A 57245-nucleotide genomic window follows, 5' to 3' on the forward strand; every position below is an offset into this window, starting at 1 on the left:
AAAATTAAATATTTTAGCACAAAATTATATTTTGTAAAATTAAAAAAAAGAGCAAACATCAAATAAAATCGCCAAAAACTCATCTTAGCACCCCAAAACTTTAAATCTCGCTTATCAAAGTGAAACAGGCGACTGCGTCAAAACTTTGATTGAAAAACGAATTTTATTAGAAAGCAAACGCTTGCTTGTCCATAGCAAACTATCCATCAACACCATTGCTGATGAACTTGGCTTTATTGACGGCACACAATTTGCCAAATTTTTTAAAAAATATGAAGGACGGACGGCGAATGGGTTTCGTAGTGCGTATGGTCTACACACCTGACAAAGCCAAAGCATTTTCTTTAAAACTGTGCTAAAATAACCAAAAAATTTTCTTCATTATCCATGAAAACACTACATTTATTATTGCTACTTAGTGCCATGACACTCACCGCCTGCGGTCAAAAGGGAGCATTATATTTGCCTGAAAAACCCACCACCGCCCCCACCCAAACCACCGAATCCACAGAGCCTGAGGTCAGCACCAACCCCAACGACTACTAACCAAAAGAGCATAACCATGAATCAAAAAGTCATTCCTTTACTCAATAAAGACGGCATTGAAAAAATGAAAGTGGCAGGACAGCTTGCCTCCGAAGTCCTACAAATACTAGACCCTTATGTCAAAGCAGGGGTAAGCACGGGCTTTTTGGACGATTTGGCGTATAAGCACATCACCGAAGTCCAAAACGCCATCCCTGCCTGCCTAAACTACAAAGGCTACCCCTACACCCTTTGCACCTCTATAAACCACGTTGTTTGTCATGGCATGCCCGACCATGAACGTATCTTAAAAGATGGCGACATCATCAACATTGACGTAACCGTCATCAAAGACGGCTATTATGGCGACACCTCCGCCATGTGGATTATCGGCGAAGGCTCAGTCATGGCAAAACGCCTGTGCAAAGTCGCCCAAGAGGCACTCTATGCAGGCATCAGCGTGGTAAAAAATGGGGCAAAACTTGGCGACATCGGAGCTGAAATTGAAAAAATTGTCCTGCCCGAAAGGTTTAGTATCGTGCGTGAGTTTTGTGGTCATGGCATTGGCACAGAGTTCCACTGCGAGCCCCAAGTTCTCCACTACGGTAAAGCTGGCACAGGTGTAGAACTCAAAACAGGCATGGCATTTACCATCGAGCCGATGATTAATCAAGGCGTATGGCAAACCAAAATCATGAAGGACGGCTGGACTGCCATCACCAAAGATCGCAAACTTTCCGCCCAATGGGAGCATACACTCATCGTAACCGATAACGGCTGTATCATTACCACAGGGCGACCTGATGAAGATTTGAGCTGGGTCAAAAGCTAACCATAACCCCAACCACATAAAAGGGCGAAGGTTTCGTCCTTTTTTTATTACCCATTTTAAAAAATACCCCAAAATTTTATGGGATTAATTTTCCCATATTACTGCCAAAACAGAAAAATAAAGACCATTGGCACTCTCCAAGCCAAGCAATGTCTTGGCTTTTATTAAAATCAATCCAAAATCATCGTGCAATTTGGGCTAATTTTGATTACAATGTTTTATCATCATAAACCTTGTCATCTCCATGAGCCAAATCGCCCCACCTCTTACCACCAACTATAAAGCCCGCCTTAGCGACACAAACACCAACATTAATCGCCAAATCAGCGAGCTTGGCATGATGGCAAGCCACCAAATGCACCGCTTTATCCATGAACGCACGCAGGTAGTAGATGAGATGGTTCGGCAAATTTTTGCTTGCTTTTTTGGCAAAACGCCAAACCTTGCCCTATTTGCCGTTGGTGGCTATGGACGGTGCGAGCTTTTTCCTTATTCGGACGTGGATTTGCTTTTGCTTGGCGAGATTGATCGCCATAAAGATGCTATTGAGCAATTTGTCGCCACACTTTGGGATGCAGGCATCACACCCGCCATCGCTGTGCGGACGCTGACAGATTTGCATACCAACATCACAGACCACACCGTTGCCACCGCCATACTGGACACAAGATTTTTGGTGGGCGATGATGCTTTGGCAGATGCTCCTTTGGCAATTTTTAAAAAAACTTGGACGACCCACGATTTTTATCAAGCCAAAATCAGCGAAGCCAAAGACCGCCACCTATCGCACAACGCCACCGAATACAACCTAGAACCCAACCTAAAAAACGGTGTGGGTACACTTCGAGACATTCATATTTTACATTGGCTGGACAAATGCCATCGCTTGCACCACCCTGACGCACTCACATTTATCAGCGATGATAATGCCAAAACAATCCACCTTGCCAAAGAATTTTTATGGTGCTTACGCCATCATCTACACGTTTTATCAGGGCGTGGCGAAGATAGGCTACTTTTTGAACATCAAAAAAATCTCGCCACACGCCTAAATTTCCCCCATGACAAAGACCATGCCAACGCCCAAACCGAAGCACTCATGCGAGCGTTTTATCATCATGTGATGACGGTTGCTACTTTATCAGAAATGCTGTGCGATTTTTTCGCCCAAAGCGTGCTAAATTTATCCGCCCAAACGCTGATTTTGGACGATGATTTTTGCCAAATCCATCAAAACAACGATACCTTTATCGCCAGTCGTAACCCCAATCTTTTTTATGACAAGCCGTCTGCCATGCTGACGATTTTTGTCAAAATGGGGCAACACAACATCAAAAAAATCCAAGCCAGCACTTTTTTTCAGCTTAGTCAAGCAGTAGCACGCATTGATGATGATTTTTGTAATAACCCCACCCACAAAGCGTTATTTTTGGCAAATCTACAAGACAACAACTACCTTTTTCATCGCCTAAAACTGATGAAACGTTCGGGCGTGCTAAGTGCCTATCTGCCCGCCTTTGGGCAAATCATGGGGCTTAGTCAGTACGACCTTTTTCATCGCTACACAGTGGACGCTCATACACTCTATCTTGTTCGCATTTTGCACCGTTTTGGCGACCACGACAACGCCGAATACGCCAGAAAATTCGACCTTGTCAGCCAAGTTTATCAAAAAATCCAACGCAAAGATATTTTGAATATTTGTGCCATTTTTCACGACATCGCCAAAGGACGTGGGGGCGACCATAGTGAACTTGGAGCGGTGGACGCTCATGAGTTTTGTACTTCGCACGGCATGAGTGAGGCAGACGCACAATTTGTGGCATGGCTTGTGCGTGAACATCTCACCATGAGCCTAACCGCCCAAAAAAAGGACATTTATGACCCTGCCGTCATCGCCCAATTTGCCAAATTTGTCGGCTCTATCAGTCGGCTCAACTACCTATATGTGTTGACCGTTGCCGACATGAACGCCACCAACAGCCAGCTTTGGAACACATGGCGAGCAAGCCTACTAAAACAGCTTTATATAAGCACTTACAAAGTGTTGACACTTGGCGAGCACATCGCCCAAAAAGACACCATCATCGCCACCGCCAAAACAGAAGCCAAGCAACATTTGGCAGATAAGGCGGTAGATTTAGACGCTTTACAGACGCTTTGGCAAGGCGTGGGCGATGAATATTTTTTAAAACAAAAACCCATTGATATTGCATGGCAAAGCCTTGAAATCCTCAACCAAAAAACCAATCCCCCCATCATCGCTCTAAAACAACACAGCGATGTGGCACTTGATGCCATGCTGTTGTTTGTCTGCACACCTGACATTCCCCATTTATTTGCTGATACGGTGGGTGTACTAGATAAATTTGGCTTATCGGTGCTTGATGCCACCATCATTACAGCCAACATCGATGGTACAGCGTATGCACTAGATAGCTATGTAATCATTGACCGCTTTACCACCAAAGATGTCACAGGTTACTTAAAGAGTGAGTTCTTGACCCACCCTACTCGCTATCAGGCACTACACAAAGAGCTTGGTTTGGCGTGTTTGGGTAAAACCAAAAAAACAACCTTTTCGACACGATTTGACAAAACACTCAAACATTTTGATGTGCCCACCCAAGTGCATTTTACCAAAAGCCAAAGCCTTGCTCACACAGGTCGCCATGAACTTCATCTAACCACCAAAGACCGCCCTGCCCTGCTCGCCAAAGTCGGTCAAGTTTTTAAAAAACAAAACATCGCCATACATGGGGCAAAAATCACCACGATGGGCGAGCGTGCCGAAGATATTTTTTACATTTCAGGCGAAGATGGTAGCATTTTAAGTGAAGACAAATTAACCAAACTACACACCGCACTCATTGAAATTTTACAATGATTTCATTACAATAGCCCTTTTGCCAGATGACAAGAACCATGCGATATACAGCCCTTATTTTTTTGATTTTACCTCTTGTGCTATTTACAACCACAACGCAAGCACATAGCATTTACCTTAGCGAATCCGATGATGTCTGCGAAAATGACGACAATCTCCCCAAAGGTCTTAGCTACACAGAGTACACCCCAGACTGTGAGTACACAGAGGGTCTGACCGTCATCACCAATGGTAAGAGATTTGGGTTTGCCAACAAGCACGGCAAAGTCATCATTAAGCCCACCTTTGAGGAAGCGTACGGTTTTGATGAGGGGCTAGCACTTATCAAACAAAAAGGCAAATACGGCTACATCGACCCCACAGGCAAAACAGTCATTTTACCCACTTTTGAGAATGCATGGGGATTTTGGGAGGGGCGTGCCAAAATCCACCAAAACGGCAAATATGGCTTTATCGATAAGACAGGGCAAATCGTTATCGAACCCATCTATGACGAGGCAGGTCATTGGTTTGCAGAGGGTTTGGTTTCTGCCAAAATGGGCGACAAATACGGCTTTATTGATAAAACAGGCAATGTCGCTATTGAACCCATCTATGACTATGTCGCAGATTTTAGTGAAGGGCTGGCAGTTGTTGGCAATGACACAGGGCAAACAGATGAACATGGTCAGCCCAAATACCGCTACGGCTACATCAATAAGAATGGTAAGATTGCCTTACCCATAAAATACGATTTTGCCACGCCGTTTATTGAAGGCATCGCCTCAGTCGAACAAAATACCAACCTCTATTTTATCGACCATCAAGGCAAAAAAGTGGATTTTTAACACCACTTTATCACAGCTTTTGACATTAATGTGTGTGGATTTTGTCTAGATAGTGTTGGTAGAATGCGTTCACTTCCACTTTTTGACCGTTTGGTAATTCACAAATATTGACTTGTTTGCCGTTCACGGTGGTGGGATTGACAAAACCCTTTTGTTGTAAACAAAATTCGGTGGCAGGGGTAGAAATGCCAACGAGCTTGACATCGGTAGGAATAACGCTGATAGAACAAGCAGTAAGCAATAATAGGGCGATTAGGGGGAATAAAAGTTTCATAAAGCACCTATTGAGTGGTTGAGTTAATTGCTATCACTATTTTCTTGGTTGGTAAAGTCTTTACTGTCCACCAAATAAAAATAGCCTTTATCGTCTATTTTGTAACTATTTTCTTGGATTGGCTCGCCATCATGAAAATTGGTTACTTTAATTTGTTCTTTGTCTAATAGAGCGGTAGTTTTTGACCAACTTTCCGCAATTTCATCATAAGCGATTTCAAGTGTATCAATCATATTGCCATGTTTATCAATATTAATAAGGTGGGTTTCAAGTTCATGTTCATTTTTTGTATTGGTAAATGTCATTATCAAACTTGTCATATCTGGCTGATAAGAAACCTTTCCCAAAACAACCATTTCTTTGGCGGTAGGATAAAGCCCAGCAAAGAATTTGGCTTGTTGTTTGTTTAACTGGATTAATTTTTCATAATTATCAAAGTCAATTGCTACTTCTAGGGGTAGAGATTTTTGGGGAATGGTAGTTAAATCAAGCGTTTTAAATGCCTTTTCGTCTTTTAGGGTAATTTCATGAATGGTATAAAGCTCTTGCCCATTATCATCTTTGCTAATTTTTATGCCATAAGCCTTGTTTTCACTAATAAACATGCTACCTGTATAATCGCAAAACCCATAGGGCTGACTGTCGGTGCGTGGGAGTAGTTTGTCAATAATTGGATTAAATTCAATGGTCTTGACCCATTCGCCATTAATATGTTTTTGGATAAAATAATGTGAGCATTCTTGACCGCCAAAATAACCTGTTAAACGGTATTGCTTTTTGGGTGAAGGAATGGAGGTATGGTCGGGATTGCCAACTTTTTCGGTGTGTCTACCTGTATCAAGATGATAGGCAATGTCAATTAAATGCCCGCCTTCCAAGACTAGAATCTTTTCATCAAAATAATAAGCAACAAATTTACCTTCAGGATTATTAATTTGTCCGCCGTTTTTAAAATTAATTTGTTTAATTGTGCCGTCTTCATTAAAATCTACAACATCTTCCAGTTCGGCAATAGCATTTTTTAATTCGGTAATGGGCATATAACTAACACCCCAATTATTATTGTTTTTATTAAGCTTATTGAATTCATCAAGCGAAATTTCACGTACGCTAATGGGATAATCATCAATAGTAAACCCATTATTAAAAATCTCATCGGCAATCGTTTCTTTTGACTCCATTGGTTTTTGATGAATTTCTTGATTATCTTGGGGTGTAACCTCTATTAAAGGAGTAGTCTTTTCTTGTTTGGGCTGTATATTATCGGATTGAATGGAGTTTGCCTGCCCTTGATGATTGGGGCAAGCAGTAAGCAATAATAGGGCGATTAGGGGTAAGGCTATTTTCATAAAAACTACCTTATTTATTTAAACTCAATATGAATTTATTGATTGGTGTAAATTAAATAATTTTAGCCGAACCTTATGTTTATTTTTTTCTAAAATAAACACCTGCTCGCTTGTTTTTAAATCTTCAATAATAAGCACATCACTGACAAACCATTTATTTTGTTGTGAAAGAATAAGGTTAGTCATAAAATGGCGGGTAAATTAAAATATAATAAAAAAGATAGCCAAAAACTATCTTTTTTATTAAGCTACCAAAACTCTACATCTTACATACCATTACACCACGCAACGGAACAAAATAATCCTTGTAAGGGAAATGTAATCACATCAATCGCTATCGCCAATGGTGTCAGTAGAATAATGCCTGTATTTGTTGCGTATTTACGCCCCTTAACATTTTGAGAATAGCTGACTTGAATGGTGCGAGAGGTATTAAGCTGCCGCATTGCTTGCGTTGAGCTTTGGCTTTTTGTAATGGCGGTTAAGTTGATTTTGGTTGGGCGTACGCACCAAGTATAAACGGTTGGGCTTTTATCATACGTATAATCGCCATTCCGTCTATGAGCCAAGCGGTCGCTGGTGCATCGAAAACCGTATTGCTGTAATTTGGCTTTTTCTTGGGTGGTGATTTTATCAGCAGGTTTGACAAATGAGATATTGAGCGTCGTACCGACACCAGATTGTTTAAAGCTTTGGTCGGCGTATTCTCTGTACTGAATTGACGGGTCAATTTCAAAATCAATACGGCTAACTGGGCGATGCACCCAATCATAATCAATATGCTCAATCGGCACGCTAACATGATTGCTGATGATGGTCAATGCTTTGGCATCTAAATTGCTAAATAAATGCTCAACAATGGTGGGATTTTGTTCGGCAGAAGTGATTAAATAATCATTTTCTTCACCAAGCAAGACCAATGCGTTGGGAAAGTTTGGTACGGGTTGAGCAGGCTTGCCCAATGCAGAAACTCTATCTTTTAAAATAACGGTTTTTTCTGAATCTTGAATTGCTTCTGCGTCCCACAGGGCGGATGTTGCTAGACAACCTGACAATAAGCTACTGGTCGCAATCGCCATTAGGCTCATTTTTGCCATTTTCATACTGTTTGCTCCTTGGTTGAGGATTTTTATTGTATATCGTTCCTTTTTTGATTGCAACTGCTTAGATTTGGTTAAATTTGCCCAAATCTCAACTTAAAATTGTGAATGATTGATAATGCTGATGTTAATTTTGGGCTTAAAGGGGAAATTTTGCAATTTACCCCTTTAAAATCAAATGCTTATATTAGGTTAAGATGGGTGTTATTGGTACATTTTACACATTGAAACGAAAATGCATCACATCGCCATCTTGCACCACATAAGTTTTGCCTTCTAGGCGAGATTTGCCCGCCGAGCTTGCCCCTTTTTCGCCTTTATATTCAATAAAGTCATCAAAGGCAATCACTTCGGCACGGATAAAGCCCCGCTCAAAATCGGTATGAATAACCCCTGCCGCCTGTGGTGCGGTCGCCCCAACAGGCACCGTCCACGCCCGCACTTCTTTGACCCCTGCGGTAAAGTAGGTTTGCATTTTTAGAAGTTCATAACCTGCACGGATAACCCTATCCAAGCCAGCTTCCGCCATTCCCAAACTTTCCAAAAACTCTGCCTTTTCGTCTTCGTCAAGCTGGGCGATTTCTGATTCTAATTGATTGCACAATGGCACGACAATGGCGTTATCGCCTTTGGCAAATTCACGCACCGCATCTAGGTGGGGGTTGTTTTCAAAGCCGTCTTCGCTCACATTGGCAATGTACATCACAGGCTTTAAGGTAATTAGTCCGTACGATTTGATGAGTTTTTTCTCATCATCATCTAGATCTGCCATTCGTGCAGGTTTGCCGTCCGCCAAAAACGGCTCAATTTTTTGGAATACATCAAGCATGGCTTTGGCTTCTTTGTCGCCCCCTTTGGCTTTTTTGCCCACATTGGTAATGGCACGGGTTACGGCTTCTAAGTCTGCCAACGCAAGCTCGGTGTTGATGGTTTCAATGTCTGACAAGGGATTGACCCGTCCGTCCACGTGAATGACATTGTCATCATCAAAGCACCGCACGACATGGGCGATGGCGTCCGTTTCACGAATGTTGGCAAGAAACTGGTTGCCCATACCTTCGCCCTTACTCGCCCCAGCGACAAGCCCTGCAATGTCCACAAATTCCATACTGGTGGGAATCACTCGTTCAGGCCCCACGATTTCGGCTAATTGTTTTAGGCGTGGGTCAGGCACAGGCACAATGCCTGTGTTGGGGTCTTTGGTGCAAAAGGGGAAGTTTTCGGCGGCGATGCCTGCTTTGGTGAGTGCGTTAAAAAGGGTGGATTTACCCACATTGGGAAGTCCGACAATACCACAATTAAAACCCATAAAAATCTCTCTTAATTTTCAAGTTGAACTGTTTATTATAGCAGATTTTCACACGCAAATTAAGGCAAATCATGCGTGTGATGCTAAGCGATGGCAAAATCATGCTAAAAAGTTTTTACTTTGTGTATTTTTGTAAAAAATGGGGTATAATTCACTCCGTTTTATCAATCATAAAAGGTATAAAATGAACGCAGTATTATTGGCGGTCATCGTCATGGTAGGACTATCTTTGGCACGAGTGCATGTGGTGCTTAGTCTCATCGTGGGGGCGGTCGTGGGCGGATTGTTGGCTGGTTTGCCACTGACAGACGCAGGCGAGACGGTGGGGACGCTGACCCATTTTCAAAACGGCATCAAGGGCGGAGCGGGCATTGCCTTATCTTATGCCATGCTGGGGGCGTTTGCGATGGCGATTGCTCATTCTGGTGTGCCAAAGGCTCTGTCCGATAAAGTGATTGTGTCGGTCAAAAATGCCAAAAGCGGTGGGGTAAAATGGGCGGTATTTGCCATCATCGTGCTGTTTGCCTGCCTTAGCCAAAACCTCATTCCCATTCACATTGCTTTTATTTTACTACTCATTCCGCCACTATTGACGGTGTTTAATGAATTAAAAGTGGATAGACGGCTGATTACGTGCCTTTTGACCTTTGGACTGGTTAATACTTATATGTTTATCCCTTATGGCTTTGGCGATATCTTTTTAAACGAAATCATCATGGCAAACCTTGCCAAATCAGGGCTTGATACCTCTGGCATTTCGGTGGTAAAAGCAATGGCAATCCCTGCTTTGGGCATGCTTTTAGGGCTATTAACAGCGGTATTTGTCAGTTATCGCAAACCCAGAGAGTATGACAACACCAAAACGCTCGCCATCAAGTCAGATGACACGCCCCAAGCTCGTGATGACAAAATAGGCTTTAAAATCGCAGTAACGCTCATCGCCATCATCGTGGCGTTTGTCATTCAGCTAAAAACGGATTCTTTGATATTAGGCTCACTCTCTGGCTTTGCGATTTTTATGGCGACAGGCGTAGTCGGTTGGAATAAGGCGGACGATGTCTTTAATGATGGTATCAAGATGATGGCGATGATTGGCTTTATCATGATTAGTGCTCAGGGTTTTGCCGAAGTGATGAAGGCCACAGGGCATATCGAGCCTTTGGTGTCGTCTGCGGTGGAAGTGTTTGGGGGAAATAAGGCGTTGGCAAGCCTTGCCATGCTGATTGTGGGACTGGTGGTAACGATGGGGATTGGTTCATCTTTTTCTACCGTGCCGATTATTGCCACCATCTATGTGCCACTATGTATGGCGATGGGATTTAGTCCGATGGCAACCCTTGCTCTGGTGGCGACGGCAGGTGTGCTGGGGGACGCAGGTTCGCCTGCTTCTGACTCGACACTTGGACCGACAATGGGGCTTAACATGGACGGTCAGCACGACCACATCAAAGACAGTGTGATTCCGACTTTTATTCATTATAATATTCCTTTGATTGTGTTTGGGTGGATTGCCTCGATGGTGCTTTGAGAATCCATCACAAACAACCAAACCCAATGAAAATATTTTGGCAAATCGCTACAAAAATTGTATAATATCAAGTCATGTCAAACACCGACAATCTTGATTAACACATTAAATTTTAAGGTATATTTATGGCAGGTCATTCCAAGTGGGCGAATATTAAACATCGCAAAGCCAAACAAGATGCCGCAAAGGGCAAAATTTTTACCAAAATTATCCGTGAAATCGTCTCCGCCTCTAAGGGCGGAGACCCAGACCCAGCGAACAACCCCCGTCTGCGTGCCGTGCTAGAAAAAGCCAACGCCGCCAATATGACCAAAGATGTCATCAAGCGTGCCATTGAGCGTGGGCAAGGCGGTGGCGAGGGCGACAATGTTCAAGAAATCACCTACGAAGGCTATGGCGTCGGCGGTGTGGCGGTGATTGTTGAGACGATGACCGACAACGTCAATCGCACCGTTGGCGAAGTTCGCCACGCATTTAGCAAACACGGTGGCAATCTTGGAACAAGTGGCTCGGTGGCGTATTTATTTAGCAAACGAGGCGAGATTATTTTTAATGATGTGAGCCTAGAAGACAAAGTGATGGAAGTTGCTTTGGAGGCAGGGGCAAGCGACATTGAAAATGATGGCGAGAGCTTGCTTGTGATTACCGAACCCAATGACTTTGGAGTGGTGGTGGACGCACTCGCAGAAGCAGGGCTAAAAGCAGACAATGCCGAAGTAACCATGTCGCCTTCCACAACTGCGGACATTGATAATATTGATGACGCCCAAAAAGTGCTAAAAATGATTGATATGCTAGAAGATTTGGACGATGTCCAAGAAGTCTATACCAATGTCAATTTTAGCGATGAAGTGATGGCACAGCTTGACGCTTGATTTGCCTGTCGTGCTTTTTTGGATATGGCAGAAGTGTCATATCCAATTTTTGTTTTTAATTCATTAAATTTATGATGCAACCTTATTTAAAATCTGATTTGCGAGCATTACACAAATTATCCAGCTATCATCGTGATTTATTAAGAGACAGTTTTGAATGTGTGTGTTTTTCTTGTTTGTCTCGTTTTGATTATAAAAACATTCAAGACTATGATTGGGTGGATGATGGCAATACCGCCACTTGCCCAATTTGTGGCATTGACAGTGTTTTGCCAAGCGATTTTAATCATCCTATTTCTGATGAGTTATTAAAAGCAATGCAAGACTATTGGTTTTAGAAAATTGTTTACCAAAAAGGAAATCCAATGATAATCCTAGACCTACCCCCACAAACCGTCCAAGTGATTGAACAAGTCGCTCATAAAAATGGACAAAGCATTCAAGATTTTATTACCCTAAGTGCTTATGAAAAAGCCTTACAATCTTTTGCGAAGCCAAAAGAAGAACCCAAAAAGAGCATTTCTTTAATAGAGTTTATTGAACAATTTGACAATCGCACCCCAATTGGCGATGGATTGGCAATTCAAAAGGCATTGCGTGATGAGTGGGATTAAATATTTATTAGACACTTGTTTTATTATTGAACTTTATAATGGTCATCAAGGCGTTATTCAAACCATTAAAAGCAATAATATTGATTTAGCTTTGTGTGCAATTAATCCAATCAATCGTATGGAAGTCTTGGGGTTTGGCGATTTGACAGAACATAATGCCAAAAACCTTGAAAAATTATTGGATAATTTAACCAATTTACCCATAGACAGAACCATAGAAAACACCGTCATTGAATTAAGAAAACGCCATAAAATCAAATTACCTGATGCGATTGTATTGGCAACCGCATTAACCCACAATTTAGAATTATTAAGCCTTGATACGGGTTTAATAAACAAATACCAAAAAGAAATTGCCAATTAAAATTAGGAAAAAAACTATGCTAACCCCCCATATCCGTGCCATTTTGCAAGCCACCGTTTATGAAGTTGCCATCAACACTCCGCTTGACAAAGCCCATAAACTCTCCGCCAAACTTGGCAATGACATTCGCCTAAAACGAGAAGATTTACAGCCTGTGTTTAGCTTTAAATTGCGTGGGGCGTACAACAAAATCAGCCAATTATCACAAACCGAAAAACAAGCAGGCGTCATCTGTGCGTCTGCGGGCAATCACGCACAGGGCGTGGCGTTTTCGGCAAACAAATTGGGGCTAAAAAACCTGATTGTTATGCCCAAAACCACACCCGACATCAAAGTGGGGGCCGTCAAACGCTTAGGCGGAGAAGTCTTGCTACACGGCGACAGTTTTGACGAAGCCAACCGCTTTGCCATTAACAAAGCCCAAACGGACGGTATGACCTACATCGCCCCCTACGATGACCCCCTTGTCATTGCAGGGCAAGGCACGATTGGGGCGGAAGTTTTACAGCAATGGCGAGAAGTAGACTATGTCTTTGTGGCATGTGGAGGTGGTGGCTTACTGGCAGGTATATCCGCCTTTTTGGGGGAAATCGCCCCCCATGTCAAGGTGGTGGCGGTTGAGCCAGAGGGGGCAGCTTGCCTAAAAGCCGCCTTAGAAGCTGGTAAACCTGTTCGTCTGCCCCAAGTATCAATTTTTGCGGACGGCGTGGCGGTGGCAGAAATTGGCAAAACCCCCTTTGAAATCATTAACTTACAAAAATCTGACAACTCAGGCATACTCATCGAGCCAGAAGTCGTTACCTGCACCAATGACGAAATTTGTGCGTCTATTAAGGACATTTTTGATGAAAACCGAGCCATTGTAGAAACGGCAGGGGCGTTATCCGTTGCAGGTATGAAAAAGTTTATTAAAAACAATAACTTGACTGGTAAAAATTGTGTCGCCATCATCTCAGGGGCAAACATGAACTTTGACCGCCTGCGTTATGTTGCCGAACGCACCGAGATTGGCGAAAACAAAGAAGCGATTTTTGCGGTGCGATTGCCTGAAAAAACAGGGGCGTTTTTGGACTTTTGTCGCACTTTGCAAGGGCGTAACATCACCGAATTTAACTACCGACTGGACGCCACAGACCCAAGCGTTGCCAATGTCTTTGTGGGCATTGGGTTAAAAGACGGGCAAGGAGAACGCACCACACTGATGGACATTTTGGATAGAGGGGGCTACACCGCACACGATTTGACGGACGATGAAGCGAGCAAGACGCACATTCGCTATCTGATTGGCGGACACGGTCGCTTGACGGATGAAAAACTGTTCCGTGTGATGTTCCCAGAACGCCCCAACGCCCTATTAAACTTCCTAGAAAAACTCGGGCAAGACTTTAACATCACGCTGTTTCACTATCGCAATCATGGCGCCGCCGAAGGGCGGGTGCTGGTTGGTTTACAAGCCACTGCCCATTCGTCACGGCAAATTGTGGACGCTTTAAATGACATTGGTTATTATTGTGAAGATTTAAGTGAGAATGTAGGTTATGGGGTGTTTTTGAAATAAAGCATAGAGAAAAAATAAAGGTGCGTAAATGGTGCGTGGTACGCACCTTAAGATTATCCTAATTTTTGAATTGTGGGAAAATATGACTTTAATTCCAAAAAGCATTGCCAGTGATACGGTTTATTTTTATAAATTACAATATAAAATAATGTATGTGATTGGCATAGCTTTTATTAGTATTTTTGCTTTAACTGCTTTATCAATGTCAACAAATTCATCAATCATATTTTTTATCTTTATCATTGGAATAATTGCCTTTCATATGATGACTTTTAAGTATATGAAAGAAAACATCTTAATCCTTGCCGAAGAAGTAAAAGAAGTGGAAAACGGTTTATTTATCAGAAATGGTAAGATTAGTGAAACAATAGAATATTCAAATATCCAATCTGTTACCTATCGCTATTCGTTTTTTTCCATCAAAAATAATGTTGTGGAATTGAATTTTATCAATCCTACCATATTAGGCGATAAAGTCAGATTTATCAGTTGGGCAGATGCCAGTAATTATCAAAGGGAATTTAACCCATTTCCCGTAAAAACTCCAGAAACACGAGCATGGGTTAATGCTTTACAAGAAAAAATTTCACAAAGCACCAAATGAGATTTACCGCAAAAATATCTCTTGATAATTCATCAAACCTTATCATTTTCTGTCAAACAGTCGTTGATAATTTATCTTTTACCCACAGATAGTAGAGATTATAATAAATCACGTTTTGTCTTATTAAAAGAGCCAAATCATGCCCACACACACCATAAAAATCACAGGCATGACCTGTCAGGCCTGTGCCACTCGCCTAGAAAAGGTATTAAACAAAAAGCCCAGCGTGCAACTGGCACAGGTGAATTTTGCCACCGAAACCTTATCGCTTGATTTAAATGAGGCTGTCAGCGATGAAGAGGTTTTAACTTGGATAAAAAAGACAGGATTTACAGGACAAATCATAAAAAATACCGCACAAAATCAAGAAACTAATCATCAAAACCTCCCCTACCATCTCATTGCACTCGCCGTACTCTCTACCCCTTTTTGGCTCGGCATGGTTGGCATGATGTTTGGTACGCATGCACTTATGCCTCCTAATTGGGTGCAGTTTATGCTGGCAAGCATCGCTCAATTTGGTCTAGGCCGGCACTTTTATCAAGGGGCATGGGCGAGTGTGCGTGGCGGCTTGTTGGGTATGGACATGCTGGTGGTACTTGGCACGAGTGCAATTTGGGCGTATTCGGTCTATGCATGGCAACATGGCGAACATGTGTATTTTGAGGCAAGCGTGATGATTTTAACTTTCGTCAGTCTTGGCAAATACCTCGAACACCGTACCAAAACAGGTAGTTTAAACGCCCTACACAAACTCATGCAACTGCTCCCCCAAACCGTCCCCAAAAAAGAAGGGGATACTTGGATTAGTACGCCTCTATCTAACATACAAATTAATGACATCTTGCAAGCGAAGCATGGCGATAAAATCGCTGTTGATGGCATTGTGATTGGCGGGCATGGCGACATCACACAAGCACACCTGACAGGCGAAAGTCATTATCTTCCCAAAAACATCGGCAATACGGTGCTAGCAGGCAGTATGGTGGTAGATGGCAGTATCATTTACCAAGCATGTGCCACAGGCGATAAAACCGCCTTAGGACAAATGACCCAAGCACTAGCCCACGCACAAGGCACAAAAGCTCCCATTTCACGACTTGCTGACCGTGTGGCTGGTATTTTTGTACCAATAGTAATGACACTCTCTTTGCTGACTTTTTTGGGTAATCTGTACCTACTAGGCGAAGTTAATGCCGCTCTTATGAGGGCGGCTGCGGTGCTAGTCATCGCCTGTCCATGTGCATTGGGTCTTGCCACACCAACTGCAATCATGGCAGGCATGGGCGTGGCAAGTCGTCATGGGGTGCAATTTCTGGACGCTAGCACATTAGAGATGGCAGGTCAAATCAAAATCATGGCATTTGACAAAACAGGTACACTCACACAAGGCAAGCCATCGGTGGTCGACATACACACCACCATCAATCAAACGCTGTTTTTGGATATGGTTGCAAGCCTAGAAAGCCACAGTAATCACCCCCTAGCACTTGCCATCTGCCAATACACCAAACCCACTACCACATTTAATATCACGAACATCACAAGTGTGTCAGGGCTTGGCATGCAAGGGGACATTCAGGATATAGGCACCATCAAGGCAGGGACAGCGGATTTTGCGAATGCTCCTACTGATTTTGGAGAGTTTAGTAAAGCACACCCCACCGCCAGTTTGATATTTGTCTCCCTAAACAACCAACCCATCGGTGTTATCGCCCTCTCCGACACCCTAAAATCCAGTGCCAATACGCTCATACACCACCTAAAATCAGAGGGAATTTATCCCATCATTCTAAGTGGCGACCGTCAAAGCGTGGTCGATGATGTGGCAAAAAAGCTGGGCGTGGTCGGCTTTGGCGAGCTTAGTCCACAAGATAAAGCCAACAAAATCAAAGAATTACAAATTCATCACAAAACTGCCATGATAGGCGACGGCATTAATGATGCACTTGCCATGACGCATGCCGACATCGGTATGGCGGTTAGCGAAGCCACCGATGTCGCAACAGGATCTGCCAACGTCAGATTGCTGACCCCCTCAGGCGATGCCACAACCATTTATTACGCCTACAAAATCGCCAAAATGACCATGACGAACATCAAACAAAACTTGTTTTTTGCCTTTATTTACAACATCATCGGCATACCGCTTGCCATGATGGGCGTGCTAAATCCCATGTTTGCCAGCCTTGCCATGACACTAAGCTCGCTGTCGGTACTGGCAAACGCCCTAAGATTACAAAGGGTTAACCTAAAAGACACTTCATGACACAACGCAGTACCCCCATTTTGTCAAGTTATTCCATGCACTGATGTTTTGCAGTTGAGCATTTAAAAAATCATTAGGATTATGTTAAATAAATTTTACCCAAAAAAAACGGCAACCATTGTTACCGTTTTTTGACTACTTAAAGGTCATCTGAAATTTTGCTGATGTCAATGTCAGGATTTTTGATGAGATGGAGCGTTGAAAAAATCAGCCCACCCCAAATCAATACCATCGCAACCAGCATGACGACTAGTGCACTACCACTCATACGATTCTCCTTATTTATTTTTACCATCATGGTTTGGATGGCTCTTGATGCGTGGCAACACAAGTGCCGACAACGCAAACAGAGCCACCACACCCCAACCAAACACCAGTAGCGTGCCTGTGGTATAGCCCTCGTAGTTCTTTTGAAACAATTCCACAAGCGACAAAGACAAAGTTACGATGAGTGATACAGGCGTAATCACCGTCAGCATAAACGCCCAACCTTTGCCAAGTTTGATGCTTGAAATACGGTTGTTATGCTCAATGAGTTTTGGTAGTAGGCTACGGTGTACCCATGTTACCCAGATGATTGACAAAATCGCCCCAAACACAATGCCGATATTGTTGGCAAAATGGTCGATGATGTCCACCAAAATGAGTGCACTGGTGGTTGAGAATAGGATGATTGAGATGATGGCACTACCCCCACCGACAATGGTCACGGCTTTGTTTTTGGACCAGCCGAATTTATCCTGCACGGCACTGATTGGCACTTGTAGGATACTTGCCATGGACGTAACGCCCGCCACAAACAGCGAGGCAAAGAACAAGAAACCAACTAGATTGCCCACACCCCCCATCGTGGAGATGATTTTTGGAAACACCATAAAGGCAAGACCAGGTCCGCCTGCTGCCACGTCTTTGATACCCACACCTTGCGTATGTGCCATAAAGCCAATGGCAGAAAAGATACCAATACCAGCAAGCAGCTCAAAGGACGAGTTGGCAAAGCCCACCACCAAGCCTGAACCTGTCAAGTTGGCATTCTTTTTAAGGTAGGAGGCGTAAGTTACCATGATACCAAAGCCAATTGACATCGAGAAAAACACATGTCCATAGGCAGCAAGCCATACTTTGGAACTGGCAAGACCTGACCAATCTGGCTTAAAAAAGCCGTCCAAGCCCAGCGACGCACCCTCCAATGATACCGCTTTGGCAACCATGATACCAAACATCACGATGAGCAAAGGGATAAAGATTTTGTTGCAAAGCTCCACACCCTTTTTGATACCGCCATACATGATGAGCAGCACCAAAGCCCATACCACCACCAAGCCGATGAATAAGTTTGGCAGATAAGTGAACTCAACCGCACTCGCCATTTGCAAATATTGGCTTAAAAAGAAAGTTTTTGGGTCATCGCCCCAAGATTGGTCAAGAGCAAAAATGGTGTAGTTACCCGCCCAGCTTAGTACGGATGCATAATAAATACCGATGACGGTACATACCGCCACCTGCCACCAGCCAATGCCTTCGGCGGATTTAACCAAACGGCGATAAGCGGTGGGCGGAGCACCTTTATATTTTTGCCCCACGATATAGTCCAAAAACAGCAAGGGAAAACCCGCCGTCAAAAGTGCAACCAAATAAGGCAAAAAGAATGCCCCACCACCATTTTCATAAGCGACATAAGGGAAGCGCCAAATGTTTCCAAGCCCCACTGCCGACCCAATCGCCGCCAAGATAAATCCTGACCGAGCCGACCAACTTTCACGTTCTGTACTCATGTTTTTTCCTTTCGTGTTTGTCGTGTTTTAGTTAAGAACTGCCATTTACCAAAAAAATCATGGCAAATTTTAAAAACAATCCTGTCAGCATAGTTTGATTGACTTAATCAAAAAAGTCAAGCCCAAAAAAGCAAAACCCATAAAATGATTTTATGGGTTGATAATTCATTGATAACTTTATGGATATTTTAGCGAATCAAACCACGCTGGCTATTTGTCAAAGAATCAATAAAAAGCTGAATTTTTGGTTCGTCCGCCACCATGTCAGCAAGGCTCGCCAATACGTCTGCCTTGATTTTGCCAGAGCGAAACACCAAATCATAAGCCTCATCAAGTTTGGCGATGGTTTCTTGGCTCCACCCTTTGCGTCTCATGCCTTCTTTGTTCATGCCGTGTACTTTGGCAGGGTTGCCAGACACCGTAGTAAAGGCACAGACATCTTTTAAAATCAAACTCGCCCCACCCACCATCGCATAATCATCAATGCGACAAAACTGATGTACGCCTGACTGCCCACCAACAATCACATAATTACCAACATGAGCATGACCTGCCACACCCACGTTGTTGGCAAAAATATTATGATTGCCAATCATGCAATCATGGGCGATGTGGGTATTTACCATAAATAGGTTGCCATTGCCAATCTTGGTAAGATTACCCCCATCTGCCGTGCCACGATGAAACGTGCAAGACTCACGAATGCGGTTGTCATCGCCCACTTCTAAGTAGGTGGTTTCGCCTTTGAATTTTAAGTCTTGTGGCACTTCGCCAATGCTGGCAAACTGAAAAATTTCGTTGCGTTTGCCGATGGTGGTATTATCGCCAATGATGACATGGGATTTTAAAATGGTGTCCTCGCCAATCGTGCTGTTTTTACCCACGATACAATATGCCCCAATCGTGGCGGTGGGGTCGATGGTTGCGGTTGGGTCAATGATGGCGGTAGGGTGAATGTTCATAGCTTATCCAAATTTACCCAATTAAATCTTTTGGCGAGCAATCATAATCTCAGCACTACACGCCAATTTGTCATCGACATGGGCGGTGCATTCAAATTTATAAATTTCACGCTTGGCGGTAACGAGCTTTGAGCGAATGACGAGCGTGTCGCCTGTGCTGACAAGTTTTTTAAAACGCACCTTATCCACACCTGCAAACAGATACAAATAACCATCCTCACTCGATTGCCCTGCACTCACAAAGCCCAAAATGCCAGAAAGCTGTGCCATCGCCTCCACCATCAGCACGCCCGGCATGACAGGGTTGTCAGGAAAATGTCCGTTAAATAGCTCTTCGTTAATGGTAATGTTTTTATAACCTGTAATCCAGTTATCTGCTGAAACGGCAGTAACTCGATCAATGAGCATAAAAGGATAACGGTGTGGCAAATAACGCTTAATCACGTCATAATGAAATGGCAAAGTTAAATTTTGCTCAGCAAGGCGTGCGTGGTCTTGCTCACTCATTAAATTAAGGTCTAAAATACTGTTACTCATTGGGTGTTCCTAGATTTGAATGATTGTTTTTGTCCAGAATGACGAAACTTAATGGTTGCTCGTTGCCAATCACTCGTTGGCATCGCCACCGTCCCTGATGAATATGAGCCTGCTTTATCAATGCTTTGAGCGACAAACGTCCGCCCTGTCAGCGTTACGCCATCGGCAATGGTCAAATGTCCTGCAATGCCTACACCACCACCAATGATACAATTCGCCCCAATGTGCGTACTACCCGCCACACCTGTCATGGACGCAATCGCTGTGCCACGTCCGATGTGGACATTATGGGCGATTTGGACTAGGTTATCAATAATCACATCATCGCCAATGACCGTATCGCCCACCGCTCCTCTGTCCACGCAGGTATTTGCACCGATACGGACACGGCTACCGATGATGACTTTGCCAAGCTGATGGATTTTTTGCCATGCCAAGCCCTCTGCCCCCATTTTGGGAGCAAAGCCAAAACCCTCTGCCCCAATACTGGCATGAGCATGGATTTGCACGTCATCACCAAGTATCGAGTGATGGTGAATGATGACATGACTATCAATCTTACAATCATCGCCAATCTCTACAAACTCACCAATGACCGCATACGCCCCAATGCTCGGATTTTTGCCAATCTTGGCGGTGGGAGCAATGATGGCGGTGGGGTGAATTTGGGGGGTGGTTTGATAAGCAAATAACCCACTCACGGACGCATACGCCAAATAGGCATCTTTGACAATGACAATCACGGTGTTTGGCAAATTTGGCAAATCATGTGCAAACCGCTCGGAAATCAGCACCACGCCTGCTTGTGTGTTTGCCAATTCAGGCAAATATTTGCCCTTTGCCAAAAACGCCAAACTGTGCCCATCTGCCATCGCCAAATCCGCCACACGATTGACTAAGCAAGTAGCATTTACTAACTCGGATTTATTGACAACCGTTTGGCAAAGCTCAATGGCGTTGATGATTTGGGATAATTCAGCCATTAAAATACGCTACCGATTTGGAATTGGACGTTTTCTACTTGGTCGTTATCCTTATTATTTAGTGGCTTGGCATAACTGATGGAGATAGGACCGATTGGCGTGTACCACGTTACGCCCACGCCTGCACTATAACGAAGTTCTTTGTCTTGTTCAACGTAGGTTAGGTTGTCATAAGCTATGCCAAGATTAGGCATATTAATGGTTTCTGTGTCTAATTTAGTGGTGTCAAATACCTGACCTGCATCAAAGAAAATCACAGGGCGTATTTGATCAGCCCAATCTCCCTTAAATGGCACAGGCAAAATCAGCTCAGTCCCAAAAGTAGCAACGGCATTACCGCCCATCTCTGCACCACGCACAGTACGACGACCATTCGCCAAGTAGGTATAGGCTTGTGATTGTGGACCTAAACTTGATGCCTCAAAGCCACGCACCGAACCATAGCCCCCTGCATAGAAGTTTTCATAAAATGGCAGATTATTGCCATAACCCAAACGAGCATGACCACGTAGTACCATACCCTTCCAAAGTGGGTAGTAGGCGTTGGTGCGGTAGGTTAGTTTTTGGTAGGTTTGATCGCCAAAGCCTAAATTTAGGTCAACATTATGGCTTATCCCTTTGGTGGGAAATACAGGTCTGTCAAGACTTGAATAGCTCCAACCCAATACACCACCATAAGTGGCATAGTCATGTGCAAAACTATCATCATTAAAATCAGTTGTGCCATTACGGTCGATGCTGCCACCATCTTCTAATAACTGCTTGACATTGGCAATACCCATATAAGGACCGCCACGCACTTTGGTTTTATCTAAGGTAAAACCACCGCTGATGCGTTGTTTTTCGTCAATAGGATAACCATAAATCAGACTTGCCCCATACGAGTCAAGCACATAATTTGAGATGTTTTTGTCATCGTATTTGGTTTTTCGATAATAAGCATTTACACTCTGAGATACGCCATTGACCGTAAAGTAAGGGTCGGTCATGCCCAAGCTATAATTATCACGTGTCTCAGAACGGCTAAATGAAATATTGGCTTTGTTGCCCGTACCCATGAAGTTTGATTGCGACAAATCCACTTGGAATGTCATACCACCGCTTTGTGAATAACCTGCGGCAATGGTTGAAGAACCTGACGGTTGCTCCTCCACGATATAATTGACATCTACTTGGTCGGGACTGTTTGGTACAGGCTTAACATCGACTTGCACGTCCTTAAAAAATCCTGTACGCATGAGGCGTGCACGAGACAGCTGGATTTTTTGGGCAGAAGTCAACGCCCCTTCAAGCTGACGCATCTCACGGCGTAAGACTTCATCTTTGGTTTTTAGGTTACCCGTAAAATTAATATGACGAACATAGACAGGGCGAGCTGGGTCAATATAATAATCCACATCCACCGTCAATGTTTCATCATTAATGCGTGAGATAGGACGAATTTGGGCGTAATAATAACCATCATCGCCAAATTTCGCACCAATCTTGGCACTGGTTGCATCTAGGTCTTTTTGAGAATATGTTTGCCCTTCCTTGAACTCAATCAACTCAGCCAGCTCTTCGCTCTTATAAGTAGGATTGCCCAAAAATTGGGTTTTACCAAACTTGTACTGCTTACCCTCGCTAATACTCGCCTCAATAAACACCTTTTGTTTTTCATCATCGATGTTTAGAGTGGCATTATCCACACTAAATCGCACAAAACCTTCATTTAGGTACTTGGCTTTTAGGTTTTCAAGGCTAGCATTGAGTTTTTCTTGGGTATAGCGATTAGAGCGAGATAAGGGATTTAGCTTTTTGTCTTTTAGAACAAATTCATCTTTTAGGTCATCATCACTAAAAAACTCATTACCGATGATATTAATATCCACCACTTTGGCAGGCTTACCTTCGGTAAAATTAATATCCAACTTCACACGGTTGCCATCAAGCTCGGTCTGCTTTACTTCAACATCAATGTTATAGTAACCTTGCGAGATGTATTGATTTTCAAGCTCGTTTTCTAGGCTTTGGACAGTAGATTGTTTTAAAACACCACCAACCATGAGCCCTGCACTCTCCAAGCCTTGTTTTAGACCATCATTAGGGATGAGCTTATTGCCATCAAAATTTAGCTCGGCGATGATGGGGCGTTCTACTACATAAAACACCACTCTGCCATCTTGCACATCTGCTTGCACATTTGAAAACTGCTCGGTGGCATACAAGGCACGAATGCTATCTGCCAATGTCTCACTATTTAGCTCGCTACCCACCTCCAAAGGTAACGCCATACGCACACTTTGGGGGGTCAGTCGGCTAAACCCTGCAAAGTCAATCGCCCTCACCACCTCAGCATAGGCATTTGCTGTCATACATGTCGCTACCGACACTGCTAAAATTTTTGTCAAAAAAGAAGTACGCATAACCCTTTACTCAAAATCATAAAATTGTCATTTGTCGCCACAACTGCGTGATTGATGTGAAGTTGTGAAATGCTGTGTTTTCATATGGTGTAAGTTAAGCTAAAAAAGTGATTTTGGCAAGCAAAATTCTCATTTTTTCGAAAAAATTCTTGCATTGTTACGCAATTCTTGCCAAATCACGCCTAACCGAAAAATCGTGTAATGTCATTGCTAATTGCCAGTAACATCAGCCCCAGCATCGCCACCATGCCGATATTTAGCCCCATGATTTGCACTCGTTCAGATAAGGGCTTACCAACAATCAGCTCATAAAGAGCATACAAAATATGACCACCGTCAAGCACAGGAATGGGCAGCAAATTTAGCACCGCCAAAGACAGGCTAATCAACGCAGTGGTGGACAGCACGGTCAAAAACCCCATCTCAAAACTTTGCTTGGACACATCAGCGATGGTAATCGGACCTGACAAATTTTCAAGACCGATTAAACCTGAGAGCATTTTACCCATTGATTTTAAGGTCATGACAGATAAGTCATAAGTGCGAGTCAAGGAAGCCATGATCGCTTCACTCGGTGTACGGTTAATCACGGTTTTATAATCGTCAGGCACGGCAATTTTATCGTGATTTGCCACTATTGCTCCAATTTGCCCCACTTTTTCACGACTGCCCTTGACTGCTTTGCCTTGTGGCATAATGCCAAGTGTCAACTCGCTACCATCTCGCAAAACGCTAAATTGTAACATTTTTTCAGGGTTTTTTCTAATAATTTCGGTAGCGTCCTGCCAAGTGGCGATGGGCGTATCATTAATCTTGATAAGTTTATCGCCCGCCTTTAAGCCCATCAATGCCCCTGCCCCATCAGGGGTCAGCTCGCCAATCACAGGGTTAATGACAGGCTCCCATGCACCAATGCCAAGCACGGTTAGGGGGTCTTTGTTTTTGTCATCGCCTTGTAAAAAGTTGTTAATGGGCAAATTAACCGCAAGTTGATTATTTAAGTCATTATTTTTTAATACTTTAATTTCAACTTCTCCTGTCTCGCCTTGACGGTCAGCAAGGGCATAAAATACCCCCTGCCAAGTGTCCACTTCCTTACCGTCCACCGCCACGATTTTATCGCCCACCACAAGTCCACTTGCAACCGCTGGTTCGGCAACTTTACCAATACGAGTATTAAGCTGTTCACTTGGATTTAAAAAAATCACAAAAAACAGCCCAATGGCGATGATAAAATTCATCACAGGACCTGCGATGACGATGGCGATTTTTTTAAGGGGGTGGGCGTTATTAAAGGCTAAATGGCGTTCATTTTCAGCCACTTCGCCTTCTCGCTCGTCCAGCATTTTGACATAGCCCCCCAAAGGCAAGGCACTAATGCGGTAATCAATGCCTGTTTTTGGCGAAGTCCAGCCAAAAATTCTAGGACCCATGCCAATAGAATAAGTCAAAACCTTAACCCCACACAGGCGAGCAACAATATAATGCCCCCATTCGTGTAAGGCAACCAGCGGGGTCAAAACACAAACCGCCGCCAAAAACATCAGTAATGCGTTCATAGATTTTTAAATTTTTAAGAAAATCAACCGATTATTAAAGCAGGTTTTTTATGATTTTTCAAGATGGGAATTGTAAGCTTAATCCGTCAGAATAAAAACACTTGGTTTTATTCGATAAATTTTTGATTATAATGATTTTTGCACATTTTCTCTTTCCACTTCCAAATGTTGTACCAAAAATGTCATTAACTTTTGGTATTTGGTTTCTGAAAAACGATAAGGATTGAAAAAGTCTATTACCGAACGAAACATTACCCCAATGACATCCCTCATATATAAAGACAAATAAAAGCAAGGGGCAATAATGAAACAAAACAAGATAATGCAAAAAATTGCATTAACAAATAATTGCCCTAATAGCTCATCAGGGTTATCTGGTCTAAAAAAATTAATCAATAAAATAGCTGATAAAGAAAACAAGGCAATCAACAATCCATTAATTCTTGGTTTTGCTTCTGAATGGTAAGTGTATTTTTTCCACTGAAAATGATAAAAATAAGGATAATTATCACTATATTTTTTCCACTCTTCAAGTCTCTTAACCAATTCATATACAGAATAATTATTTCCAAATCTATTTTTTAGCCAGTCTGCTTTAATATCATAGATATTTTGGTATTGGGTATTATATTGTTGATTGTATTTTTTAATAATGTTTTTTTCATTCATACCAATTATTTTATAATACACACCAAAAGCAGGAAACCAGAAAATCATTGGTAACATATTTAAAAAGTCATTATTATAATGAATGGATTTTGGGACAATTTTTATTGTCAAAAACACACCAAGAAATATAAAGACAAAAAATAATGGCAATAGCAACCATTGAAAACCCTGCAAATTCCTTAACGAATGCAAATCTGCATAAAACTCATTAATAATTTTAATAGTTTGATTTTCATACTTTTTATTTTTATTTTGAACAGCTTGCATATTTTCATCAGACAGCCTTTTGATTTCAATGGTTAATTCTGTGAATTTTTGCAAAAAATTTTGATAAATTTGTGTTATTTTTTCCATTAATATTACTCACTTTTAAATAATCAACTCTCTTTTTCTTTTAGTCGATTTGCCAATCTCTCCATACAATCCATTAACAAATCCCTATCACTTTCAGACAAATCTGCTAACAAATTTTCAATCCTGCGACTGTGGTCATTGATACGCACACTCCCACCACCAAGCAAATCAGATGCAGAACAACCAAAAATCTCCGCCAATTCCAATAGGCGAGCCACATTGGGCATAATTAGCCCCCTTTCCATTCGTGAAACCGTTTCGTTCCCCAATTGCAATAGCTCCGCTAGCTTTTCTTGGGTGTAGCCATTTTGTTGACGATACTTGGCAATCGTTTTACCAATTAGCTTATTGGTCTCTTGATAGTTAATAGTTGTATACATCTTAATTCCACTTCTTATGTTGAAATTGATATATATTTCAACATTTTAAGTAGATTTTTAAGGGATTTAAAAGTTGAATACTAGGCTTTTTAAGTTGAATTTTGTAAAATATCCAAAAATTTTCACGGAGCTATTCTATGGGCAAAATTTCTGCTGTAATCATATTGGTAATTGCTTTGTTTTCTTGGCAACAATTTAAGGAAAATTCAAATAAAAACAATGAGTTATATAATGAAACACACAATGAGCCAGTTGTACCAACCACCAATAAACAACAAATATTTTCCAACACCAACCAAAGTCAATTCCGCTGTGATGGGCGAACACATTGCTCACAGATGACTTCTTGTGCGGAAGCCACTTTCTTTATCAATAACTGCCCAAACACCAAAATGGACGGCAATAAAGACGGTATTCCTTGTGAAAAACAATGGTGCAAATAAACAATTATGCTTAGTCAATCCCAAAAAATACCAAATAAAAAACACCATTTTCCCATTTAAATAAAAAATGGTGTTTTGTTTGCTACCAAATACAATTTATCTTAGTTATCTAATTTTTCAACGATAATTTTAGCAATCTTTCTCACTCTTTTATCAAGCTCCAAAATATCCGCCAAATTGTCAAAACTTTTTGCTAACTCATTTGCCACTTCATCAACATTCAAACAGTTTTCTACAATACTGGCAATATCGGTCAATTTAATTTTTCCTTTTAAAAATGCGTCCACCGCCACTTCATTCGCCCCATTTAAAATAATACACGCCCCATTACCAAGTGCCATTGCTTTTTTGGCAAGGGCAAGACAGGCAAACTTTTGTTCGTCAGGCTTAATAAATTCCAATTTTGCCATTTCAAATAAATTCAAAGGCTTAACCCCGCTTTCCACCCGATTAGGATAGGCAAGGGCATAGCCAATCGGCGTTTTCATATCGGGCGTACCACACTGAGCCAAAAACGAGCCGTCCACATACTCCACCAAGGAATGCACCACGCTTTGCGGATGAATGGCGACCGCCACCTGCTCCACCCCCACGCCAAACAAATGACAGGCCTCAATCAGCTCCAAGCCCTTATTCATCATCGTGTTAGAATCCACGGTAATTTTTGCCCCCATAGACCAGTTGGGGTGATTGACCGCTTGTGCCACGCTTGCCGTACGCATTTCGTCATACGATTTGTGCAAAAATGCCCCACCGCTGGCAGTTAGCCAAAGTTTACGAATACCAAAATTTTTGTTATTTATCAAGGCATTATCGCCCTGAACCGCCTGTGGCAAACATTGAAAAATGGCGTTGTGTTCGCTGTCAATTGGCAAAATGACCGCCCCTGTCTCTTTGGCGGTTTTGATGACCAAATCGCCTGCCATCACAAGGGCTTCTTTGTTGGCAAGTAAGACTTTTTTGCCCGACTGTACCGCCGATAAAGTGGAGCTAAGCCCTGCCCCACCGACAATGGCACAGACCACTGTATCCACAGTTTGATGACTGGCAACAAAGTCCAAACCTTCGCTTGTTTTTAACACTTGCGTGGGTAGGTTTAAAGCATTGATTTTATGATAAAATTCATCAAAATACTCATCGCCAATGACCGCAAATTCAGGGGTAAATTCTTGGCAAATATCCAATAACTTTTGTAAATTAGAAAAACCTGATACCGCAAATAAACGGTATTTGTCTAAATGCAAACGAATCAAATCAAGCGTACTGGCTCCGATTGAGCCTGTCGCACCGAGCAGGGAAATGGATTGGGGGGTGGAACTAGAAAGCATGGTCATTTGTATTTTCTAAACTCAATAATTAAAAGATCTGCAATGGCTGGTGTTGGCGTTATATTCGCCTATTTTTTGTTGATAATTTGAGTCTTGGATAGATGGTTTTGGAAACTGACGCTCACAACTTCTATCCATTGGCTTATATTGGGCTGGATTTTCTTGGGGCAAAGTTTTACCCACGCATGCTGTTAAATATAAAATACTTACTACAATAAAAGCTATTTTCATTTTACAAGCTCCCAATTCAAATTAAAAGATAAATCATTAAAATACAATGGTTTAGTTTTAAAATTAAAACCGTTAGTTATCTTCAAACATATCCACAATACCATTTACAAAAGCAACATCAAAATTTATCAAACTGACCTGATAGTTTAGCTAAGTTTTATAAGATTGTCAAAGTTCAGCCCATTTTGTTATATCATAACACAATCCCACCACATCACCCTCATCTCATCTATCCATCAAGATTTATCAGAATTTACCCAAAATCCCCCTATTGCAATATATCATTTTTTACTATATTATCATTAGTAAATCAGATGAATTCAACCAAAGCGAGGTATTTTTATGAAATTGATTGTGGCGGTGATTAAGCCGTTTAAATTGGACGAAGTGCGTGAACGCCTGTCAGAGCTTGGCGTGCAGGGCATGACCGTTACCGAAGTTAAGGGCTTTGGGCGACAAAAGGGGCATACCGAAAGCTATCGTGGGGCGGAATATGTGGTGGATTTTTTACCCAAAATTAAGCTTGAAATTGCGGTGGCGGACGATTTTGCCGATGAAGTCATACAAGCGATTGCCGATGTGGCACACACAGGCAAGGTGGGAGATGGCAAAATTTTTGTCATGCCCTTAGATGAAATCATTCGCATTCGCACAGGCGAAGTGGGCGAAGTGGCAATTTAACCAAACAAATGGGGGAGATGATGAAATCACAAAAATTTTGGCTAAATGTCGGACTGGGGCTTGGTGCTTTATTACCGATGATGGCACATGCCAGCAACACGCTCAACACAGGCGACACCGCTTGGGTGCTGATGGCGACTTGCTTGGTGCTGATGATGACTGTACCGGGTTTGGCGTTGTTTTATGCAGGTATGGTGCGTAAAAAGAACATTTTGGGGACGATGATGCACAGCATTGGGGCGACTTTGGTGGTCAGCGTGCTGTGGGTGGTGGTGGGTTATTCGCTCAGCTTTGGACAGGGCAATGGCTTTGTGGGTGGTTTTGAGCATTGGCTACTTGCCGACATTGCCCTTGATGAGATGACAGGGAGCATTCCGACTTTGTTGTTTGTGGCGTTTCAGATGACTTTTGCGGTGATTGCGGTGGCGATTTTGTCTGGGTCGTTGGCGGAGCGGATAAAATTTGGCTCGTTTTTACTGTTTGCGTCTTTGTGGACACTACTCGTCTATGCCCCTGTGTGCCATTGGATTTGGGGTGGTGGCTGGCTAACTGGCGATGCTCTTGACTTTGCAGGCGGTACGGTGGTTCACATCAGTGCAGGGGTTGCAGGGTTGGTGCTGGCAGTACTGCTTGGCAAACGCAAAGGCTACCAAAAAAGCTACCTTGCCCCCGCCAATCTTACCCTAACACTGGTCGGAACGGGGCTTTTGTGGGTGGGCTGGTTTGGCTTTAATGGCGGTTCGGCACTGGGGGCAAACGGCACATCGGCAATGGCAATCATCGTCTCGCAAGTGTCGGCATCGGTGGGTGGTTTGGCGTGGCTACTGTGCGAGTATTTACATCGTGGCAAGGCATCGGCATTGGGCGGTGCGTCTGGGGCGATTGCAGGGCTTGTGGGTATTACCCCTGCGGCGGGCTTTGTGGACATTGGCGGTGCGATGGCGATTGGGGCTTTGACGGCGGTGGGGTGTTTTGGGTTTATCAGCTTTGTCAAACACAAAATCAGCATTGATGACAGTTTGGACGCTTTTGGCTTGCATGGTGTGGGCGGTATCATTGGGGCGGTGTTGACAGGGATTTTTGCCAGCGAACGCATCATGGGTAAACCGCTTGACACCTCATTTTTTGGACAATTATGGCTACAAATTGAAGGGGTCATCGCAACCGCCCTTTATAGTGCGGTAATGACGCTCATCATCGGCTTACTCATCAAAAAATTCATCGGACTGCGTGTCAGCCATGAGGATGAATATCAAGGGCTAGATTTGGCGGTACACGGAGAGAAGGTGGGCGATTGATTGGATTGAGGGATTAATGAAAGATAATGGTTTATAAAATTAACACTCGTAGAATTTTAAAATCAATACCCCATTTTTTTAACATCCTATGAATTGAATCATACCTATTTTAAATCATAAAGGCGAATTACAATTTGCCTTTATGCCTTTATAAAAATTAACCATTTATATAAAATTAAGAATAGTGCAATCAATTCTTCTAAATGTTAAGTTTCACAATTGTTTGCCCTATTGCACCCAAAAGGGCGATGGATTGGGGAAAGTTGTCATTGAGAAACTTATTAAAAATGATTGGAGAATTTATAAGGAAATTGATAAAAAAACTTAAAGCGTTTTTGTATTTAAAATAAAAGATTTATCATATTTTAAAATTGCATTATCTGTGGTCAAAAGGTATAATCTTTCTTGTTCGGCTTGGATAATTAAAAGACGGTCAAAAGGATCATTGTGCATTAAAGGCAATTCTGAAACACCCATTACATTATTTGGCGTAATTGGTAATAATTGAATGCCCACTTTTCGCATTTGTTTTAACATTAAATCTGCTTTATAAGGAAAATTAGGCTTTTTTAAAGTAGACTTAATTGCGATTTCCCAAATGGTTGCAAGACTGACAAAAAATTCATTATCCCTACGATTTTCTAAAATTTCTAAAACTTTGGGTGAAAATCGGTGCATTTCATTACCAGCAATCCATATTAAAATATGGGTATCCAATAAGATTTTCATTAAAATTCCCCATTGTTTAGCATAAGTTCAACCATTTCATCATTTAACTCATCAAAACATTCGGAAAATTCTTTAAAACCTTCTGGCAAATTACCATTCTCATCAAGCATAAAGCCAAACATAGACCCCATTTTTGGTTCGTCAATCGGCACAATTTTGACTTTTGGCGTTCCTGCTTTGGCAATGGTAATCGGCTTGCCCGTACTTGCCACTTCGTCAATCAAGCGAGATAAATGGGTTTTGGCATAATGAATATTGACATTGGCGGTAGCGGTTTGCATCATTCTCTCCAAACTTAGTTTAATAACTTAGCTAATTCTAACAAAACAACAAGCCATTTTCAATCATTTATAAATTTGCCAAAAGTGCTTTATCTTTTAAATCAACCCACAAAACTCACGCCCAACACTTGACAAATCAGCACACCCAACGCAAAAATTGGTGTCGCCGACAACAAACTGTCAATTCTATCAAGCACCCCACCGTGCCCTGGTAAGATTGTGCCAGAATCCTTGACCCCTGCACGGCGTTTGAGCATGGATTCAAACAAATCGCCCAACACACTCGCCCCCACCGTTACCGCCGACAACACCAAAAACACGACAAGTGGCACGGCCGGCAACTTCAAATACAACCCCACGCCTACCGCAACTGTGCTTGCGGTTACCACACCACCGATTAAGCCTTCCACCGATTTGTTGGGCGAGACATGGGGAGCAAGCTTAGTTTTGCCGAGTTTTCGCCCAACAAAATACGCCCCGCTATCAGCACACCACACAAGCAAAAACACATACAAGAGCCACCACGCCGACATTTGCCACAAGGCGTACATGGCAGTAATGCTAGCGGTAATGATGATTGTACCTATAATGAACAGTTGTTTACCATACCATTTTTCTTGCTTGGGATAGGTCAGCACCCACCGAGTTGCCAACAGCCAAATAACCCACGCCAACGTCCACCACAGCACCCATACTTGAGGCAACAACAAACTAACAAACGCCATCACAAACACAGGCAGTACAAAAAACATCGGCTGTTTTAGAGGCGGTGTTAGTTTTGTCCATTCTTGGGAGGCAATAAATGTTCCCACCATCAACAGGGGCAAAAATAAATACGGCTTGTCGGTTGCAAACATTGCCACGCCCACAATAATCACAAGCACGATTGCGGTTTTAATTCGTTGCCACATAAATTTACCCTTTATTTGAGATTATTGTGATTGCACCTGCTCACTGGTCTTACCAAACCGCCGTTCACGATTGCCAAAATCCGCCATCATCTCTGAAAGCTCATCGGGCGTAAAATCAGGCCATAAGGTTTTGGTAAAAAATAGCTCCGCATACGCCGTTTGCCACAGCAAAAAGTTAGAAATGCGATAATCGCCCCCCGTGCGAATCAGCATATCCACAGGCGGGCAATCGCCCAAACTTACCCCAGCCGTAAAGGCGGTTTCGTCAATGTCATCTATGCCTATTTCGCCATTTTTTACCTTAGTTATCAATGACTTGGCACTTTGGACAATGTCCCATTTTCCGCCATAGCTTACCGCAATGACTAGGGTCATTTTGTCAAAATGAGCGGTTTGGCTCTCCGCATCCGCCATTTTTTGTTGCAAGTGGTCAGAGAGTTTGCTTCTATCGCCAATAAAACGAAGTCGCATTTGGTTTTTTTGCATTCTAGGAAGTTGCTCATCAATAGCCTCCTCTAATAGCGTCATTAGAAGCTCCACTTCCGCCTGTGGTCTTGCCCAGTTTTCTGACGAAAAAGCAAATACCGTCAACACCTGCACGCCCTGCTCTGCACAAAATTCCACAATGGGGTCAAGGCTATCTTTACCCGCCAAATGCCCGCCCCCAGACGGCAAGCCTTGTCGTTTGGCGTAGCGGTTATTGCCGTCCATAATGATTGCGATGTGTTTAGGAATATTGGGAGAATAAGGAGTGTTCATAAAATCACTGGGGTTATGGGATTAAAAATATCAATGGTTTTTAATTAACTGACATAAGCAACATAATCAAAATCACCATTTAAATCAAAATTAACTTCAATTATTTGGTCGCTTTCATTAGGGTTTATTTGATAATAAAGGCTAATATGAGCTTTAAAATACCGTTCAGGGTCATTTTTACCAAGCCAAATATTAACATATTGCAAGTTTAACAAGTCATAAACCGTTTGTGGCAAAACTTGATTATTTTCTATTAGCTCTTTTAGGGCAGGAATATTCGCCCCATAACTCACATATTCCAAATGCTCATCAATAAAATAACTATCTGTTTCTAACTCATTGATAATATAGGGTTTAGCAATTTTGTGCAATTCCTCAATTCTTTGAATAAGATTAACACACTTATCCAAAATTTCAGTCGTGACCCAATCAGAAGAATTGTCCCATAACCATAATGTAACTCTTATGGGATTATTAAAATTGCTTAAAGTAAATTCTTTTTCCCAAATAACTTCGGCATAATCAAAATCAATTAAATTTAATTCGCCAAAATAAGAATGGTTCATTCATTGCCTTAAAAATAATCAAAGTTGGAATAAAACGTAGGGCGTAAATTTACACCCTACTTTTTTAAATCACAATCACACTTCCATCAACTCACTTTCTTTTTTGGCAAGGCGGGTATCAATCGCTTTGATAAAATCATCGGTCAGCTTTTGAATGTCGGTTTCGGCACGGCGTTCATCATCTTCGCTTGCCTCTTTGTCCTTGACCAATTTTTTGATATCAGCCAGCATATCACGGCGGATATTGCGTACCGATACACGGCTTTGCTCCGCTTCACTTCTGGCAAGTTTTTGCATATCTTTACGAGTCTCTTCGGTAAGTGCTGGCATTGGCACACGAATGACATCGGCACTCATTGGGTTTAGCCCCAAGTCCGCCTCACGAATTGCCTTATCCACCGCTTGCACCATTGAGCGGTCAAAGGGCTGTACCAGTAGCGTGCGAGCATCTTCAACATTGATACTGGCAACTTGGTTTAAAGGCATTTCAGAACCATAATAGCTTACCATCACGCCTGATAAAATCCCAGGGTGAGCCCGACCTGTACGCAGTTTGGCAAAAGCACCCTCCAACGCTTCAAGCGATTTTTCCATACGAGCTTTGCCATCGGTTTTGATTTGGTTAATCATAAAAAATTCTCCAAAATTATTTAAAAGTTTAAGATAATGCCATCTTTTAATTAAAAGAGTGATTGATTTTTATGAGAGAAAGTTACCATTTACCCCCACAAATCTCAATACAAAACTTATCCAAGCCACTTTAAAATAAGGCATTATTAAAATTAAAATGTACTATTAAAATTTGGCATTAAAAAATACAATATTTTATTAAAAATTTACCAAGAATTTTATTCAAAAATCAATGATAAACCTTTGTCCCTTCATTTTCGCCCATGACGACATTCAGTAGAGCATTCGGCTTATTCATGTCAAACACTTGCAAAGGCACATTATGCTCACGGCATAGGGCAATGGCGGTCAAATCCATGACACCCAATTTGCGTTCTAGCACTTCATCAAACGATAGGCTATCATATTTGACCGCATCGTCATACACGCTTGGGTCTTTGTCATAAACGCCGTCCACTTTGGTGGCTTTTAAAATGAGGCCTGCCTCAATCTCAATGCCACGCAAACAAGCGGCGGTGTCGGTGGTAAAAAATGGGTTGCCCGTGCCAGCGACAAAAATACATACTTCGCCATTATTAAGATGACGAATCGCTTCACGGCTAGAATAGGGCTCGCCAATGGTGGCAATGTTCAGAGCAGACATCAGACGGCATTTGATGTTACGGCGAGCTAGGGCATCACGCATGGCAAGTCCGTTCATCACGGTGGCAAGCATACCCATTTGGTCGCCTGTAACTCGTCCGACAAGCCCTTCTTTTTGTAGGGTTGAACCACGATACAAATTGCCCCCACCCACGACAATACCCACCTGCACACCAAGCCCACGTAAATGAGCAATTGATAGACTCATCTGGTCAAGGATAGATGCGTCAATCCCCATGTCCTTGCCTCCTGCTAGGGCTTCGCCTGAGAGTTTGAGTAGAATGCGGGAGAATTTGGGGTTTTTGTCGTTTGGATTGATGTCGGACATGATGCACCTATTTTTTTAAAATAAAATTGAGCCATTTTAGCATTTTTCATTCATATTGTAAAACTTGCATTTATACCCAGTATTTTTTATGAATAAACAAGCTAAAATTCTGGTTTGCACGCCTAGCCCAAAGCAAACTTCCCAAACATCGCTCGACATTTGGGAAGTTTGGTACGTTTGGGATTATCCGCTTTAATTGATTTTGGTTAGCTCCATGCTAATGACTTTGCCGTCATTGGTTTGGCTAACTTTAATGGGTAAATAATTTAAGCTTGGGGCCAACCAAAAACTTGTGGCACGTCCTTTATCATCATGCACACGGTCAATGCGAACGACATCATAAGTCCCTGCTGGCACGGTAATTTTGGCGTTGCCAGATTTTTTAAACTTCGTGGATTCAATGTTGGTTTTTTTAACCAATGGATAATTGCCACGAAACTTGCCATTAATCAACTCTTGGCGAATCTGCACTTCCAAGCTCAAATCATCATATGCCTGAGTTTTCATGCTGAGGGTGGTCGCCTTGCCCTTATAGGTGCTAACCACCGACTTGGCACTGTTGTTAAATTTAATGTTGTGTGTGCGTCCCACGCCTAGCACCTTAACCGACATATTGGAAGTCGCTGGGATAATCGTTCCGCCAGACAAACTAAAATTTGCCGATTGGGTTAAACTTGCCACACCTGAGACGCTTGCCTTGACATGATAAGCGTAATTATTGCCGTTTTTGGTTAGGGTGCGTGTCGCCGTGCCACTTTTGCCATCGGCTTTTACTGCATAAGTTGCCGAAAAACCTTGCAAGTCTGTTGCATTTGCCAAATTTGCCCCAGCCAATACGCTGGCGGCAACAGTGGCAGTACCGACAGTTTTTAAGAATTTTGAAATGATACTCATCTAAATACCCTCAAATTTTGACGTGTATATGATGGATAAAATTTGTGATAATTTCAATGGGGGTTTTGCAAGAATTTGTGTGATTTTGTGAGCATGATTGCTCGTATCTTGCAGATTTGCCCATGCACAACACCTCCATGATCTCAACACACGCCAAAAGAGATGGGGCTACTCCCAACATCAATAAGAGGGATAAATACGCCACGCACGTGTTTGCTGTTGCCGATGACTCTTTGGCAACGATTAAAAGCTGATTAGGATTTAGATAGGTGGGCTGCGATGGGATTTTGAGTTATTTTGCCCTAAAAGCAAGTCGCATGATGAATACCTAATCTTTGACGATGCCACCCACAAATCAAATGCCAAGATGTTAAGATTTGGTTTGTGTGGGTGGATTCATGGGGCTGTCATGACCAGAGAGGTTCTTTAATATCTCCTCCAAACCGTCAATTTGTACCGTGCGGTTCGGAAAGGGAATGCTAATACCCTCTTTATCAAACAGCCCTTTTATGCATTCTAACAAATCACATTGTACCGCAAACCAATCGTCATTTGCCGTCCAAACGTACAAAGTAAGATTAACCGAGCTTTCTGCCAATTCTGTAACACGCACAATAGGCTCAGGTTCTTTTAATGTTAATTCATGAGCCAAAGCCGTCTGCATCATGATTTGACGAGCCGTCTTGATATCGCTGTCATAGCTGATACCCACAAGCACTTCCACGCGACGATTAGGCAAAGATGAATAATTGATGCTGGCAGAAGTCATGATGTCGCCATTAGGGATAATAACCTCGTGATTGCTGTTGGTGCAAATTCGGGTATTAACAAGCGTAATCTCCTGAACTCTACCTACATGTCCACCGATTTGCACCAAATCGCCACGACGAAAGGGACGAAACACCACAATCAACACGCCCGCCGCCAAATTAGATACTTGGTCTTTGAGCGAGACACCGATGGCGACCGTCAACGCACCAAGCACCGCCACAAATGACGTTGTGCTAATACCCAGCTGGTTTAGTGATGCCAAAACCACCGCCGCCAAAACCACCCAGTACAACAAATTACTTAAAAAACTAACCGTCGTACCATCCATAGAGCTACGCATCATGGCATGTTTAGCAAGATTAACAATGCGTCGCCCTATCCACTTACCCACATAAAAAATGATGATGGCAAGCACCGCTTTGATAGCAAAGTCCACCGAATTTGCCATAAGTGTACGTGTATTTACAGATATACCAAGCAGTTCAAGGGTGTAATCACTGGCAGTCTCTACGGTCTTGGTTGCCTCTACCGCCACTTCTTTGGTGGTCTCTGCAACCGCCTCGCTGGTTTTGGTAGCAACAGTTTCCAACCGCTCCACAGATTCTTCGGCGACTGCCTTGACTTCCTCAATTAAAGGCGGTTCTGATTTGGGCGATTCGGTTTCTTTTTTTGACATGATAAATAAAATATACTAAGAATATCAATTTGTTACTTCAATCTTATCGCTATATCGCCACGTGCGAATGATTCTAAGCTCGCTAAGCCCGCCCATTTCTTCATCAAAATGACCGTAAGGAGCCGACTGGCGAACTGATTGTTTGGCGGCTTCATCCAAGACGGCTGACCCTGAGGATTCTAGCAGACGAATGGATTTGACATGACCGTCAGGCGAGATGGATACCATCAGGCGAACATCGCCCATGATGTTATTACGGCGTGCCTCATCGGGATAATATTGGTTGGCGATACGCTCGACGTGACGACGAAAATTCTCCAAATACCCTGCTGCCACGCCATGGGTGGTTGCGTTGCTGTTGACGGTGTGAATGTTAGTTTTTGAAGCAAAAACCTGCTGTTTTTGGGAAAGCTGGGCTTCCAGCGTGCGGATTTTTTTGCGGATACGCTCTTCTTGGACATCTAGGTCATTTTGTTTTTTTTCGGCATCGTTATCGTTTTGGCTGTCGGTATAACGAATAGATAGCGTGGTTCGCAGATAGCTTTCTTGGTAGGCTTGTTGGCGGGTCTGTTTTTCAAGATTAATGATGTCTTGGGTGTCCTCCATCTCATCGCTACTATCAGGGCTTATCATGGTTGTCTCTTGGCGTAACTGCTGACGCACCTCGCCACCCCCTTCTTGACTGGCATTCGCCACAAAACGTGCATCTTCGTTTTTTTCTTTATTCTGTTCTAAAACAGACGCGACCTCCTGTGCCATCTCATCAGGTACTACCCCAGCACTAAATCCAATCCCAAAAATCACAAACGCATGCACCGCCACCGCAATCACGGTCGCCATCGGCATGTCTAAGTTTTTGTTGTCTAGGGCATTTTGAAGGTTTTGCAAAAAACCATCTTTGGGTAGGCTAGGCACGAACAATCCTATGATTTATAAAATCTTGTTATTCTACCTTATTTTTATCAAGCTGAAAAGTCCAACACTTCCCAAATAAAACAATAAAATCATGCATAAAATAGATGACAACACCCAAAAAACCTGCTATAATCTGCCCCCATTGGTGATGTGGCTGAGTGGTCGAAAGCGCACGCCTGGAAAGTGTGTATACGTTAATAGCGTATCGAGAGTTCGAATCTCTCCATCACCGCCATATATAAGCCCCCACGTTACAGTTGGGGGCTTTTTGTTGAATATCTACCTCATTCACACTCTTCATCTTCTAATGCCAGCCGATGAATATAGCGTTCAAATAAAAACGGTGCAAAAGGTAGAACTGACGCAACAAGTCCAATAATAAAGACTTTGAGCGACCATTGTCGTAACTGACAAACAACCAATAGTACCACGATAAAAGCAATAAACAACACACCATGTGCCATACCTGCATACGGCACTAAAAATGGCTTATCAAATTTATACTTTAATGGCATGGCGATGCCAAGCAAGACAATAAACGAAACGCCTTCCAAAAAGCTAATTAGACGAAGGTGGGTGGGGGTCATGGTTGTTTCCTGTTTTAAACTTATTTTAATAAACGGATTTGGGTCTTATCATCATTTAATTCAAAATGTTTACTGTTAATATGTTTGAACATATCTTCGGCACTTGCAAAACCACATTTCTCTGGGTTAATCCTAATGTTTTCGTATAATGTTGTGAAATCCACCCATTGCTCAACGCCGTAGCGAGTTCTAATAACTTTCTCCACAACATTCTCAAATATTTCCAATTGATACTTCCATTCCAAAAAAGTTCTCACAAGAGAAAAAACATAATCTTTTGCTTCATCCAAAGAAAAACAATTTTTTTTATCAGTTTTCTTCGTGGTAACACCATGCCTAGACAGCAAACCAACAACACTAAAATTGTTAGCTGGTTTGGTTAACTTATCTTTATCTGTTTTGAATTCTTCAAGATTTGGATAATTAGCACTCTCCGCAAAAGTAATTAAAGACTCATAAATTTTATACAAGTTAGCCCAATCATTATCAAAATACACAAGTTTCAATAAAATATAGACATCAGCAAATTTTTTTTCATCATTTACCACCTCTTCTATTGATTTGTTTGATAAATACAATAAAGCATTAAAACCAAAAACCCTTAAAATATCATCTTTATCAATCAGGGAGCTTACATTACTATCATTCCAAGCATTGTGCAATGTGTAGTTTTCAATCTCAAACTCACCCATATATTTTGTAAAAATAGAATCATTTTTTATTAATTCTATTCTATTTAACTCCTGATATGATGACAAATGATAGTAATCATCATATAGTTTGTAATAGGCTTTGAGTAACTGTAGTAGCTCTCCTGCTACCAAGAAAGCTTCATCTTCACTAAGGTTGGCTGACAGCAGCGGGCTGGTAGCCCTATAATCCTGCAAGCTACAATCAAGCATAATATCAATACTATCATGGACGGAAAATACCCCCCCCTGTATATGAGTCAAAGCTTTCAACTCTTTGCGTTTGAGGCAATCTAATTTCATAGCGATTATTATAAAAATTATCCATTTACCCACGCCCCATTTCTCCACACAAGTGCAAACTTAGTCGCCTTACCGTCCTTTTCCGAGCCGACATATTGCTCTGACGATTTACGAGACCAACGCACAATCGTTGGATTGCCGTCCGTGTCCACTTCTGGGGCGGTCAGTAGGTAGTGAAATTTGGGGTCAAGTTCGCCTTGCACCGTTTTTAATTCACTCACTTTGGGCGGGCGGGTTTCACGCACTTTGGGGAATTTGCTTGCCGCCAAAAACAAGCCTGCCGCCCCTTCTCGCAGTACAAAATGGTCATCAAAACGAGCTGAACGCAAATGGGGCATAGCGATAGCGGTCATTCGTGGCGGAGCGGCTTCGCCATTTTTTAAGACTTTACGAGTATTGTCGCATTTTTGGCAAGCAAAATACGCCCCAAACCGCCCTGTTTTTAGCTCCATTTGCCCATCGCATTTGTCGCAGTCTATGGTTGGAGCGTCCGATTTGCCTGCTTGCTCAAACACCCCTTTTTCCAAAAGATAGCCATCGCAGTCAGGGTTATTGCCACAAATGTGCAGTTTCAATCCACCGTCCACAATGTAGCCGTCCATTGCCGTGTGGCATTTGGGACAGCGTTTTTTGGTCAATAGGTCAGCAATTTCATCGGTGGTGTCATCCTCGTCAAGCCCCTTTAAAGCCTGACTGGCAAACGCCTCCACCGCCATTAGGTTTTTGGTACCTTTACAACGCTCTTTGGGTGGTAGGTTGTAGCCCGTACAGCCCAAAAACACCCCCGTTCCGCCCGTGCGAATCTGCATTGGGCGGTCGCACAGCTCACAATGGACATCAGGCACATCGGTTGGGTTGTTGGGTCGCATACCGTCTTTGCCTTTGGCGATTTCTAATTTGCCCTTAAAATCGCCATAAAATTCATCAAGCACTGTTTTGTAATTTTGCTCGCCATTGGCAACATTATCCAGCTTATCCTCCAAACTTGCCGTAAAGCTATAATCCATCAAATCAGGAAAACTCTGTGTCAAGCGGTCGGTAACAATGTCGCCCATTTTCTCGGCAAATAGCCGTTTGTTTTCGGTGCGAACATAGCCCCGCTCTTGAATGGTGGAGATGATGGAGGCATAGGTGGACGGTCGCCCAATGCCTCGTTTTTCAAGCTCTTTGACCAAACTTGCCTCGGTGTATCTGGCAGGTGGTTTGGTAAAATGCTGGCTTGGGTTTATGCCATCCACCACCAAAGTGTCGCCCACTTTGACATCAGGCAAAAGCACATCGTCCGACTTAGCAGGGGGATTGACCCTTGTATAGCCATCAAAGGTCATCACTCGCCCCTTTGCCCGCAGTTCCACATCGGCTGACTTGACGGTCAAGGTGGCGGATTGATATTGAGCAGGGGTCATCTGACAGGCGACAAACTGCTTCCAAATCAGCTCATACAAGCGTTTGGCATCTTGCTCCACATCTTTTAAATCTTTTGCTTGCACCAAGACATTACTGGGGCGAATCGCCTCGTGAGCTTCTTGGGCGTTTTGTTTATTGCCATAGACATTGGGCGATTTGGGCAAATACTTATCGCCAAAATTTAACCCAATAAACTCCCTGACAGCCGTCAATGCGTCCGCACTCAAAAAAGTGCTGTCGGTACGCATATAGGTAATATGCCCTGCTTCGTACAGGCGTTGGGCTAGGAGCATTGTTTTTTTGACATTAAAGCCAAGCCGAGTACTCGCCGACTGCTGTAAGGTAGAGGTAATAAAGGGGGCAGACGGCTTGGAACTGGTGGGCTTTTCGTCTCGCTCACTGACAATAAAGGGGTTATTTTTTAAAATATCAACGACTTGTAGGGTTTGGCTTTCGTTTTTTAAATTCAGCTCTTTGCCGTTTTGTTTGACCGCCTCTAAGCGAATGATTTCGCTAGATTTTTCTTGGTGAGTGTCGGCAAAAATTTGCCAATATTCTTCTGGGACAAAGGCTCGAATTTCCCGCTCTTTTTCTACCACAAGGCGAGTTGCCACGCTTTGCACACGCCCAGCCGACAAGCCCCGAGCGACTTTCGCCCACAAAAGGGGCGAGACCATAAAGCCGACCACACGGTCAAGAAAACGCCGTGCTTGCTGAGCATTGACCCTGTCCATATTGAGCGTTTCGGGGTTGTTAAAGGCTTCGGTAATGGCGTTTTTGGTGATTTCGTTAAAGACCACACGGCGGTATTTGCTGTCCGCTCCACCAATCACTTCCTTTAAATGCCACGCAATCGCCTCCCCTTCTCGGTCAAGGTCAGTCGCCAGATAAATGGTATCGGCACTTTTGGCAAGGGCTTTTAACTCTTTGATAACTTTGGTTTTATTGGGCAAAATCTCATACACCGCCTTCCAGCCGTTTTCGGGGTCCACGCCCATTCTGCGGACGAGTGCTTGCTGGGCTTTTTCTTCACGGCTTAGTTTGACTTCGCTGTCTTTTTCTTTGGTTTTGGCGGTGTCCTTATCCGCACCCCCTGCTGTTTGTGAAGAGACAGGCAAATCACGGATATGCCCCACGCTCGACCGCACGACATAGTTTGACCCCAAATATTTGTTGATGGTTTTGGCTTTGGCGGGTGATTCCACGATGACAAGGGATTTGCCTTTTGCGGTGGGGGTGTCCACCACATCGTCCTGATTGTTGGTTTTTTTGGAGGTGGTTTTTTTGGGAAGTACCATGAGTCGCTCTATCTGCTTAGTCTAAAATGCCCACTTTATAAAATGGCTTTATGAATTTGTCAAGGTTTTAATAAATAATTTAACAAATTTTTAGGGTTGATTGCCCATTTCCACCAAAAATGCCTGCAACTGCATCAAATCTTGCTCGATCACTGTCATGGCATGTTCATCTCTGACCGAAAAACTTTTGACATACGGCTCATCTTGCCAATAAATCGTAACACAGTTTGCCTTTGACATGACCCCTTTAATGTAAGCCTCACAAAACTTAGGAGGCAAGATGTCTGATACAGCATCGCCCTGCCACGCACCATCTGTCCACACTAAATACCGTGCAGGCAACCGCCATTCATCATTGATGAGGGTGTATTGGGCTATCATGCCACCTTTATCCGCCACCCCGACAAGCCAGTCAGGTATGGGTACAAGTTTGGGGTTTAGGTCTAATTTGCGAGCAAACAACCTCATGTCGCCGACACGCACCTCGCTTGCCTTTGGCTTTAAGCCCATGATGTTGCCAATCACAAACAAGATGGCAGCAACGACCACCAATGTGCTAATGCTCATAAAGAACGGTTTTTGGATTTTTTGGCAAGCTCTGCCAGTTTTTTGATGGCATTTACAAGCTTCTCATCAGAAAATGGCTTATAAATAAACCCCCTAGCCCCAGCTTGTAAGGCTTGCAAGGCCGTCATGCGATCAGACATCGCCGATACCACCAAAATATTCACATCGTCCTTTTTAGCAACGATACGCTTAATACATTCTAATCCATCCATCTGTGGCATGACCAAATCCATGATGATGAGCTTTGGACGGTACTGCTCATACTTTAACACTGCGTCCGCTCCGTTATTGGCTATCGCCACCACCTCAATATTCGTCTCTTCAAAACAGCGTTCGATGCGATTACAAATCACACTCGAATCATCTACAATCATCAATTCATTCATAACTTTCTCTATGCTTATTGGGTCTTATTCTGGATTAAAATTCAGGGTGATTTTGGTGCTCATGCCACGATTGCTATCTACTTGCACCTTGCCCTCCATCTCTTTTACCCACTCACGCACCACATCCATGCCTACACCACGTCCAGCATCTTCACTAAGCGTCTTGGCGGTGGAGAGTCCAGAGCGGAAAATCAGCGGATATAGTTTGCTGTCAGGTACATTTGCCAATGCCTCAGCGGTTGCCATGCCAAGTTCCACCGCTTTTTGACGCAAAGCATCTACGTCCACGCCTGCCCCATCGTCCATGATACTCATACGAAGCTGATTGCCATAGTTAGCCAACATAAGTGTGATTTGCCCCACTGGGTTTTTGCCGACCTGTCTTCTACCCTCAGGTGTCTCGATACCGTGTGCGATGGCATTTTTAAGAAGCTGAATGCCCACATCTTGACAAAACTTCATCGCCTTTTCGCTCATGGCAATCTCGTCAAATCCTGTAACGTTTAAGGTTACTTGCTTGCCTTGGCGTGTGGCGACCTGCTGGGCGTAGTCAGCAAAATAAGCCGTCCATGGTGCTTGCGATGTTGGTACTTCTGTTGCTTGCTGGGTGTTATCCACAAATGTATCAACCCCAGCAAAACCCTCTGTCTGCACTTGATTTTGAGCTTGACCGACATTGGCTAGGCGATCAAGCAGTTTTTCAACAAATTGGGTCAAATCCAAAACATCATTTAAGACCACCGCAAAACCCAAAAAGTCCTGCCCCACCACCGTATTTTGTTTGCGTAAAATTGCAAGTTCGGTTTCGCCTTTTTCGGCAAGTTTGACAAAGCTTTCCATCTTGATGGCAGATGCCTCGCCTTTTAGGGCATGCATTTTACGAAGCAGGGTCTGGGCTTTATTGTGTAGCTGTCCTTCGTTACGCAAAATCTCATTCATCTCATCGACACGCTCATAGGTACTGGCAATGAAGCGATTGAGCAGATGAACATCAATATTGAGAATATGCCCCATCATCTCCATCTGGCGGTCATGCTGGGCTTTTTCGCTCTCCAAGGTTTTTTCAAGTACGGCAGAGTCGGTTACATCAACCACGTTGACAAAGATTTGTTTGGCATCATCTTCTTCATCTTCGTGTACCCTTAAAAAGCTAAATGACAAATATTTAACGATGGGTTCGCCCTCTTCACTCAAAAAGCCCACACGCACCTTTTTGAGTGGGTTTAGGTCATCAATCAACTCTGACACCACCCATGGATTATGCAGCTGCTCAATAAACAGCTTAGTTTCAGCAAGTTCCTGCGAGCCAATCATGTCTTTTAGCAAATCAAGTAACGTCCTACCTGCAATATCATGACGACACAAAATCGTCTCTAAGTTTTTGGAATACGACTCTGCCACCACAAAATTTCTGTCAATCAAGAATAGACCTTCTTGTACTGTATCCAAGATATTGGCAGTTTGGCGACGTGCTTGCCTAATAGCATCATCAGACTGTCCGATTTTTTTGAGGAAATAAAAGAAAAACCACGAAATATACAAAAACATCAAAATCACACCGATAATCAATGTGGATTTAGCAAATTTCGCCCAATACTCACTCTTGTTTAGTTGATTGTTCCAAATTTCATCAAAGAGTGTATACAGCTGATTCTTGTCCTCATAAATAGATTTCGCCAAAGCAGTGACGTCGCTATCTGCACTCAATGCACTTAGTTGTTTTTCATAATTTTTATCCCAAGATTTGATTTTTTGGTAGTTGGCAACATCCTCTTCATCTTCTAGCTTAATGATGGATAAGATACTACCATCATCATAATAATAATCTCCACCAGTACCAAACAGCTCAATGTACTTATCAATAGCTCGATGACTGGTAATGACTTCGTTCATCGCTATTTTTTTCTCTTCTGGGGTTTGAGCGATTTGCCATCTTTGAGTGTGTAGATTGAGATTATAAAACTCATCACTGAGTTTGCCGATGCCATCATTGATATTGGTATAATACAAGGACTGATGAGTGGCGTAGTAATTTAACCCAAGCAAAGTTGTGATTAGCACCACAAAGATAATTAACGAAAAAAATAGGTTTTTATATCTAGAATGTAATAAGCCACCCATGTACTCACCTTTATTTTATCAGCACAATTATGATAGAGGTTAAATTATCCCACACCAAATCAGCCAATCTGACCGACTTAGATTTTAAGGATGGAAGCTCACACATTTTATACTAAAATCTTAAAATATTCTAACATTAATTTGATGACTGATGGTTTTTTGACAAAATAAAAACAGCCCAATGATTTGGGCTGCTTACAAAATGCCTAACGGTTAAAATGACCATGCACAGAGACGATGACCATTTTAAAATTTGGAGTGTATTTGCCGTGCTGGTTATGTGGTTTCTTATTTGCCGTGATACAAGCCGTCAAGCTCGACCAAACGAGCAGTAGCTTTATTCATGGCATGCATGATTTGACCAAGCAGCACTTGCTGTCTTGTAACCACAATCAAAATCATTGGCTGGTTGGCATTAGGCACAGAACCAATCATGATTTTACCATTTTCGGCATCTAAAATCACAGAACGGCAACCTGTCAACTGAGCCTCACTCGTCAAGGCCTGCACCAATGCCAAAATGGATGAGCCAACTGCCGAGAGCTTATTACCATCATAATTTTTTTGAAAAATGGACGACACTTCAAAACCATCTGACGATGCCAAAAGTACGCCATCTACACCAGCGGTCGAATGCACCAACTCATGCAAGACTTCTTTTGAGATGGTAATAAACTGTTCGGCAGGCTTAACACGATTAGAATCCAACTTAAAGGGACTAAGACTCATTAATTTGCTCCAATATTTTTTATAAAATCATTTGGGTTGCTGCGAGGTTTATACCTGCTCCAAGCTTGCAATGATACTCTCAACAAGCAACAACACATCTTCACGCTTACGCATGTCCACAGGAAATAGCGGTAAATTGCGTCCAATGCTCGCCAAATAATCACGATAGATAGAAAATTCACGCTCAGGCTTTTTATCCACTTGACTAATGCCTAGTACAATGCGTCCCTCATAAATACCATCAAAGGTTTTTAGGTAGTGTGCCAAATCTGCCACAGGGTCTTGGGCAGAGTGGTCAATTAAAATCACAACCCCCAAAGCACCTTGTGAGAGAATGGGCCAAATGAAATTAAAGCGTTCTTGTCCCGGTGTGCCATACAGCCCAATACTCGCCCCACCCTCAATGATAAGCTCGCCATAATCCATGCCAACCGTTGTGAGCAATTTGGCATTGGTATCAAGGTCGGTATTCATGACCTCTGTGGATACCACAGGAATGTCAGACAAACTAGAGATGGCTTGGGTCTTACCTGCACCCATTGGACCGCTAAACACAATTTTTAAACGTTGCATAATGCTACCTAAATGATTTGATGTATTTTATTACAAAAAGCGTGAATATTCAATGCGGAAGACGCACCAATCATATCCCCAGTTTACGGCGTAAACGTGCCAAAAAGCCTAATTTTTCTTCTTGCTCAGCACTTTGTGGCACAGGTACGCCCTCTGGCTCTGGCACGCTAGACGATGAAGCACTTGGCGTAGATGCAATCACAGGCGTGATGACCGCTGTGATGACTTGATAGTTCTCATCACTAAGATGTTGAGCAAACAACAAAGACACCACTACTTTTTGGACAAATAAGCGACTAAGCCCCGTACGTGCCACCAGCTCATCTATCGTGCGAGCTTTATCTTCTAGTGCCACCATTGCACGCAATAGAGGACGTCTTTCGGTGTTGTTGTCGGGTTTTACCCACGAACGAAGCTGATAGCGAGCATCTTTATCTACAAGAGGCAGTAGTTTATCAGCATTTTCCCATGCCACCTGATAAAGCCACTGATTCATGTCAATGGCACGACTGGGTTCGTCTGGTGTACCGCCCATACGAAGTCGCCATGCCGTAACATCAACCGTCTGCATACTCTTTAACCACACCAACTGACGTGAACCGTCAATAACAGCAATTACTTCGCCGTCTTGCAGAAGTTCGAAGTTGGCTTTTGGGCGAGCGTGCAGCGTCTTTATCATCTCTATCACATCAGACAATTCGGTACTTGATGAGATGGGCTTTGGCTGTGCTGCTGCTGAGGGTCGCACAGGCTCAGATGCGGTGCTAGCAGGTGTCTTTTGGTAAGGTATGCCTTTTAGGACATTGACATTATCATGCAGCCAATTATTTAACAGTCCAATTTGTTTTAGGGGCAACACCAATACATCACCTACAATGCGACCGTCACCCATTTCACTGCGACTGACGTACAGGGTAGGTGTGTTTGGATGCGCTTCTTGCAGTTTTTGTATGCTGGTAGAATTTCTAAAATCCTCATTAACCACATACAAATCCACACGACCAACCTGAACAGACACCCAGTCCAAATCGACATCTAAGCGAAGAAGTACTCGCAAATACCCCTTAAAGGTAACTTGGTCGGCGGGACTGACGCCAACCATTGCAATCTTCATGATTTTCTTACTGTCAATATTTTCCATAGCTTACTCTTGGCTCGCTTAAAAATCGCCGATGTCAAAATCACAAACCAAGACACCAGCACTTAAAAATCACAAACTCATCATTTCACAAGCAAGCCACTCATCAACAACCAACAAGTGACTCATAATGACACACACGGCAAAACCAACCGCTCACAAATCTCAAAAACAGGACATAGTCTGTTATCTGTACTATTTTATACCATATTTGGGTTTACGGCTATACCAAACAACAAAAAGATTTTACCTTTTAGTAACATTTTTAAATACTTACAAATAGTATGGATATAAATTAAGGGTGCAAAACACCCATCATTGACACTCCCCCACCGCCATCTCCACCGATACCTTTGCCTCCGTCAAGGCAAATAAATGCTTGATTTGCTCGATTGCACTGTCTTTGGCAAGGGTCATGATGTCGCCTTGACATGCCTTTTTTAGCACCTCAATTTTACCACTTTCTTGGGCTTTATTTAAAATCTCTGGGTCGCCCGCCACCATACCAAACAGCCCTGTTTGCCAGTCATACACCTGTATGTCGTCCAAAAACACCTCAAAAATCTCTGACTTGGGCAGTTTGATACGCACTTCAACAGGAGCATTCAACTCTTTGGCGTAACGAATGTCAACATCATCGGCGGTGAGTTTGGATAAATCCACGCCTGCCAAAACTCGCCCTTTGGCGATAAACAGCCCCTTTTGTTCGTCCTGCCACAGCTTGTACCATGTGCCTTCTTTATTTGAAGTGATGATGGTATCGACATTAAAACTGACAGTGGTAAGTTTCGCCATTTTTTGAATGTCGGTTACCACCCCGTCTCGGCTGATGGCGGATATAGCAGGTTTTTCGGTCAGTTTGACCGTAAAAATAGCGGTCAAAATTACCGTCATCGCCATAAAAATGGTAATGGCAATGAGTGTCAATTTACTGTATTTGCGTTTAGAGGGTTTTTGTGCGGTCATACTTTTCCTTTTTGGATAACACTCATTCATTTTATGGGGAATAAATTTAAAATTTCCATAAAAATCGCTTGCACAGTTACCAAATTTTACTTTAATATAGTGTGTTTTGAACAAATTACCCAATTTTTGAGAAATTTTATGAAAGCCAGTCAATTTACCCTAGCTACTCTACGGCAAACGCCAAGCGATGCCGACATCATTTCCGCCCAACTAATGCTCAAAGCAGGGCTTATTCGCAAACTTGCGTCAGGACTGTATGTCTGGATGCCAACAGGCTTGCGTGTCCTAAAACGGGTCGAAAAAATCGTCCGTGAGGAGATGGAACGCATCAATGCCCAAGAGTTACTCATGCCTGTTACCCAACCTGCCGAACTGTGGCAAGAGAGTGGACGCTGGGAGGATTATGGGGCGGAGCTACTTCGCTTTAAAGACCGTCATACTCGTGATTTTGTGCTAGGTCCCACCCATGAGGAAGTCATCACCGACATCGCTCGTGGCGAACTTAAAAGCTACAAACAACTGCCAGCGACTTATTACCAAATCCAAACCAAATTTCGTGATGAAATCCGCCCTCGCTTTGGCGTGATGCGCGCCAGAGAGTTTACGATGAAAGATGCGTATTCTTTTCATATTGACAAAGAGAGCCTTGCCCAGACTTATGCCGACTTTTATGAAGCGTACAATCGCATTTTTAGCCGTTTGGGGCTAAACTTTCGTGCCGTGCAAGCCGATACAGGCTCTATTGGCGGTTTTGCCAGCCATGAATTTCACGTCCTAGCCGACAGCGGAGAGGATGACATCGCATTTAGCACAGAATCTAACTACTCTGCCAATATCGAGCTTGCCGAAGCCATCTGTACCGACACCCGCCAAGCCCCCACCGCCGTCCGTACCGATGTCGATACGCCAAATATGCCAACCTGTGAGGAAGTTGCCCTACATCTAGGCATTGACCTAAAACAAACGGTTAAGACCTTGATTGTTAAGGGTTCGTATAGCGAGGAAACGCCTGACATGCCAAAACTGGTTGCCCTTGTTTTGCGTGGCGACCATACTTTGAACGAAATCAAAGCCGAAAAACTGCCCGAAGTCAAAGCCCCCCTAGAAATGGCAACAGAAGAAGAAATGAAAGAGGCAGGACTGGTAAAAGGCTACATCAGCGTGGATTTGGCACGCTATGGCGTGCCTGTGATTGCTGACCGTACGGCGTCTGCGATGTCTGATTTTGTGAGTGGGGCAAATGTGGCAGATAAGCACACCACAGGCATGAACTGGGAACGAGATGCTATCCTGCACAGCACCGCCGATTTACGAAATGTGGTCGATGGCGATGTCAGCCCTGATGGTAAAGGCATTTTACAAATCAAACGAGGCATTGAGGTGGGGCATATTTTCCAGCTTGGCGACAAATATTCACACGCCCTAAACTGTACCGTTTTGGGCAAAGAAGGCAAGCCCGTTACACTAATGATGGGCTGTTATGGCATTGGTGTGAGCCGTATCATCGCCGCCAGCCTAGAACAAAACCACGATGACAAAGGCATTCTTTGGGCGGACACGCCAGACCCAAGCGATAACATCGCGCCATTTTATGTGGCGGTCGTCCCCATGAAATCCAAAGACGGCTCTGCTGAGAGTAAAGCGAACGAACTGTATGAGACGCTAAAAGCTCGTGGGGTCAATGTGCTACTCGATGACCGTGATGAGCGGGCGGGCGTGAAGTTTGCTGACTTAGAACTCATCGGTATCCCCCACCGCATCGTGGTCTCCGAGCGTAATCTGGTAGAAAATAAATACGAGTACGCCAAACGAGGCAGTGATGATAAAGAGTTACTAAGTCTTGATGAGGTACTTGCGAAGTTTTTGTAAAATGATAACAACTAGGGTGTGTTGTAACACAAGCAATCAATACTCAACACGTCTTATACAAAACGATACAATCACAACCAAAAACTAAGTTATAATAACCCAAGAGCCAAATAAATTCGCTCTTACCAATCAAACACTTAGGAGAAATTTATGAAACTAGCCAAAGTCTTAGGTCTTGCCATTGCTGTTGCCACCGCTGGTGTTAGCGTTGCCCATGCTGACGATGACTATCTAGAGCATGCCGCCTATCAAGACCCAGCAGTTCATCAAACTCTTGCAAAAGCACGTGCCATCATTACCCAAAAAGGCTATCAAATCATTGATGAGCTTGAAATTGACGAAAAACGTGGCAAACTTTACGTAGAAACCGAAGCCATCAAAAACGGCAAAAAATACGACATTCGCCTAGACTATCCAAGCCTAAAAAACTTCCGTGCTAAACTGGACTACTAATTAAACTAAATCAAGCCCTGTATTACGCAGGGCTTGATTTTATTGCCTCACAAATCGCCCAACCTCCCCCATAGGCACATCAAATACCCGCACAGGATTGATGTCAATACCGCCACGCCGTGTATAATTGGCAGACACTCGCAGAGCCTGTGGCTTAAACCATGTCATCAAATCTGCAAATATTCGCTCCACACACTGCTCATGAAAACCATTATGCTGTCTAAACGACAAAATATATCTTAACATCGCCCCAAAATCCAACTCGTATTCGGTATGAATGTCAATTTGCACCGTTCCCCAATCAGGCTGATTGGTAACAGGGCAATTTGAGCGTAAGAGATTGCTATAAAATTGATGGCGTTTTGGTGTGCCTTGTTTGGCATTTTTTAACCATGAATTATCAATATCATCGACAAGCTCAATGTTGTCGCCATGCTCATTTAACACCTCATCAATACACACGCCAATAGGCTGAACAATATTTAAATTCCCATCTGTTAATTGAATGATTTGCACTTGAATTGGCACACCCACACAATGTGATAAATCTTGTTCTATGGTATTTTTGACATCATTAATGTCATTAAATTTGGTAAAATTTAAACTGTTTAAATACAATTTTAAGGATTTAGACTCCACAATATAAGGCGATGTGGCAGGAATAAAAAATCGTGCCATCGCCACTTGGGAGACACCCACAGGATTGAGCCATGACAATTCAAAGGCTTGCCACACATCAACGCCCTTTGTATTGGTCTCATCAAAAACAAAGCCTGTTTCTTTGATAATTTCATCTCGTCCGATTTGTCGTGAGATGGGAAATAAAATACTAGGGTCATAGGTTTTAGAATAACTGGTACTCTCGCCAAGTACGCCATGAATGCTCATTATTATTTACCTTTTAAAAATATGTCAATCAAGAAATACGAATCCGCTTACCGTCTTTTAATATTTGATAAGCCACGCCATAAAATATCACGCAAAATCCCAAAATTGCCACCAGCGAATACATCACATTGACATCAGAATGACCCAAAATGCCATAACGAAAAGCATTTACCATATAGACAATGGGGTTTAGTAGTGATAAGTTTTGCCAAAAGGGGGATAAATTTTCCAAAGAATAAAACACCCCACCCAGATAAGTCAGCGGTGTTAAAATAAAACTAGGCACAATAGAAATGTCATCAAAAGACTTGGCAAAGACTGCATTGATAAACCCACCAAGCGAAAATAACACAGAAGTCCCCAAAATGGTTAATGCCATGACCCCAAAATGACTGATGCTCAATTTGGTAAAAAATAACGCCACCACACTCACAATCATCGCAATCGCCAAACCCCGAAACACCCCACCTGCCACATAACCCATCAATATCATATGCTTTGAAATGGGCGACACCAACAGCTCATCAATACTGCCATGAAATTTGGTGCTAAAAAAACTTGATACCACATTGGAATAACTGTTGGTAATGACCGACATCATAATTAAACCCGGCACGATAAACTGCATATAGCTCACCCCGCCCATGTCGCCGACACGAGAGCCAATCATTTGCCCAAAAATCACAAAATACAAAGTCATGGTAATGACAGGAGGCAATAAAGTCTGAGGCCAAATGCGTAATATGCGTTTGATTTCTTTATATAATATGGTATAAAAAGCGGTGAATTCTTGGGTACTGGTCATTATTTATCTCAATATTTATTTATCGTGATTGGCAGGATTGGCGTGATTCATTTTACCGTCATGAAAATGGCTATCCACCACCCCCATAAACAATTCTTCTAGGCGGTTATTTTTATTTCTCATGCTCAAAATTTCAATATTTAACTCATTAAATTGAGCAAAGATATGATTTAGGCTTTGTTCTTTATTTAGGGTAATTTCCAATGTTTTTTCATCGGCTAGTTGGGCGTAGACGATGTTATTAAAATTGGGTAAAGTAGTCAATGCCTGTTTTAAATCAAAAACAAAGGTTTCAAAAGATAATTGCGTGAGCAATGATTTCATATCAGTATTGATTAAAATCTCGCCATGATTTAAGATGGCGATGTATTTGCACAATTGCTCCGCCTCCTCCAAATAATGCGTGGTTAAAATAATCGTGGTATTTTCCTCACGATTGATTTTTTGCATAAAATCCCACATCGAACGGCGTAACTCAATGTCCACGCCTGCGGTAGGCTCGTCCAATATCAACAAACGAGGTCGGTGCATCAAGGCACGAGCAATCATGAGCCGTCTTTTCATGCCCCCAGAGAGTGAGCGAGATTTGGTGTGGCGTTTCTCCCAAAGCCCAAGCTCCTTTAATAAAAACTCAGCTCTCGGCAAAGCCTCTGCCTTTTTGATGCCATAATAACCCGCTTGGGTGGTCAGTATGTCAAGGCATTGCTCAAATTGGTTAAAATTAAACTCTTGGGGAACAACGCCCAGATAAGATTTGGCAAGGCTGGGATTTTGGTGCAAATCCACCCCAAAGATTTCTACCGTACCATCGGTGGGTGGAAATAGTGAACTGATGATACCAATCATCGTGGATTTGCCCGCCCCATTTGCCCCAAGCAGGGCAAAAAATTCGCCCTGTGGCACGGTCAAATCCACCCCTTTTAGGGCGGTAAAGCCGTTGGGATAGGTCTTTTTTAAGTGAGAAATTTGTAGGGCAGGTATGTTTGACATGGCAAAACCAAAAAGCTAAATGATAAAAACACCAAACAGCCTAAGCGATTGCTCGCCTAAGCCGTTGGCAGAAGATGAGGTTATTTGGATTGACTTAGGATATAATCAACCGCATTTTTCACTTCATCATCAGAGATGTCCGCACCACCACGAGCAGGCATGGCGTTAAAGCCGTTGATAGCGTGGTCGTACAAAGTAGCCGTGCCTTTGGCAATACGTGGTGCCCAGTCAGCCGTACCAATCTTGGGTGCTCCCACCAAGCCTGCATCATGACAGGTGGCACAGATAGCTTTATAAAGCTGGTCACCGGGACGAGCCACACCCTCTACCGCAGGAGCCAGGACAGTGATGTTAATGTCGCACTCCTCGCCATCGTAGCACACCTTGCCCACAGGAGCGATACGAGCTACAAGCTGTGGGTACATGGCAATCAGTTTCTTGACCTGAGCACTATCCTCTGGTGCTTCATTTGCCGAGCTGGTCATCATGCCAGAGATTGCCAGCAACGTGGCAAAAGATAAAGTTGCAATTTTTTTCATTGTCTTATCTCAACTAGCCTTGAGTAAAATATTACTCTGGGTTTGGAAAAATTACCCTACTATTATAAAGGAAAACACAGTTAAATTGCCATGTTTTTTATATTGTTTACAAAAAAAACGTGTGATTTTCTTGGTTTTTGACCAACATCACAAAAATCTTGGTAGCCAGCTACAAAATGTGCTATAATTACGAGAGTCATGCACCTGTAGCTCAGTTGGATAGAGTGTTGGCCTCCGAAGTCAAAGGTCGTGGGTTCAATTCCCGCCAGGTGCGCCACTTTTCCCAAAGCTCCCCTCTCTTTATTTTACGCATACCCACCTCCATCACACAAAATCACGACTTATCAATCCGCTTGCCATTTTCATCAAAAATACCGTATTTTTTGCGTTGAGCCATTCTGTGTGCCCGCTCGCTCTTAGTTTCCTCTCGAAATTCTGGGCGAATGATTTGCAAAGGTTGGTTTTTACGTCTTTTAAAGCGTTTTGGTTTGTTTTTACTTTCAGCCCCCAAAAACACACCAATACAAATACCAATCACAATACCGACAATCACATATGGTGGCATGGCTTGAATGACTGGGTCATCTAGCAACTTTTTATAAGGGCTTTGCTCGACATGCATCGTATCTTCACTATAAATACGATTATCACTAAGCTCGATAAACTCTTGATCATCATTGTGTTGTTGGTTTTCGCTCATGGTAGCACCCTAAACTGGTTAATTTTCGCTTAAAATGTAACAGTTGCTAAAAATACTTTTTGCCAAAATAAATACGCCCACACTCATCGTACGGGCGTATTTTTTTAATATTTTAACTCGATAATCTCCACCCAATATCCGTCTGGGTCTTTGATGAAGGCAATATCTTTCATGCTACCATCTTCTGGGCGTTTTTGAAAAACCACGTTATTTTTATCAAACCACGCCACCGCCTCAGCAAGGTTTGGTACGGCAAAGCAAATATGCCCAAACCCTCTTGGTTCGCCATTGCCATTATGGTAGGCAAAATCAGGGTCGTTTTCTGTGCCATAGTTGTGCGTTAGCTCCAAAATACTACGCTGACGAGACACATAAGCACTCAAATCAGCGGTCGCTGGCAAGTTATTACGCTCCTCTTCGGTCAATTTTGCCAAAAAGTACAAATCAAACTTCGCCTCAGGGAACTGGCTATGACGAAGCAAGGTCATACCCAGCACACCTGTATAAAATTCAAGCGATTTGACAGGGTCTTTGATGCGAAGCATGGTATGGTTGAAGGTAAAGCCCTCAGAGGCGGCAGGAATATCTTTGACGCCATTTGCGGTAAGTGCGTTGGCAGGTTGAGAAATGGACATGGTTTACTCCACTTGGTTTAACATATTAATATATATAGCTAGAATTTTAGATATGACAGTCAGCACCTAAACATTTTGACTGTTTTTATTCACATCATTTTAGCACATTCTCCCGAACAAGCCATGATAATTTTTCTACTTGTTACAAAAAAACAGTACAACATTTATCATGGTTTATCATTTTTCAATCATTCAAAAAAGATAACCTTACCTGTTGCCACATCATACTCTGCACCAACAATGGTTAGCTTGCCGTTATTAATCATGTCTTCTAAGCTACGAGAGCCAGATTTTAGCTGACTAACTGACATACGTACATTGGCACGCACCGCTCGGTCGATAAACTCCTCCATATCCACCTCGCCTGCACTCGCCGTTAAAATCTCATGTAAATTATATACACTAGGACGAATCCTATCCACGATGGATTGTAAATTTGGTGCATAAGACTGCTCGGGATTGACCAACATCTCGACACACGCTGTTACCGCCCCACAGTTGCTATGCCCCAAGACCACCACAAGCTCCGTACCAAATTTCTCAACCGCAAACTCCACCGAGCCAATCTGACTTGGTGCAACCACATTACCTGCCACACGAATCACGAATAACTCGCCTAACTTTTGGTCAAAAATCAATTCCACAGGCACACGTGCGTCAGAACACCCCAAAATAATCGCAGAAGGTAGTTGTTCCTCCACCAACATCGGCGGAGGCTGATAATGATTTTGGGCTTTTTTGATTTTATTGACAAAACGCAGGTTGCCCTCTTTGAGCTGATTTAGTACCGCCTGAGCATTAAGATTTTTCATGACTCTCTCGTTTACTCATCGCCTGGTATATTCATAGGCGGTGCAGGTTCTAAATCTGCTACATTTGCTTCCTGTATCGGCTTGGCAGATTTGTCATTTGACTCAGTTTTTGGAATAGGTTTATTGTCAACCTTATCCTCTTTTTTGTTTTCCTTTGGTTTATCCACT

At 42.9% G+C, this 57245-nt stretch carries 60 protein-coding genes, 2 tRNA genes and 2 pseudogenes (1 of these 64 cut by a window edge); 21 read left to right on the plus strand and 43 right to left on the minus strand.

What is annotated here, in order from left to right:
* Positions 1 to 103 precede the first annotated feature (103 nt).
* From Q4B79_RS02070 to Q4B79_RS02090, 5 genes and pseudogenes are all read left to right on the plus strand, one after another.
* A pseudogene (locus tag Q4B79_RS02070) lies at positions 104 to 325 on the plus strand (helix-turn-helix domain-containing protein); the annotation flags it as partial.
* A 62-nt stretch (positions 326 to 387) separates the two neighbouring features.
* Positions 388 to 546 (plus strand): lipoprotein, encoded by a 159-nt coding sequence (locus Q4B79_RS02075; protein WP_303084767.1) that lies wholly within the window; start codon positions 388 to 390, stop codon positions 544 to 546.
* A 16-nt stretch (positions 547 to 562) separates the two neighbouring features.
* Complete coding sequence (map, locus tag Q4B79_RS02080; protein WP_303084768.1) at positions 563 to 1357, plus strand: type I methionyl aminopeptidase; 795 nt, start codon at positions 563 to 565, stop codon at positions 1355 to 1357.
* A gap of 244 nt (positions 1358 to 1601) precedes the next feature.
* Positions 1602 to 4244, plus strand: coding sequence for a [protein-PII] uridylyltransferase (gene glnD, locus Q4B79_RS02085; RefSeq protein WP_303084769.1), 2643 nt, complete (start codon positions 1602 to 1604; stop codon positions 4242 to 4244).
* A 38-nt stretch (positions 4245 to 4282) separates the two neighbouring features.
* On the plus strand, positions 4283 to 5071 hold the full coding sequence (locus Q4B79_RS02090; protein WP_303084770.1) for a WG repeat-containing protein: 789 nt from the start codon (positions 4283 to 4285) through the stop codon (positions 5069 to 5071).
* Positions 5072 to 5096: 25 nt separating this feature from the next.
* Here Q4B79_RS02090 and Q4B79_RS02095 read toward each other — a convergent pair whose 3' ends face one another.
* From Q4B79_RS02095 to ychF, 4 genes are all read right to left on the minus strand, one after another.
* On the minus strand, positions 5097 to 5345 hold the full coding sequence (locus tag Q4B79_RS02095) for a DUF333 domain-containing protein (protein ID WP_303084771.1): 249 nt from the start codon (positions 5343 to 5345) through the stop codon (positions 5097 to 5099).
* A 23-nt stretch (positions 5346 to 5368) separates the two neighbouring features.
* Complete coding sequence (locus Q4B79_RS02100; protein WP_303084772.1) at positions 5369 to 6694, minus strand: hypothetical protein; 1326 nt, start codon at positions 6692 to 6694, stop codon at positions 5369 to 5371.
* 266 nt (positions 6695 to 6960) lie between these two features.
* Entirely contained in the window at positions 6961 to 7797 is an 837-nt protein-coding gene (locus Q4B79_RS02105; RefSeq protein WP_303084773.1) for a hypothetical protein, read from the minus strand.
* A 214-nt stretch (positions 7798 to 8011) separates the two neighbouring features.
* Positions 8012 to 9103, minus strand: coding sequence for a redox-regulated ATPase YchF (gene ychF, locus Q4B79_RS02110; RefSeq protein ID WP_303084774.1), 1092 nt, complete (start codon positions 9101 to 9103; stop codon positions 8012 to 8014).
* A 184-nt stretch (positions 9104 to 9287) separates the two neighbouring features.
* Here ychF and Q4B79_RS02115 point away from each other — a divergent pair, with 184 nt between their 5' ends.
* The 8 genes from Q4B79_RS02115 (at position 9288) to Q4B79_RS02150 (ending at position 16915) form a co-directional block, all read left to right on the plus strand.
* Positions 9288 to 10631 (plus strand): Na+/H+ antiporter family protein, encoded by a 1344-nt coding sequence (locus Q4B79_RS02115; RefSeq protein ID WP_303084775.1) that lies wholly within the window; start codon positions 9288 to 9290, stop codon positions 10629 to 10631.
* 125 nt (positions 10632 to 10756) lie between these two features.
* Positions 10757 to 11506, plus strand: coding sequence for a YebC/PmpR family DNA-binding transcriptional regulator (locus Q4B79_RS02120; RefSeq protein ID WP_303084776.1), 750 nt, complete (start codon positions 10757 to 10759; stop codon positions 11504 to 11506).
* A 71-nt stretch (positions 11507 to 11577) separates the two neighbouring features.
* Positions 11578 to 11844, plus strand: a complete 267-nt coding sequence (locus tag Q4B79_RS02125) for a cytoplasmic protein (protein ID WP_303084777.1) — start codon at positions 11578 to 11580, stop codon at positions 11842 to 11844.
* Positions 11845 to 11871: 27 nt separating this feature from the next.
* Positions 11872 to 12120 (plus strand): hypothetical protein, encoded by a 249-nt coding sequence (locus Q4B79_RS02130; RefSeq protein ID WP_303084778.1) that lies wholly within the window; start codon positions 11872 to 11874, stop codon positions 12118 to 12120.
* Entirely contained in the window at positions 12107 to 12484 is a 378-nt protein-coding gene (locus Q4B79_RS02135) for a PIN domain-containing protein (protein ID WP_303084779.1), read from the plus strand. The genes Q4B79_RS02130 and Q4B79_RS02135 overlap by 14 nt, the downstream gene beginning before the upstream one ends.
* 16 nt (positions 12485 to 12500) lie before the next feature.
* Positions 12501 to 14042: a threonine ammonia-lyase, biosynthetic gene (gene ilvA, locus Q4B79_RS02140; protein ID WP_303084780.1), complete on the plus strand. Its 1542-nt coding sequence runs from the start codon at positions 12501 to 12503 to the stop codon at positions 14040 to 14042.
* Between the two features lie 28 nt (positions 14043 to 14070).
* Positions 14071 to 14646, plus strand: coding sequence for a hypothetical protein (locus tag Q4B79_RS02145; protein WP_303084781.1), 576 nt, complete (start codon positions 14071 to 14073; stop codon positions 14644 to 14646).
* Positions 14647 to 14785: 139 nt separating this feature from the next.
* Positions 14786 to 16915, plus strand: a complete 2130-nt coding sequence (locus Q4B79_RS02150) for a cation-translocating P-type ATPase (protein ID WP_303084782.1) — start codon at positions 14786 to 14788, stop codon at positions 16913 to 16915.
* A gap of 139 nt (positions 16916 to 17054) precedes the next feature.
* Here the strand turns inward: Q4B79_RS02150 and Q4B79_RS02155 are convergent, their stop codons facing one another.
* The 9 genes from Q4B79_RS02155 to Q4B79_RS02195 all read right to left on the minus strand — a co-directional run bounded on the left by Q4B79_RS02155 (position 17055) and on the right by Q4B79_RS02195 (position 26539).
* A complete protein-coding gene (locus Q4B79_RS02155) occupies positions 17055 to 17183 on the minus strand; it encodes a methionine/alanine import family NSS transporter small subunit (protein ID WP_303084783.1) in 129 nt (42 codons plus the stop codon).
* 10 nt (positions 17184 to 17193) lie between these two features.
* Positions 17194 to 18690 carry a sodium-dependent transporter gene (locus tag Q4B79_RS02160; RefSeq protein WP_303084784.1) on the minus strand — a complete coding sequence of 499 codons (1497 nt, stop codon included), beginning with the start codon at positions 18688 to 18690 and terminating at the stop codon, positions 17194 to 17196.
* Between the two features lie 188 nt (positions 18691 to 18878).
* Positions 18879 to 19652, minus strand: coding sequence for an acyl-ACP--UDP-N-acetylglucosamine O-acyltransferase (lpxA, locus tag Q4B79_RS02165; protein WP_303084785.1), 774 nt, complete (start codon positions 19650 to 19652; stop codon positions 18879 to 18881).
* Between the two features lie 21 nt (positions 19653 to 19673).
* On the minus strand, positions 19674 to 20189 hold the full coding sequence (gene fabZ / locus Q4B79_RS02170; RefSeq protein WP_303084786.1) for a 3-hydroxyacyl-ACP dehydratase FabZ: 516 nt from the start codon (positions 20187 to 20189) through the stop codon (positions 19674 to 19676).
* The gene (gene lpxD / locus Q4B79_RS02175; protein WP_303084787.1) at positions 20186 to 21172 is read right to left on the minus strand and encodes a UDP-3-O-(3-hydroxymyristoyl)glucosamine N-acyltransferase; all 987 of its coding nucleotides are present in this window, start codon (positions 21170 to 21172) and stop codon (positions 20186 to 20188) included. The genes fabZ and lpxD overlap by 4 nt, the downstream gene beginning before the upstream one ends.
* A complete protein-coding gene (gene bamA, locus Q4B79_RS02180; protein WP_303084849.1) occupies positions 21172 to 23526 on the minus strand; it encodes an outer membrane protein assembly factor BamA in 2355 nt (784 codons plus the stop codon). Before bamA ends, lpxD begins: the two co-directional genes overlap by 1 nt.
* Before the next feature lie 233 nt (positions 23527 to 23759).
* Entirely contained in the window at positions 23760 to 25136 is a 1377-nt protein-coding gene (rseP, locus tag Q4B79_RS02185) for an RIP metalloprotease RseP (RefSeq protein ID WP_303084788.1), read from the minus strand.
* A 126-nt stretch (positions 25137 to 25262) separates the two neighbouring features.
* Positions 25263 to 26159: a hypothetical protein gene (locus Q4B79_RS02190; RefSeq protein WP_303084789.1), complete on the minus strand. Its 897-nt coding sequence runs from the start codon at positions 26157 to 26159 to the stop codon at positions 25263 to 25265.
* A 23-nt stretch (positions 26160 to 26182) separates the two neighbouring features.
* Positions 26183 to 26539 (minus strand): helix-turn-helix domain-containing protein, encoded by a 357-nt coding sequence (locus Q4B79_RS02195; protein ID WP_303084790.1) that lies wholly within the window; start codon positions 26537 to 26539, stop codon positions 26183 to 26185.
* Positions 26540 to 26823: 284 nt separating this feature from the next.
* Here Q4B79_RS02195 and Q4B79_RS02200 point away from each other — a divergent pair.
* Positions 26824 to 26982, plus strand: a pseudogene (locus tag Q4B79_RS02200) (excalibur calcium-binding domain-containing protein); the annotation flags it as partial.
* 101 nt (positions 26983 to 27083) lie between these two features.
* On the opposite strand, the gene dxr reads toward Q4B79_RS02200, so the two are convergent.
* Both dxr and Q4B79_RS02210 read right to left on the minus strand, forming a co-directional pair.
* Positions 27084 to 28316 (minus strand): 1-deoxy-D-xylulose-5-phosphate reductoisomerase, encoded by a 1233-nt coding sequence (dxr, locus tag Q4B79_RS02205; RefSeq protein ID WP_303084791.1) that lies wholly within the window; start codon positions 28314 to 28316, stop codon positions 27084 to 27086.
* A gap of 15 nt (positions 28317 to 28331) precedes the next feature.
* On the minus strand, positions 28332 to 28541 hold the full coding sequence (locus Q4B79_RS02210) for a hypothetical protein (protein ID WP_303084792.1): 210 nt from the start codon (positions 28539 to 28541) through the stop codon (positions 28332 to 28334).
* Between the two features lie 342 nt (positions 28542 to 28883).
* Here Q4B79_RS02210 and Q4B79_RS02215 point away from each other — a divergent pair, with 342 nt between their 5' ends.
* Together Q4B79_RS02215 and Q4B79_RS02220 are read left to right on the plus strand one after the other, a co-directional pair.
* Positions 28884 to 29222, plus strand: a complete 339-nt coding sequence (locus Q4B79_RS02215) for a P-II family nitrogen regulator (protein ID WP_303084793.1) — start codon at positions 28884 to 28886, stop codon at positions 29220 to 29222.
* A gap of 77 nt (positions 29223 to 29299) precedes the next feature.
* Positions 29300 to 30520, plus strand: coding sequence for an ammonium transporter (locus Q4B79_RS02220; RefSeq protein ID WP_303084850.1), 1221 nt, complete (start codon positions 29300 to 29302; stop codon positions 30518 to 30520).
* Positions 30521 to 30844: 324 nt separating this feature from the next.
* Here the strand turns inward: Q4B79_RS02220 and Q4B79_RS02225 are convergent, their stop codons facing one another.
* From Q4B79_RS02225 to Q4B79_RS02260, 8 genes are all read right to left on the minus strand, one after another.
* The gene (locus tag Q4B79_RS02225) at positions 30845 to 31249 is read right to left on the minus strand and encodes a type II toxin-antitoxin system VapC family toxin (RefSeq protein ID WP_303084794.1); all 405 of its coding nucleotides are present in this window, start codon (positions 31247 to 31249) and stop codon (positions 30845 to 30847) included.
* On the minus strand, positions 31249 to 31530 hold the full coding sequence (locus tag Q4B79_RS02230) for a type II toxin-antitoxin system Phd/YefM family antitoxin (protein ID WP_303084795.1): 282 nt from the start codon (positions 31528 to 31530) through the stop codon (positions 31249 to 31251). Before Q4B79_RS02230 ends, Q4B79_RS02225 begins: the two co-directional genes overlap by 1 nt.
* A 101-nt stretch (positions 31531 to 31631) precedes the next feature.
* A complete protein-coding gene (locus Q4B79_RS02235; RefSeq protein WP_303084796.1) occupies positions 31632 to 32441 on the minus strand; it encodes a phosphatidate cytidylyltransferase in 810 nt (269 codons plus the stop codon).
* Positions 32442 to 32462: 21 nt separating this feature from the next.
* Positions 32463 to 33200, minus strand: a complete 738-nt coding sequence (uppS, locus tag Q4B79_RS02240) for a polyprenyl diphosphate synthase (protein ID WP_303084797.1) — start codon at positions 33198 to 33200, stop codon at positions 32463 to 32465.
* Positions 33201 to 33244: 44 nt separating this feature from the next.
* Positions 33245 to 33766 (minus strand): DUF2004 domain-containing protein, encoded by a 522-nt coding sequence (locus Q4B79_RS02245; RefSeq protein WP_303084798.1) that lies wholly within the window; start codon positions 33764 to 33766, stop codon positions 33245 to 33247.
* 75 nt (positions 33767 to 33841) lie between these two features.
* Positions 33842 to 34396 (minus strand): ribosome recycling factor, encoded by a 555-nt coding sequence (gene frr, locus Q4B79_RS02250; protein WP_303084799.1) that lies wholly within the window; start codon positions 34394 to 34396, stop codon positions 33842 to 33844.
* A 229-nt stretch (positions 34397 to 34625) separates the two neighbouring features.
* Positions 34626 to 35366 (minus strand): UMP kinase, encoded by a 741-nt coding sequence (pyrH, locus tag Q4B79_RS02255; RefSeq protein ID WP_303084800.1) that lies wholly within the window; start codon positions 35364 to 35366, stop codon positions 34626 to 34628.
* 192 nt (positions 35367 to 35558) lie between these two features.
* A complete protein-coding gene (locus tag Q4B79_RS02260; RefSeq protein ID WP_303084801.1) occupies positions 35559 to 36260 on the minus strand; it encodes a DUF3108 domain-containing protein in 702 nt (233 codons plus the stop codon).
* A 122-nt stretch (positions 36261 to 36382) separates the two neighbouring features.
* On the opposite strand from Q4B79_RS02260, the gene Q4B79_RS02265 reads away from it, so the two are divergent.
* Positions 36383 to 36514 carry a hypothetical protein gene (locus tag Q4B79_RS02265; RefSeq protein WP_303084802.1) on the plus strand — a complete coding sequence of 44 codons (132 nt, stop codon included), beginning with the start codon at positions 36383 to 36385 and terminating at the stop codon, positions 36512 to 36514.
* A 116-nt stretch (positions 36515 to 36630) separates the two neighbouring features.
* Here Q4B79_RS02265 and Q4B79_RS02270 read toward each other — a convergent pair whose 3' ends face one another.
* Entirely contained in the window at positions 36631 to 37707 is a 1077-nt protein-coding gene (locus Q4B79_RS02270) for a mechanosensitive ion channel family protein (RefSeq protein ID WP_303084803.1), read from the minus strand.
* A 24-nt stretch (positions 37708 to 37731) separates the two neighbouring features.
* On the minus strand, positions 37732 to 38622 hold the full coding sequence (locus Q4B79_RS02275; protein ID WP_303084804.1) for an energy transducer TonB: 891 nt from the start codon (positions 38620 to 38622) through the stop codon (positions 37732 to 37734).
* Between the two features lie 144 nt (positions 38623 to 38766).
* On the opposite strand from Q4B79_RS02275, the gene Q4B79_RS02280 reads away from it, so the two are divergent.
* Positions 38767 to 38857, plus strand: a tRNA-Ser gene (locus Q4B79_RS02280).
* Positions 38858 to 38906: 49 nt separating this feature from the next.
* On the opposite strand, the gene Q4B79_RS02285 is transcribed toward Q4B79_RS02280, so the two are convergent.
* The 10 genes from Q4B79_RS02285 to Q4B79_RS02330 all read right to left on the minus strand — a co-directional run bounded on the left by Q4B79_RS02285 (position 38907) and on the right by Q4B79_RS02330 (position 49386).
* Positions 38907 to 39209: a DUF3817 domain-containing protein gene (locus tag Q4B79_RS02285; RefSeq protein ID WP_303084805.1), complete on the minus strand. Its 303-nt coding sequence runs from the start codon at positions 39207 to 39209 to the stop codon at positions 38907 to 38909.
* A 20-nt stretch (positions 39210 to 39229) separates the two neighbouring features.
* Entirely contained in the window at positions 39230 to 40201 is a 972-nt protein-coding gene (locus tag Q4B79_RS02290; protein ID WP_303084806.1) for a hypothetical protein, read from the minus strand.
* 17 nt (positions 40202 to 40218) lie between these two features.
* Positions 40219 to 42906, minus strand: a complete 2688-nt coding sequence (gene topA, locus Q4B79_RS02295) for a type I DNA topoisomerase (protein WP_303084807.1) — start codon at positions 42904 to 42906, stop codon at positions 40219 to 40221.
* Between the two features lie 90 nt (positions 42907 to 42996).
* On the minus strand, positions 42997 to 43473 hold the full coding sequence (locus tag Q4B79_RS02300; RefSeq protein WP_303084808.1) for a hypothetical protein: 477 nt from the start codon (positions 43471 to 43473) through the stop codon (positions 42997 to 42999).
* Positions 43470 to 43859, minus strand: a complete 390-nt coding sequence (locus tag Q4B79_RS02305) for a response regulator (RefSeq protein ID WP_303084809.1) — start codon at positions 43857 to 43859, stop codon at positions 43470 to 43472. Before Q4B79_RS02305 ends, Q4B79_RS02300 begins: the two co-directional genes overlap by 4 nt.
* 24 nt (positions 43860 to 43883) lie before the next feature.
* On the minus strand, positions 43884 to 45980 hold the full coding sequence (locus Q4B79_RS02310; protein ID WP_303084810.1) for an ATP-binding protein: 2097 nt from the start codon (positions 45978 to 45980) through the stop codon (positions 43884 to 43886).
* A 288-nt stretch (positions 45981 to 46268) separates the two neighbouring features.
* On the minus strand, positions 46269 to 46709 hold the full coding sequence (locus Q4B79_RS02315; RefSeq protein ID WP_303084811.1) for a roadblock/LC7 domain-containing protein: 441 nt from the start codon (positions 46707 to 46709) through the stop codon (positions 46269 to 46271).
* Positions 46710 to 46757: 48 nt separating this feature from the next.
* Positions 46758 to 47282 (minus strand): ATP/GTP-binding protein, encoded by a 525-nt coding sequence (locus tag Q4B79_RS02320; RefSeq protein WP_303084812.1) that lies wholly within the window; start codon positions 47280 to 47282, stop codon positions 46758 to 46760.
* A 70-nt stretch (positions 47283 to 47352) separates the two neighbouring features.
* Complete coding sequence (locus Q4B79_RS02325) at positions 47353 to 48423, minus strand: hypothetical protein (RefSeq protein ID WP_303084813.1); 1071 nt, start codon at positions 48421 to 48423, stop codon at positions 47353 to 47355.
* A 312-nt stretch (positions 48424 to 48735) separates the two neighbouring features.
* Complete coding sequence (locus Q4B79_RS02330) at positions 48736 to 49386, minus strand: DUF4230 domain-containing protein (protein WP_303084814.1); 651 nt, start codon at positions 49384 to 49386, stop codon at positions 48736 to 48738.
* Positions 49387 to 49524: 138 nt separating this feature from the next.
* Between Q4B79_RS02330 and Q4B79_RS02335 the strand changes: the two genes are divergently transcribed.
* Both Q4B79_RS02335 and Q4B79_RS02340 read left to right on the plus strand, forming a co-directional pair.
* Positions 49525 to 51255: a proline--tRNA ligase gene (locus Q4B79_RS02335; protein WP_303084815.1), complete on the plus strand. Its 1731-nt coding sequence runs from the start codon at positions 49525 to 49527 to the stop codon at positions 51253 to 51255.
* 150 nt (positions 51256 to 51405) lie between these two features.
* The gene (locus tag Q4B79_RS02340; RefSeq protein ID WP_303084816.1) at positions 51406 to 51708 is read left to right on the plus strand and encodes a PepSY domain-containing protein; all 303 of its coding nucleotides are present in this window, start codon (positions 51406 to 51408) and stop codon (positions 51706 to 51708) included.
* 39 nt (positions 51709 to 51747) lie between these two features.
* On the opposite strand, the gene queF is transcribed toward Q4B79_RS02340, so the two are convergent.
* From queF to Q4B79_RS02360, 4 genes are all read right to left on the minus strand, one after another.
* On the minus strand, positions 51748 to 52596 hold the full coding sequence (gene queF / locus Q4B79_RS02345; RefSeq protein WP_303084817.1) for an NADPH-dependent 7-cyano-7-deazaguanine reductase QueF: 849 nt from the start codon (positions 52594 to 52596) through the stop codon (positions 51748 to 51750).
* 28 nt (positions 52597 to 52624) lie between these two features.
* Complete coding sequence (locus tag Q4B79_RS02350) at positions 52625 to 53401, minus strand: ABC transporter permease (RefSeq protein ID WP_303084818.1); 777 nt, start codon at positions 53399 to 53401, stop codon at positions 52625 to 52627.
* A 15-nt stretch (positions 53402 to 53416) separates the two neighbouring features.
* Positions 53417 to 54391 (minus strand): ABC transporter ATP-binding protein, encoded by a 975-nt coding sequence (locus Q4B79_RS02355; RefSeq protein ID WP_303084819.1) that lies wholly within the window; start codon positions 54389 to 54391, stop codon positions 53417 to 53419.
* A gap of 80 nt (positions 54392 to 54471) precedes the next feature.
* Positions 54472 to 54930 (minus strand): cytochrome c5 family protein, encoded by a 459-nt coding sequence (locus Q4B79_RS02360; RefSeq protein WP_303084820.1) that lies wholly within the window; start codon positions 54928 to 54930, stop codon positions 54472 to 54474.
* Between the two features lie 200 nt (positions 54931 to 55130).
* Here Q4B79_RS02360 and Q4B79_RS02365 point away from each other — a divergent pair.
* A tRNA-Arg gene (locus tag Q4B79_RS02365) sits at positions 55131 to 55207 on the plus strand.
* Positions 55208 to 55264: 57 nt separating this feature from the next.
* Here Q4B79_RS02365 and Q4B79_RS02370 read toward each other — a convergent pair.
* The 4 genes from Q4B79_RS02370 to Q4B79_RS02385 form a co-directional block, all read right to left on the minus strand.
* The gene (locus Q4B79_RS02370) at positions 55265 to 55630 is read right to left on the minus strand and encodes a hypothetical protein (protein WP_303084821.1); all 366 of its coding nucleotides are present in this window, start codon (positions 55628 to 55630) and stop codon (positions 55265 to 55267) included.
* A 104-nt stretch (positions 55631 to 55734) separates the two neighbouring features.
* Complete coding sequence (gene gloA / locus Q4B79_RS02375) at positions 55735 to 56265, minus strand: lactoylglutathione lyase (RefSeq protein WP_303084822.1); 531 nt, start codon at positions 56263 to 56265, stop codon at positions 55735 to 55737.
* A gap of 188 nt (positions 56266 to 56453) precedes the next feature.
* Positions 56454 to 57077: a carbonic anhydrase gene (locus Q4B79_RS02380; protein WP_303084823.1), complete on the minus strand. Its 624-nt coding sequence runs from the start codon at positions 57075 to 57077 to the stop codon at positions 56454 to 56456.
* An 11-nt stretch (positions 57078 to 57088) separates the two neighbouring features.
* Positions 57089 to 57245 carry the 3' end of a hypothetical protein gene (locus Q4B79_RS02385; RefSeq protein WP_303084824.1) on the minus strand. 809 nt of this gene lie beyond the right edge of the window, so only the last 157 of its 966 coding nucleotides appear in the window; its start codon lies off the right edge, out of view; the stop codon is at positions 57089 to 57091.

The organism is Moraxella sp., from assembly GCF_030525845.1.
Taxonomy (GTDB): domain Bacteria; phylum Pseudomonadota; class Gammaproteobacteria; order Pseudomonadales; family Moraxellaceae; genus Moraxella.

Coding starts and splice junctions, on each gene's coding strand:
- Q4B79_RS02075 (WP_303084767.1), top strand. CDS start 388: ATGAAAACACTACATTTATTATTGCTACTTAGTGCCATGACACTCACC.
- map (WP_303084768.1), top strand. CDS start 563: ATGAATCAAAAAGTCATTCCTTTACTCAATAAAGACGGCATTGAAAAA.
- glnD (WP_303084769.1), top strand. CDS start 1,602: ATGAGCCAAATCGCCCCACCTCTTACCACCAACTATAAAGCCCGCCTT.
- Q4B79_RS02090 (WP_303084770.1), top strand. CDS start 4,283: ATGCGATATACAGCCCTTATTTTTTTGATTTTACCTCTTGTGCTATTT.
- Q4B79_RS02095 (WP_303084771.1), bottom strand. CDS start 5,345: ATGAAACTTTTATTCCCCCTAATCGCCCTATTATTGCTTACTGCTTGT.
- Q4B79_RS02100 (WP_303084772.1), bottom strand. CDS start 6,694: ATGAAAATAGCCTTACCCCTAATCGCCCTATTATTGCTTACTGCTTGC.
- Q4B79_RS02105 (WP_303084773.1), bottom strand. CDS start 7,797: ATGAAAATGGCAAAAATGAGCCTAATGGCGATTGCGACCAGTAGCTTA.
- ychF (WP_303084774.1), bottom strand. CDS start 9,103: ATGGGTTTTAATTGTGGTATTGTCGGACTTCCCAATGTGGGTAAATCC.
- Q4B79_RS02115 (WP_303084775.1), top strand. CDS start 9,288: ATGAACGCAGTATTATTGGCGGTCATCGTCATGGTAGGACTATCTTTG.
- Q4B79_RS02120 (WP_303084776.1), top strand. CDS start 10,757: ATGGCAGGTCATTCCAAGTGGGCGAATATTAAACATCGCAAAGCCAAA.
- Q4B79_RS02125 (WP_303084777.1), top strand. CDS start 11,578: ATGATGCAACCTTATTTAAAATCTGATTTGCGAGCATTACACAAATTA.
- Q4B79_RS02130 (WP_303084778.1), top strand. CDS start 11,872: ATGATAATCCTAGACCTACCCCCACAAACCGTCCAAGTGATTGAACAA.
- Q4B79_RS02135 (WP_303084779.1), top strand. CDS start 12,107: ATGAGTGGGATTAAATATTTATTAGACACTTGTTTTATTATTGAACTT.
- ilvA (WP_303084780.1), top strand. CDS start 12,501: ATGCTAACCCCCCATATCCGTGCCATTTTGCAAGCCACCGTTTATGAA.
- Q4B79_RS02145 (WP_303084781.1), top strand. CDS start 14,071: ATGGTGCGTGGTACGCACCTTAAGATTATCCTAATTTTTGAATTGTGG.
- Q4B79_RS02150 (WP_303084782.1), top strand. CDS start 14,786: ATGCCCACACACACCATAAAAATCACAGGCATGACCTGTCAGGCCTGT.
- Q4B79_RS02155 (WP_303084783.1), bottom strand. CDS start 17,183: ATGAGTGGTAGTGCACTAGTCGTCATGCTGGTTGCGATGGTATTGATT.
- Q4B79_RS02160 (WP_303084784.1), bottom strand. CDS start 18,690: ATGAGTACAGAACGTGAAAGTTGGTCGGCTCGGTCAGGATTTATCTTG.
- lpxA (WP_303084785.1), bottom strand. CDS start 19,652: ATGAACATTCACCCTACCGCCATCATTGACCCAACCGCAACCATCGAC.
- fabZ (WP_303084786.1), bottom strand. CDS start 20,189: ATGAGTAACAGTATTTTAGACCTTAATTTAATGAGTGAGCAAGACCAC.
- lpxD (WP_303084787.1), bottom strand. CDS start 21,172: ATGGCTGAATTATCCCAAATCATCAACGCCATTGAGCTTTGCCAAACG.
- bamA (WP_303084849.1), bottom strand. CDS start 23,526: ATGACAGCAAATGCCTATGCTGAGGTGGTGAGGGCGATTGACTTTGCA.
- rseP (WP_303084788.1), bottom strand. CDS start 25,136: ATGAACGCATTACTGATGTTTTTGGCGGCGGTTTGTGTTTTGACCCCG.
- Q4B79_RS02190 (WP_303084789.1), bottom strand. CDS start 26,159: ATGGAAAAAATAACACAAATTTATCAAAATTTTTTGCAAAAATTCACA.
- Q4B79_RS02195 (WP_303084790.1), bottom strand. CDS start 26,539: ATGTATACAACTATTAACTATCAAGAGACCAATAAGCTAATTGGTAAA.
- dxr (WP_303084791.1), bottom strand. CDS start 28,316: ATGACCATGCTTTCTAGTTCCACCCCCCAATCCATTTCCCTGCTCGGT.
- Q4B79_RS02210 (WP_303084792.1), bottom strand. CDS start 28,541: ATGAAAATAGCTTTTATTGTAGTAAGTATTTTATATTTAACAGCATGC.
- Q4B79_RS02215 (WP_303084793.1), top strand. CDS start 28,884: ATGAAATTGATTGTGGCGGTGATTAAGCCGTTTAAATTGGACGAAGTG.
- Q4B79_RS02220 (WP_303084850.1), top strand. CDS start 29,300: ATGATGGCACATGCCAGCAACACGCTCAACACAGGCGACACCGCTTGG.
- Q4B79_RS02225 (WP_303084794.1), bottom strand. CDS start 31,249: ATGAAAATCTTATTGGATACCCATATTTTAATATGGATTGCTGGTAAT.
- Q4B79_RS02230 (WP_303084795.1), bottom strand. CDS start 31,530: ATGCAAACCGCTACCGCCAATGTCAATATTCATTATGCCAAAACCCAT.
- Q4B79_RS02235 (WP_303084796.1), bottom strand. CDS start 32,441: ATGTGGCAACGAATTAAAACCGCAATCGTGCTTGTGATTATTGTGGGC.
- uppS (WP_303084797.1), bottom strand. CDS start 33,200: ATGAACACTCCTTATTCTCCCAATATTCCTAAACACATCGCAATCATT.
- Q4B79_RS02245 (WP_303084798.1), bottom strand. CDS start 33,766: ATGAACCATTCTTATTTTGGCGAATTAAATTTAATTGATTTTGATTAT.
- frr (WP_303084799.1), bottom strand. CDS start 34,396: ATGATTAACCAAATCAAAACCGATGGCAAAGCTCGTATGGAAAAATCG.
- pyrH (WP_303084800.1), bottom strand. CDS start 35,366: ATGTCCGACATCAATCCAAACGACAAAAACCCCAAATTCTCCCGCATT.
- Q4B79_RS02260 (WP_303084801.1), bottom strand. CDS start 36,260: ATGAGTATCATTTCAAAATTCTTAAAAACTGTCGGTACTGCCACTGTT.
- Q4B79_RS02265 (WP_303084802.1), top strand. CDS start 36,383: ATGCACAACACCTCCATGATCTCAACACACGCCAAAAGAGATGGGGCT.
- Q4B79_RS02270 (WP_303084803.1), bottom strand. CDS start 37,707: ATGTCAAAAAAAGAAACCGAATCGCCCAAATCAGAACCGCCTTTAATT.
- Q4B79_RS02285 (WP_303084805.1), bottom strand. CDS start 39,209: ATGACCCCCACCCACCTTCGTCTAATTAGCTTTTTGGAAGGCGTTTCG.
- Q4B79_RS02290 (WP_303084806.1), bottom strand. CDS start 40,201: ATGAAATTAGATTGCCTCAAACGCAAAGAGTTGAAAGCTTTGACTCAT.
- topA (WP_303084807.1), bottom strand. CDS start 42,906: ATGGTACTTCCCAAAAAAACCACCTCCAAAAAAACCAACAATCAGGAC.
- Q4B79_RS02300 (WP_303084808.1), bottom strand. CDS start 43,473: ATGAGCATTAGCACATTGGTGGTCGTTGCTGCCATCTTGTTTGTGATT.
- Q4B79_RS02305 (WP_303084809.1), bottom strand. CDS start 43,859: ATGAATGAATTGATGATTGTAGATGATTCGAGTGTGATTTGTAATCGC.
- Q4B79_RS02310 (WP_303084810.1), bottom strand. CDS start 45,980: ATGGGTGGCTTATTACATTCTAGATATAAAAACCTATTTTTTTCGTTA.
- Q4B79_RS02315 (WP_303084811.1), bottom strand. CDS start 46,709: ATGAGTCTTAGTCCCTTTAAGTTGGATTCTAATCGTGTTAAGCCTGCC.
- Q4B79_RS02320 (WP_303084812.1), bottom strand. CDS start 47,282: ATGCAACGTTTAAAAATTGTGTTTAGCGGTCCAATGGGTGCAGGTAAG.
- Q4B79_RS02325 (WP_303084813.1), bottom strand. CDS start 48,423: ATGGAAAATATTGACAGTAAGAAAATCATGAAGATTGCAATGGTTGGC.
- Q4B79_RS02330 (WP_303084814.1), bottom strand. CDS start 49,386: ATGACCGCACAAAAACCCTCTAAACGCAAATACAGTAAATTGACACTC.
- Q4B79_RS02335 (WP_303084815.1), top strand. CDS start 49,525: ATGAAAGCCAGTCAATTTACCCTAGCTACTCTACGGCAAACGCCAAGC.
- Q4B79_RS02340 (WP_303084816.1), top strand. CDS start 51,406: ATGAAACTAGCCAAAGTCTTAGGTCTTGCCATTGCTGTTGCCACCGCT.
- queF (WP_303084817.1), bottom strand. CDS start 52,596: ATGAGCATTCATGGCGTACTTGGCGAGAGTACCAGTTATTCTAAAACC.
- Q4B79_RS02350 (WP_303084818.1), bottom strand. CDS start 53,401: ATGACCAGTACCCAAGAATTCACCGCTTTTTATACCATATTATATAAA.
- Q4B79_RS02355 (WP_303084819.1), bottom strand. CDS start 54,391: ATGTCAAACATACCTGCCCTACAAATTTCTCACTTAAAAAAGACCTAT.
- Q4B79_RS02360 (WP_303084820.1), bottom strand. CDS start 54,930: ATGAAAAAAATTGCAACTTTATCTTTTGCCACGTTGCTGGCAATCTCT.
- Q4B79_RS02370 (WP_303084821.1), bottom strand. CDS start 55,630: ATGAGCGAAAACCAACAACACAATGATGATCAAGAGTTTATCGAGCTT.
- gloA (WP_303084822.1), bottom strand. CDS start 56,265: ATGTCCATTTCTCAACCTGCCAACGCACTTACCGCAAATGGCGTCAAA.
- Q4B79_RS02380 (WP_303084823.1), bottom strand. CDS start 57,077: ATGAAAAATCTTAATGCTCAGGCGGTACTAAATCAGCTCAAAGAGGGC.